The 55,969-nt window shown below is 61.6% G+C and carries 61 protein-coding genes and 1 riboswitch (1 of these 62 running past the window's edge); of the genes, 33 read left to right on the forward strand and 28 right to left on the reverse strand.

Going from position 1 to position 55,969, the window contains the following annotated elements:
- Together RG2_RS02410 and RG2_RS02415 are read right to left on the reverse strand one after the other, a co-directional pair.
- A protein-coding gene (locus tag RG2_RS02410; protein WP_033235673.1) for a MarR family winged helix-turn-helix transcriptional regulator crosses the window boundary here: on the reverse strand, positions 1–412 show its 5' portion. The gene continues 38 nt to the left of window position 1, outside the view; only the first 412 of its 450 coding nucleotides appear in the window; the start codon lies at positions 410–412; the stop codon falls past the left edge of the window.
- Positions 413–475: 63 nt separating this feature from the next.
- Positions 476–1,030, reverse strand: a complete 555-nt coding sequence (locus tag RG2_RS02415) for a TetR/AcrR family transcriptional regulator (protein ID WP_033235672.1) — start codon at positions 1,028–1,030, stop codon at positions 476–478.
- A 64-nt stretch (positions 1,031–1,094) separates the two neighbouring features.
- Between RG2_RS02415 and RG2_RS02420 the strand changes: the two genes are divergently transcribed.
- The 6 genes from RG2_RS02420 (at position 1,095) to RG2_RS02445 (ending at position 5,861) form a co-directional block, all read left to right on the forward strand.
- Entirely contained in the window at positions 1,095–1,775 is a 681-nt protein-coding gene (locus RG2_RS02420) for a lysophospholipid acyltransferase family protein (protein WP_033235671.1), read from the forward strand.
- Positions 1,776–1,838: 63 nt separating this feature from the next.
- Positions 1,839–2,549, forward strand: a complete 711-nt coding sequence (locus RG2_RS02425; RefSeq protein ID WP_033235670.1) for a lysoplasmalogenase family protein — start codon at positions 1,839–1,841, stop codon at positions 2,547–2,549.
- Positions 2,542–3,324, forward strand: coding sequence for an SDR family oxidoreductase (locus RG2_RS02430; RefSeq protein WP_033235669.1), 783 nt, complete (start codon positions 2,542–2,544; stop codon positions 3,322–3,324). Before RG2_RS02425 ends, RG2_RS02430 begins: the two co-directional genes overlap by 8 nt.
- A 74-nt stretch (positions 3,325–3,398) precedes the next feature.
- The gene (locus RG2_RS02435; RefSeq protein ID WP_033235820.1) at positions 3,399–3,992 is read left to right on the forward strand and encodes a DUF6636 domain-containing protein; all 594 of its coding nucleotides are present in this window, start codon (positions 3,399–3,401) and stop codon (positions 3,990–3,992) included.
- On the forward strand, positions 3,992–4,672 hold the full coding sequence (locus tag RG2_RS02440; RefSeq protein ID WP_033235668.1) for a TrmH family RNA methyltransferase: 681 nt from the start codon (positions 3,992–3,994) through the stop codon (positions 4,670–4,672). The genes RG2_RS02435 and RG2_RS02440 overlap by 1 nt, the downstream gene beginning before the upstream one ends.
- Positions 4,673–4,739: 67 nt before the next feature.
- Complete coding sequence (locus RG2_RS02445) at positions 4,740–5,861, forward strand: glycoside hydrolase family 76 protein (protein ID WP_033235667.1); 1,122 nt, start codon at positions 4,740–4,742, stop codon at positions 5,859–5,861.
- 35 nt (positions 5,862–5,896) lie between these two features.
- Here RG2_RS02445 and RG2_RS02450 read toward each other — a convergent pair whose 3' ends face one another.
- Positions 5,897–6,559, reverse strand: a complete 663-nt coding sequence (locus RG2_RS02450; RefSeq protein ID WP_033235666.1) for a DedA family protein — start codon at positions 6,557–6,559, stop codon at positions 5,897–5,899.
- 31 nt (positions 6,560–6,590) lie between these two features.
- Complete coding sequence (locus RG2_RS02455; RefSeq protein WP_033235665.1) at positions 6,591–7,325, reverse strand: VTT domain-containing protein; 735 nt, start codon at positions 7,323–7,325, stop codon at positions 6,591–6,593.
- A gap of 182 nt (positions 7,326–7,507) precedes the next feature.
- On the opposite strand from RG2_RS02455, the gene fbaA reads away from it, so the two are divergent.
- Complete coding sequence (gene fbaA, locus RG2_RS02460) at positions 7,508–8,545, forward strand: class II fructose-bisphosphate aldolase (protein ID WP_033235664.1); 1,038 nt, start codon at positions 7,508–7,510, stop codon at positions 8,543–8,545.
- 80 nt (positions 8,546–8,625) lie between these two features.
- On the opposite strand, the gene RG2_RS02465 is transcribed toward fbaA, so the two are convergent.
- Positions 8,626–9,411, reverse strand: a complete 786-nt coding sequence (locus RG2_RS02465; RefSeq protein WP_033235663.1) for an Rv0361 family membrane protein — start codon at positions 9,409–9,411, stop codon at positions 8,626–8,628.
- 123 nt (positions 9,412–9,534) lie between these two features.
- Here RG2_RS02465 and RG2_RS02470 point away from each other — a divergent pair, with 123 nt between their 5' ends.
- The 3 genes from RG2_RS02470 to RG2_RS02480 all read left to right on the forward strand — a co-directional run bounded on the left by RG2_RS02470 (position 9,535) and on the right by RG2_RS02480 (position 12,097).
- On the forward strand, positions 9,535–9,951 hold the full coding sequence (locus tag RG2_RS02470) for a DUF3151 domain-containing protein (RefSeq protein ID WP_033235662.1): 417 nt from the start codon (positions 9,535–9,537) through the stop codon (positions 9,949–9,951).
- On the forward strand, positions 9,938–11,083 hold the full coding sequence (locus RG2_RS02475) for an FUSC family protein (RefSeq protein ID WP_033235661.1): 1,146 nt from the start codon (positions 9,938–9,940) through the stop codon (positions 11,081–11,083). Before RG2_RS02470 ends, RG2_RS02475 begins: the two co-directional genes overlap by 14 nt.
- Before the next feature lie 84 nt (positions 11,084–11,167).
- Entirely contained in the window at positions 11,168–12,097 is a 930-nt protein-coding gene (locus tag RG2_RS02480; RefSeq protein ID WP_033235660.1) for a cation diffusion facilitator family transporter, read from the forward strand.
- On the opposite strand, the gene RG2_RS02485 is transcribed toward RG2_RS02480, so the two are convergent.
- A complete protein-coding gene (locus RG2_RS02485; RefSeq protein WP_033235819.1) occupies positions 12,087–12,551 on the reverse strand; it encodes a pyridoxamine 5'-phosphate oxidase family protein in 465 nt (154 codons plus the stop codon). The genes RG2_RS02480 and RG2_RS02485 overlap by 11 nt on opposite strands.
- 64 nt (positions 12,552–12,615) lie before the next feature.
- Between RG2_RS02485 and RG2_RS02490 the strand changes: the two genes are divergently transcribed.
- Positions 12,616–13,569: a helix-turn-helix transcriptional regulator gene (locus RG2_RS02490; protein WP_033235818.1), complete on the forward strand. Its 954-nt coding sequence runs from the start codon at positions 12,616–12,618 to the stop codon at positions 13,567–13,569.
- Here RG2_RS02490 and RG2_RS02495 read toward each other — a convergent pair.
- Positions 13,566–14,507, reverse strand: coding sequence for a DUF808 domain-containing protein (locus tag RG2_RS02495; protein ID WP_033235659.1), 942 nt, complete (start codon positions 14,505–14,507; stop codon positions 13,566–13,568). The two genes, RG2_RS02490 and RG2_RS02495, sit on opposite strands and share 4 nt — an antisense overlap.
- A 239-nt stretch (positions 14,508–14,746) precedes the next feature.
- On the opposite strand from RG2_RS02495, the gene RG2_RS02500 reads away from it, so the two are divergent.
- Positions 14,747–15,427, forward strand: coding sequence for a class I SAM-dependent methyltransferase (locus RG2_RS02500; protein ID WP_033235658.1), 681 nt, complete (start codon positions 14,747–14,749; stop codon positions 15,425–15,427).
- A 23-nt stretch (positions 15,428–15,450) separates the two neighbouring features.
- Here RG2_RS02500 and RG2_RS02505 read toward each other — a convergent pair whose 3' ends face one another.
- Positions 15,451–16,881 carry an MFS transporter gene (locus RG2_RS02505; protein ID WP_051730625.1) on the reverse strand — a complete coding sequence of 477 codons (1,431 nt, stop codon included), beginning with the start codon at positions 16,879–16,881 and terminating at the stop codon, positions 15,451–15,453.
- Between the two features lie 58 nt (positions 16,882–16,939).
- Here RG2_RS02505 and RG2_RS02510 point away from each other — a divergent pair, with 58 nt between their 5' ends.
- Positions 16,940–17,437, forward strand: a complete 498-nt coding sequence (locus RG2_RS02510) for a winged helix-turn-helix transcriptional regulator (RefSeq protein ID WP_033235657.1) — start codon at positions 16,940–16,942, stop codon at positions 17,435–17,437.
- 39 nt (positions 17,438–17,476) lie between these two features.
- Here RG2_RS02510 and RG2_RS02515 read toward each other — a convergent pair whose 3' ends face one another.
- The gene (locus tag RG2_RS02515; RefSeq protein WP_033235656.1) at positions 17,477–18,286 is read right to left on the reverse strand and encodes an SDR family oxidoreductase; all 810 of its coding nucleotides are present in this window, start codon (positions 18,284–18,286) and stop codon (positions 17,477–17,479) included.
- Positions 18,283–18,978: a hypothetical protein gene (locus tag RG2_RS02520; RefSeq protein ID WP_051730624.1), complete on the reverse strand. Its 696-nt coding sequence runs from the start codon at positions 18,976–18,978 to the stop codon at positions 18,283–18,285. Before RG2_RS02520 ends, RG2_RS02515 begins: the two co-directional genes overlap by 4 nt.
- A gap of 121 nt (positions 18,979–19,099) precedes the next feature.
- On the opposite strand from RG2_RS02520, the gene RG2_RS02525 reads away from it, so the two are divergent.
- On the forward strand, positions 19,100–19,765 hold the full coding sequence (locus RG2_RS02525) for a TetR/AcrR family transcriptional regulator (RefSeq protein WP_033235815.1): 666 nt from the start codon (positions 19,100–19,102) through the stop codon (positions 19,763–19,765).
- Positions 19,766–20,659: 894 nt separating this feature from the next.
- Here the strand turns inward: RG2_RS02525 and RG2_RS02535 are convergent.
- The gene (locus RG2_RS02535) at positions 20,660–20,890 is read right to left on the reverse strand and encodes a hypothetical protein (RefSeq protein ID WP_133637944.1); all 231 of its coding nucleotides are present in this window, start codon (positions 20,888–20,890) and stop codon (positions 20,660–20,662) included.
- A 16-nt stretch (positions 20,891–20,906) separates the two neighbouring features.
- Here RG2_RS02535 and RG2_RS02540 point away from each other — a divergent pair, with 16 nt between their 5' ends.
- Complete coding sequence (locus tag RG2_RS02540; RefSeq protein WP_072782382.1) at positions 20,907–22,247, forward strand: HNH endonuclease signature motif containing protein; 1,341 nt, start codon at positions 20,907–20,909, stop codon at positions 22,245–22,247.
- Between the two features lie 115 nt (positions 22,248–22,362).
- Here RG2_RS02540 and RG2_RS02545 read toward each other — a convergent pair whose 3' ends face one another.
- The 3 genes from RG2_RS02545 to RG2_RS02555 all read right to left on the reverse strand — a co-directional run bounded on the left by RG2_RS02545 (position 22,363) and on the right by RG2_RS02555 (position 24,369).
- The gene (locus RG2_RS02545) at positions 22,363–22,854 is read right to left on the reverse strand and encodes a GNAT family N-acetyltransferase (RefSeq protein WP_033235653.1); all 492 of its coding nucleotides are present in this window, start codon (positions 22,852–22,854) and stop codon (positions 22,363–22,365) included.
- 88 nt (positions 22,855–22,942) lie between these two features.
- Positions 22,943–23,713, reverse strand: coding sequence for a site-2 protease family protein (locus tag RG2_RS02550; RefSeq protein WP_033235652.1), 771 nt, complete (start codon positions 23,711–23,713; stop codon positions 22,943–22,945).
- Positions 23,710–24,369: a hypothetical protein gene (locus RG2_RS02555; protein ID WP_033235651.1), complete on the reverse strand. Its 660-nt coding sequence runs from the start codon at positions 24,367–24,369 to the stop codon at positions 23,710–23,712. Before RG2_RS02555 ends, RG2_RS02550 begins: the two co-directional genes overlap by 4 nt.
- 305 nt (positions 24,370–24,674) lie before the next feature.
- On the opposite strand from RG2_RS02555, the gene RG2_RS02560 reads away from it, so the two are divergent.
- Positions 24,675–25,964 (forward strand): adenylosuccinate synthase, encoded by a 1,290-nt coding sequence (locus tag RG2_RS02560; protein ID WP_033235650.1) that lies wholly within the window; start codon positions 24,675–24,677, stop codon positions 25,962–25,964.
- Positions 25,965–26,018: 54 nt separating this feature from the next.
- On the opposite strand, the gene RG2_RS02565 is transcribed toward RG2_RS02560, so the two are convergent.
- Complete coding sequence (locus tag RG2_RS02565; protein ID WP_033235649.1) at positions 26,019–26,504, reverse strand: 5' nucleotidase, NT5C type; 486 nt, start codon at positions 26,502–26,504, stop codon at positions 26,019–26,021.
- 325 nt (positions 26,505–26,829) lie between these two features.
- Between RG2_RS02565 and yczR the strand changes: the two genes are divergently transcribed.
- Together yczR and RG2_RS02580 are read left to right on the forward strand one after the other, a co-directional pair.
- Entirely contained in the window at positions 26,830–28,305 is a 1,476-nt protein-coding gene (yczR, locus tag RG2_RS02575; protein ID WP_033235647.1) for a MocR-like transcription factor YczR, read from the forward strand.
- 170 nt (positions 28,306–28,475) lie between these two features.
- Positions 28,476–29,516: a class I SAM-dependent methyltransferase gene (locus tag RG2_RS02580; RefSeq protein ID WP_045066600.1), complete on the forward strand. Its 1,041-nt coding sequence runs from the start codon at positions 28,476–28,478 to the stop codon at positions 29,514–29,516.
- Positions 29,517–29,600: 84 nt separating this feature from the next.
- On the opposite strand, the gene RG2_RS02585 is transcribed toward RG2_RS02580, so the two are convergent.
- From RG2_RS02585 to RG2_RS02595, 3 genes are all read right to left on the reverse strand, one after another.
- On the reverse strand, positions 29,601–30,701 hold the full coding sequence (locus RG2_RS02585) for a CaiB/BaiF CoA transferase family protein (protein WP_033235812.1): 1,101 nt from the start codon (positions 30,699–30,701) through the stop codon (positions 29,601–29,603).
- Between the two features lie 107 nt (positions 30,702–30,808).
- Positions 30,809–32,959: an ABC transporter ATP-binding protein gene (locus RG2_RS02590; RefSeq protein WP_033235646.1), complete on the reverse strand. Its 2,151-nt coding sequence runs from the start codon at positions 32,957–32,959 to the stop codon at positions 30,809–30,811.
- Positions 32,956–34,689, reverse strand: a complete 1,734-nt coding sequence (locus tag RG2_RS02595; RefSeq protein ID WP_033235645.1) for an ABC transporter ATP-binding protein — start codon at positions 34,687–34,689, stop codon at positions 32,956–32,958. The genes RG2_RS02590 and RG2_RS02595 overlap by 4 nt, the downstream gene beginning before the upstream one ends.
- Positions 34,690–35,000: 311 nt before the next feature.
- On the opposite strand from RG2_RS02595, the gene RG2_RS32180 reads away from it, so the two are divergent.
- The 6 genes from RG2_RS32180 (at position 35,001) to RG2_RS02610 (ending at position 39,363) form a co-directional block, all read left to right on the forward strand.
- Positions 35,001–35,123, forward strand: a complete 123-nt coding sequence (locus tag RG2_RS32180; RefSeq protein WP_255285212.1) for a hypothetical protein — start codon at positions 35,001–35,003, stop codon at positions 35,121–35,123.
- Positions 35,124–35,337: 214 nt separating this feature from the next.
- Positions 35,338–35,460: a hypothetical protein gene (locus RG2_RS32185; protein ID WP_255285213.1), complete on the forward strand. Its 123-nt coding sequence runs from the start codon at positions 35,338–35,340 to the stop codon at positions 35,458–35,460.
- Between the two features lie 378 nt (positions 35,461–35,838).
- Entirely contained in the window at positions 35,839–35,964 is a 126-nt protein-coding gene (locus RG2_RS32190; RefSeq protein WP_255285214.1) for a hypothetical protein, read from the forward strand.
- A gap of 173 nt (positions 35,965–36,137) precedes the next feature.
- Positions 36,138–37,568, forward strand: a complete 1,431-nt coding sequence (locus tag RG2_RS02600; protein WP_072782281.1) for a GGDEF domain-containing protein — start codon at positions 36,138–36,140, stop codon at positions 37,566–37,568.
- 62 nt (positions 37,569–37,630) lie between these two features.
- The gene (gene purT, locus RG2_RS02605; protein WP_033235810.1) at positions 37,631–38,884 is read left to right on the forward strand and encodes a formate-dependent phosphoribosylglycinamide formyltransferase; all 1,254 of its coding nucleotides are present in this window, start codon (positions 37,631–37,633) and stop codon (positions 38,882–38,884) included.
- Positions 38,881–39,363, forward strand: coding sequence for a DUF456 domain-containing protein (locus RG2_RS02610; RefSeq protein ID WP_033235644.1), 483 nt, complete (start codon positions 38,881–38,883; stop codon positions 39,361–39,363). The genes purT and RG2_RS02610 overlap by 4 nt, the downstream gene beginning before the upstream one ends.
- A gap of 7 nt (positions 39,364–39,370) precedes the next feature.
- On the opposite strand, the gene RG2_RS02615 is transcribed toward RG2_RS02610, so the two are convergent.
- Both RG2_RS02615 and RG2_RS02620 read right to left on the reverse strand, forming a co-directional pair.
- Entirely contained in the window at positions 39,371–40,153 is a 783-nt protein-coding gene (locus RG2_RS02615; protein ID WP_033235809.1) for an amidohydrolase family protein, read from the reverse strand.
- Positions 40,154–40,271: 118 nt separating this feature from the next.
- A complete protein-coding gene (locus RG2_RS02620; RefSeq protein WP_033235643.1) occupies positions 40,272–41,666 on the reverse strand; it encodes an FAD-dependent oxidoreductase in 1,395 nt (464 codons plus the stop codon).
- A gap of 231 nt (positions 41,667–41,897) precedes the next feature.
- On the opposite strand from RG2_RS02620, the gene RG2_RS02625 reads away from it, so the two are divergent.
- Genes RG2_RS02625 through RG2_RS02635 form a run of 3 tightly spaced genes read left to right on the forward strand, consistent with a single transcriptional unit; the run spans position 41,898 to position 44,001 of the window.
- Entirely contained in the window at positions 41,898–42,323 is a 426-nt protein-coding gene (locus RG2_RS02625; protein WP_033235642.1) for an Rv0361 family membrane protein, read from the forward strand.
- Positions 42,324–42,361: 38 nt separating this feature from the next.
- Positions 42,362–42,781: a rhodanese-like domain-containing protein gene (locus RG2_RS02630; protein ID WP_033235808.1), complete on the forward strand. Its 420-nt coding sequence runs from the start codon at positions 42,362–42,364 to the stop codon at positions 42,779–42,781.
- Positions 42,778–44,001: an O-succinylhomoserine sulfhydrylase gene (locus RG2_RS02635; RefSeq protein ID WP_174557324.1), complete on the forward strand. Its 1,224-nt coding sequence runs from the start codon at positions 42,778–42,780 to the stop codon at positions 43,999–44,001. Before RG2_RS02630 ends, RG2_RS02635 begins: the two co-directional genes overlap by 4 nt.
- Positions 44,002–44,062: 61 nt before the next feature.
- Here the strand turns inward: RG2_RS02635 and RG2_RS02640 are convergent, their stop codons facing one another.
- From RG2_RS02640 to RG2_RS02675, 8 genes are all read right to left on the reverse strand, one after another.
- Positions 44,063–44,617 carry an alternate-type signal peptide domain-containing protein gene (locus RG2_RS02640; protein ID WP_051730623.1) on the reverse strand — a complete coding sequence of 185 codons (555 nt, stop codon included), beginning with the start codon at positions 44,615–44,617 and terminating at the stop codon, positions 44,063–44,065.
- Entirely contained in the window at positions 44,614–46,236 is a 1,623-nt protein-coding gene (locus RG2_RS02645) for a signal peptidase I (protein ID WP_033235640.1), read from the reverse strand. Before RG2_RS02645 ends, RG2_RS02640 begins: the two co-directional genes overlap by 4 nt.
- A 7-nt stretch (positions 46,237–46,243) precedes the next feature.
- Positions 46,244–46,816, reverse strand: coding sequence for a SipW-dependent-type signal peptide-containing protein (locus RG2_RS02650; protein WP_230590263.1), 573 nt, complete (start codon positions 46,814–46,816; stop codon positions 46,244–46,246).
- Between the two features lie 22 nt (positions 46,817–46,838).
- Positions 46,839–47,495: a signal peptidase I gene (locus tag RG2_RS02655; protein ID WP_072782284.1), complete on the reverse strand. Its 657-nt coding sequence runs from the start codon at positions 47,493–47,495 to the stop codon at positions 46,839–46,841.
- An 11-nt stretch (positions 47,496–47,506) separates the two neighbouring features.
- Positions 47,507–48,091 carry a hypothetical protein gene (locus RG2_RS02660; protein WP_045064060.1) on the reverse strand — a complete coding sequence of 195 codons (585 nt, stop codon included), beginning with the start codon at positions 48,089–48,091 and terminating at the stop codon, positions 47,507–47,509.
- Between the two features lie 12 nt (positions 48,092–48,103).
- The gene (locus RG2_RS02665; protein ID WP_033235638.1) at positions 48,104–48,688 is read right to left on the reverse strand and encodes an alternate-type signal peptide domain-containing protein; all 585 of its coding nucleotides are present in this window, start codon (positions 48,686–48,688) and stop codon (positions 48,104–48,106) included.
- Positions 48,689–48,975: 287 nt separating this feature from the next.
- A complete protein-coding gene (locus RG2_RS02670; protein WP_033235637.1) occupies positions 48,976–49,785 on the reverse strand; it encodes an HAD-IIA family hydrolase in 810 nt (269 codons plus the stop codon).
- Between the two features lie 37 nt (positions 49,786–49,822).
- Positions 49,823–50,590, reverse strand: coding sequence for a sulfite exporter TauE/SafE family protein (locus RG2_RS02675; protein WP_033235636.1), 768 nt, complete (start codon positions 50,588–50,590; stop codon positions 49,823–49,825).
- A 508-nt stretch (positions 50,591–51,098) separates the two neighbouring features.
- On the opposite strand from RG2_RS02675, the gene RG2_RS02680 reads away from it, so the two are divergent.
- The 6 genes from RG2_RS02680 to RG2_RS32670 all read left to right on the forward strand — a co-directional run bounded on the left by RG2_RS02680 (position 51,099) and on the right by RG2_RS32670 (position 55,827).
- Complete coding sequence (locus RG2_RS02680) at positions 51,099–52,073, forward strand: amino acid ABC transporter permease (RefSeq protein ID WP_033235634.1); 975 nt, start codon at positions 51,099–51,101, stop codon at positions 52,071–52,073.
- Positions 52,070–52,855 (forward strand): amino acid ABC transporter ATP-binding protein, encoded by a 786-nt coding sequence (locus RG2_RS02685; RefSeq protein WP_033235633.1) that lies wholly within the window; start codon positions 52,070–52,072, stop codon positions 52,853–52,855. Before RG2_RS02680 ends, RG2_RS02685 begins: the two co-directional genes overlap by 4 nt.
- A 33-nt stretch (positions 52,856–52,888) precedes the next feature.
- Positions 52,889–53,860, forward strand: a complete 972-nt coding sequence (locus RG2_RS02690; protein ID WP_033235632.1) for an ABC transporter substrate-binding protein — start codon at positions 52,889–52,891, stop codon at positions 53,858–53,860.
- A gap of 10 nt (positions 53,861–53,870) precedes the next feature.
- Positions 53,871–54,980 (forward strand): FAD-dependent oxidoreductase, encoded by a 1,110-nt coding sequence (locus RG2_RS02695; protein ID WP_033235631.1) that lies wholly within the window; start codon positions 53,871–53,873, stop codon positions 54,978–54,980.
- A 32-nt stretch (positions 54,981–55,012) separates the two neighbouring features.
- Entirely contained in the window at positions 55,013–55,546 is a 534-nt protein-coding gene (locus tag RG2_RS02700; protein ID WP_033235630.1) for a GNAT family N-acetyltransferase, read from the forward strand.
- A gap of 87 nt (positions 55,547–55,633) precedes the next feature.
- A riboswitch (SAM riboswitch) is annotated at positions 55,634–55,728 on the forward strand.
- Positions 55,729–55,737: 9 nt separating this feature from the next.
- The gene (locus RG2_RS32670; RefSeq protein WP_317823110.1) at positions 55,738–55,827 is read left to right on the forward strand and encodes a putative leader peptide; all 90 of its coding nucleotides are present in this window, start codon (positions 55,738–55,740) and stop codon (positions 55,825–55,827) included.
- Positions 55,828–55,969 lie beyond the last annotated feature (142 nt).

Consider the following 55,969-nt stretch of genomic DNA (forward strand, 5'->3'; position numbering starts at 1 on the left):
GCAGCTCGGCCAACCCCACGGTCAGGCGTTCGATCTGCTCGGGTTCGAGGTCCGCAAAATGCGGAATCAGGGCATCAGCGATGGCATGTCGACCGTCGGCTAGGGTCTTTCGTCCCACATCGGTCATCGCGACCAGTACGGCGCGGGCGTCGTCCGGATCCGGGCGCCGCTCGACCAACCCGCGCTCACCGAGTGTGCGCATCACCGCAGTTGCGGAGGGTTGTGAGCAGTGATCGATCTTGGCGAAGTCGCTGATCCGCATTTCGCCGTATTCCTCGAGCAACGCCAACGCGCGGAGCCACGTCCGGGGGTAACGGTCGGCAGCAAGTGACGTCGCCATTTTTGTGAAGCGATGGGTATTGCTCACCAAGTCGACCAGTAGGTCGTGCAATCTCTGTTCCTGATCGGGCACGTTCGAATCCTTCCATAAGGTAATGATTGTGTAAACGAGTCTTTGGCGACAGTTGGTATTCGTTCAGGGGAGATGTGCAACCACAGTCGACCTGACCAATTCTTCGATGACGAGGTCTGGCGTCACGAGGCTCAGACTGCCGTTCGCGGCCAACACTGCAATTCCGTGCGTTCCCGTCCAGATCTTCAGTGCAGTCGCGTTCGGATCCGAGGCTTGGTCTGCTTCGGCCAGAGTCCGCAGAGCCTCGAAGAGTGGAAGCGAGGTTGCCCGGAGGTTCGCGCCGGCGCCTTCGAGTAAATCGTGGCGGAACATCAGCTCGAACATCGCCGGTCGCTCCTGCGCAAAAGCGACGTATTCGATTGCCGCAGAGATCAATCGGTGTCGCGCGGGCGTGGGTGCATCGAGTATCGGTGCGAGCCTTGCCCCCAAGTCACGTAGGCCCTGTGAGGCAATTGCCGCAAGTAGGCTGTTGTGTGTCGGGAAATAGCGTCTGGGCGCCCCGTGTGACACGCCGGCTCGACGGGTTATCTCTCGTAACGTCAGGGCGGCGAGGCCGTCGGTGTCGAGAATGTCGACGCCCGTGGCGACGAGGGTGTCGCGGAGTGTGGTGGCAGACATGGGAGACAGTGTCTACCATCTAGGTGCGTAGACAGCGTCTACTCTCACTGATTGGGGTGTTGGCGTGCTGTATCGACTGTTCAAGTACATCTTGATAGGACCGGTTCTGTGGGTCTTCGGACGCCCCACGATCGAGGGGCACCGCAACATCCCGCGAAAGGGGCCGGTGATACTTGCCGGTAATCACCGGGCTGTTGTCGACTCGTTCTTCCTGGTCCTGAAAGTGCGCCGACGGATCACCTTTGTCGCCAAGAGCGAGTACTTCACCGGTTCCGGCATCAAGGGCGCGTTGCAGCGCTGGTTCTTCGGCGGCGCAGGTCAAGTTCCCATCGACCGCAGTGGCGCCGACGCCTCGCGTGCGGCACTGGATACTGCCGTCGGAATCCTCGAACGGGGTGGTGTGTGGGCGATCTATCCCGAGGGAACACGATCGCCGGACGGTCGCCTGCACAAAGGCAAAACGGGGGTGATCCGGGTTGCGCTGGAAACGGGTGTCCCCGTTATCCCGGTTGTTGTTCACGGAGGCGACGCGGTGAACCCGCCTGGCACCAGGATGTGGCGATTCAGCAAGGTGCACGTCAGTGTTGGCAAGCCGATCGACTTCTCCCGCTACCGAGAACTGCGGACCCATCAGGCTGTTGTGCGCGCGGCAACCGACGAGTTGATGGCGGCACTGTGCGAGCAGTCCGGGCAGGAATACGTCGACCTGTACGGGGCTGACGTCAAATCTCGTGATTCCCTCTGAATTACCCAGTACGGTCGTCTTGGACGCATAACCAACAGCGCGCAACCAACAGGAGGACTGGGCATGGCAGGCAAGTGGGGCATCGAGCACGCGGTTTTTGCGGCGGCAACGGCGGCAACGGTGGCTGGGGCGGTGCTCGGCAACGAGCGTGTTCAGCAGATTGCCAAGCCGTTGATTGCGCCGTCGCTCGCGGTCAGGGTGCTGCGCAAGCGATCCGAGACGGATACCGCCGATACTGCGCTGCTCTTGGCAGGTCTTGCTGCGGCAACGATCGGTGATGTGTTCATGATCGACCCGGATAACGATGCTCGCCTGGTGAAGGGTGCGTCTTCGTTTGCCGTCATGCAGTCGAGCTATTCGGCGCTTCTGTTGCGTCGTGGTGCCAGGCCGACGAGGGCTGCGCTCAAGCCTCGGATGAGCGGGTGGTCCACGGCTTCCGGGTTGCTGCGTGCAAAAGCTCCCGAGGTCTCGATGCCGTTGACCGCGTACGGATTGCTGCTGGGAACCACGTCGACGTTGTCCGCAGATCCGGCTTTGTCGCCGGGGGCGAAGACGGTGCTGGACGTGGTGGTGCCTGGCGAGGAGCGGCGATCCTGGCTGGGTGTGGGCGGCGTGCTGTTCACCGCATCCGACGGTCTGATTGTGGTGCGGCGCTTGTTCATTCGCGGCAAGGCCGGCCGCGCGGCCGCTGAGGGTGTGATTCTGGCGTCGTATGCGGCAGCTCAGTTGATGCTTGTCGAAGGAATGCTTGCTCTCGGTCGCAAAAATGCCTGAGCGGAGCATCTTCATTACCGGGGCGGCGTCGGGAATCGGCCGTGAGGCCGCGTTGTTGTTTGCGCGCAACGGTTATCGGGTTGGCTGCTATGACATCGACGAGTCCGGGTTGACGACTCTGGCCGCCGAGATCAACGGGTTCGGGGGTGTGGCCGTGACCGGCGCACTCGACGTGACGGACCCGGAGCAGTGGTCGACGCAGTTGGCTCACTTTGTCGGTGCGTCGGGTCGACTCGACATCCTGGTCAACAACGCCGGTGTTCTGTCGTCGGGGAAGTTCGAGAGTATTTCCCTTGCTGCGCATCGCCGCATGGTCGATATCAACGTCACCGGCGTCCTCAATGGAACGCACACGGCGTTTTCGTATCTGCGTGAAACACCGGGTGCTCAGGTTGTGAATATGTGCTCGGCGTCGGCCATTTACGGACAGCCTGAACTGGCGACATATGGGGCCACGAAGTTCGCGGTCCGAGGACTGACGGAGGCGCTCGACCTCGAATGGGCCGAACACGACATCCGAGTGATTGCACTGTGGCCTCTCTTCGTGCAGACGGCCATGGTCACCGGAATGGATACCGGTTCGACGCGATCGCTTGGAATCAAGCTCACTGCAACGGAAGTCGCGCAGGAACTCTGGGATGCGACGCGCGGCGCCGGACGCATGCCCAAGGTTCATTATCCGGTGGGAGGGCAAGCGAAAGTGCTTCTTGCCGCGTCGCGGTTCTCGCCTGCGTGGTTGTCGAGGTTGACGAACAAACGTTTAACCGGAAAGTAATCGAACTCGCGATATAGTTCGGAATCGTTTTGTGGGCCGGGTTGAGGCAGAAGACATGGGTGGAGGTAGTCGCGGTGGTTCGTGTCCGGGTGGGATTGCTGTGTCTGAGTGTGGGTTCGGCGTTACTGCTCACCGGTTGTGGTGGTGATGCGCAGTCTGCGCCGACGCCGACCACGCAATCCAGTACAGCAGTCTCGACCACGACCCAGGTAACGACGACCGTTCCGGTACCTGTCACCACGACGACGGCCGCGCCCACAACTGTGCCGCCGACAACCACATTGACGGACGTGCACTTCGAGCGCAACGAGTCCTACTACTTCACCACTCCGGACGGGAACTTCCAGTGTGGCATCATCAGATTGCCCACCCGCATCGAAGCCGGGTGTGAGGGAACGACAACTCCGGTGCCGCCGCGCCCGGACAGTTGCATGGTGAACTGGGGCAACGGAATTCGTGTTCAAGATGAGGGTGAAGGTGCCTTCATGTGCTCTGGTGGCCCGGTGTACATGTCCGGCGGACCCGAAGCTGATCCGGTGCTTCCGCCCGGAACGCCACTGTCTAAGCTGGGCTTCACATGTACTACCACGGCGACGGATGTCTCGTGTGTCAACGAGCAGACCACACACGGATTCACCGTGGCTGCCGATTCCAACGAGGTGTTCTGATGTCCGACGTGAGCGTAGAACCGGCCGACGAGGTCGGTCCGACAGAATGGGGCGAAAACCCGAACGGCGTCGGCCCGTGGGCGGAGTTTCACGGGACGGACCTCCCAACCGACAAGCGCTACGACCCGCTGCTTCTGCTGGAGGGTGACCGTCGAAACGTGTTGGACGAGTACAGGTACTGGACACGCGAGGCGATTGTCGATGACATCGACTCGCGGCGTCATCCGATGCACGTGGCCATCGAGAATTTTGCGCACGACGCCAACATCGGCACCGTGGTTCGTACTGCCAACGCGTTTGCCGCAGCGGCCGTGCATATCGTGGGCCGGCGACGGTGGAACCGCCGCGGCGCCATGGTCACCGATCGGTACCAACACATCGTTCACCATGCTGACATCGGCGAGTTGGTCGAGTACGCACGTGAGAATTCGCTCACTATCGTTGCCGTCGACAACACCCCCGGATCGGTACCACTCGAAACCGCGAGCCTGCCGAGAGACTGCATTCTGCTGTTCGGCCAGGAGGGTCCAGGAGTGACCGAACTGGCGAAAGAGGTTGCGTCCATGACGGTATCGATTGCACAATTCGGCTCGACCCGCAGCATCAACGCCGGCGTCGCGGCAGGTATCGCGATGCATGCCTGGGTGCGGGAGCACGCGGATCTGCGTAACTCCCGCTGACCTTGCCGGAGTCTGTTAGCTGGGTAGGCGCTAGCGCCGCAGGCTCCGAGGGGACAGGATATGTCTTATGCAGCAAGTGTGGGCGGAACGCGCAGATGCGGCCGAAGGAGCCATTGTCAGTCGGCATCTGCGACGGTTGTGGGCAATGCCGAGAACAGCGCTGGGTGTCGTGGCGTGGCCGGCGGTGCGCCGCGAGCGCATGTTCCGCCCGTGGCATTACTGGTGGCAGGCGCATCTGCTCGATACTGCCGTCGACGCGCTCGAACGTGACCCGACGCCCAAGCGTCGTCGTCGGATTGCCAAGGTTGCCCGCAGCGTCCGGGTTCGCAACGTCAGGTCCTGGACCAACAGCTACTACGACGACATGGCCTGGCTTGGGTTGTCGCTCGAACGCGCCCAACGGCTGTTTGCACTGGACCATCGCAGCGCCGTACAAGCTCTCGAATCTCAACTCTTCGACTCGTGGTCGCCGGAGGACGGTGGCGGAATTCCCTGGTGCAAGGGTTCCGATTTCTACAACACCCCGGCCAACGGCCCCGCCGGGATCATGCTTGCTCGGACTGGCAAGCTGTGGCGAGCTCAGGCGCACGCCGACTGGATCGAGGAGACTCTGCGTGATCCCGAATCAGGTCTGATCTTCGACGGTATCCGCCGCGACGGAACGCTCGAACGGGCCATTTACTCGTATTGCCAAGGAGTCACTCTCGGCCTGGAGACGGAACTGGCGACACGGTTGGGTGAACCGAGGCACCGCGAGCGGGTTCATGCCCTCGTCAACGCGGTCTACGACGGTTTGACCGATCGCGGCGTCATCATCGGAGGCGGCGGCGGCGACGGTGGCCTGTTCAACGCGATCCTGGTGCGGTATCTGGCGTTTGTCGTGGTCAACCTGACCTGGGAGAGCAACGAGGACATTCGGGCGAAGGAGATCGCCGCGCAGATCGTGCTGGCGTCGGCGGAAGCCGCCTGGAAGAACCGCCTCGAGGTGGAGGGGTTACCGCTGTTCGGTCACGACTGGACCCGCGACGCCACGCTGCCGAGGCTTTCCGGGGAACTGGCGACGTTCACGGGAGGTTCGGTGCGATCGTCGAGCGTCCCGGAGCGTGACCTGTCAGTGCAGTTGGGCGGTTGGATGCTGATGGAAGCCGCATACGTCGTCTCAGCGGCGGGATATCCGCGTAAACGCTGAGCGCCAGAGCCTCAGCCGGGCAAACGCTAAAGGCGTCAGTCCAGAACTTCCTCGACCTCGACGTCCTCGGCGGGGCGGGCCATTTCCTTGCGGTACTGCCAGATGCCGAGACCGGTGCCGACGACCAGGCTCACGGTCATCACGATCAGGACCGCCGGCAGGAGCCAGGGGACACGATCGAGGAACGAGCCGCCGTAGAAGCCGATCAGCAGCAGAACCGGCGCCCAGATGATTGCGCCGATGGTGCTGGCCACGGTGTATCGCGTGTGGTTCATCTTGGCTGCGCCCGCGACCATGGGGCACAGGGTGCGTATCCAGGGGATCCACCGGGCGATCAGGACAGCCCAGAAGCCGTGTCTCTCCAGCAGGATGTTGACCCGGTGCAGGTTTTTCTCGGTGAAGTATTTGCCACCTTTGCGGGCCTTGATGTGGTTGCCCGTTCGGTGACCGATGACGTACCCGACCTGATTGCCGGCAATGGCGGCGATCATGGCGCCCACCGAGAGAGCCCACACGTGTCCGGCGCCGGATTCGTGGCCGGCCAGCACAATTCCTGCAGTGATGAGGAGAGAATCGCCGGGAAGGAACAACCCCAGAATGATCGCGCATTCGATGAAGACGAATGTCACGACGATGATCCACACCAGCGCAGGACCAGCGGTTTCGAGGGGACCGAAACTGCCGGACGCGAGTGTCATGGTGGTCAGTTTCTTGCCTCGGTTCTGGTGATCAGTGAGTCGGTTCCTCGGTCACGGATTCCGAATTGTCCGTAGTTGAAGTATTCGCCGTTTCACCGCGTCGTGACGCGAGAAGGCGCTTTCCGATTTCGAAAACGATCGGCAGGACAGACACCAGGACGATCAAGATGAAGATGTAGTCGACGTTGTCGCGGATGAATTCGATCTGACCGAGGAGGTAGCCGAGCATCGTGACGCCGGCACCCCACAGAATGCCACCGACGATGTTGTAGGTGAGGAAGAGCGAGTACTTCATCTTCGATGCGCCGGCGACAACCGGAGCGAACGTGCGCACGATCGGCACGAAGCGGGCCAGGATGATGGTGATCGGGCCGTGCTTTTCGAAGAACGCGTGTGATTCGTCGATGTACTTCTTCTTGAAGAACTTCGCGTCGTCGTTCTTGAACAGCGCAGTTCCACCCTTGGCGCCGATGTAGAAACCGACCTGGTCACCGAGGATCGCCGCAATCGGAATGGTCACCAACAGCACCCACAACGGCGCGAACGGCTCGATCTCGGTGGATTTGGACGCCGCGATCAACCCTGCGGTGAAGAGGAGGGAATCGCCGGGCAGGAGCGGAAACAGTAGGCCGGATTCGATGAAGACCACCAGAAGCAATCCCACCAGAACCCACGTTCCGAAGGAGTTCAAGAGGTTCACGGGATCGAGGAAGCCGGGCAGCAAGGCCAGGTTCGTCACGGATTCAGTTGCTGCCTGCACATTCACGGAGGCCAGACTACCGGGAGCGTCTGAGTGTTTCCCACTGCTGCAGGTCACCGCGTCGTCCACGTCACGGCGAGACCGCAAAGAGACGTGGCGACCACGACTTGCCATACTGCTAGGACCACACGAAGCGCTTTATACATCGTCGAGCGCTCCGAACGACACGTAAATGGAGGACTCCCGCCGTGCCTATCGCAACTCCCGAGGTCTATGCCGAGATGCTGAGTCGGGCCAAGGAGCATTCCTTTGCCTTCCCCGCTATCAACTGTGTCGGCTCCGAATCCATCAACGCAGCCATCAAGGGCTTTGCAGACGCCGGCAGTGACGGCATCATCCAGTTCTCGACCGGCGGTGCCGAGTTCGGTTCCGGTCTGGGCATCAAGGACATGGTTACCGGTGCTGCTGCACTCGCCGAGTTCGCGCACGTGATTGCCGCCAAGTACGACGTCACCATCGCGCTGCACACCGATCACTGCCCGAAGGACAAGCTGGACACGTTTGTGCGTCCACTGCTCGCCATCTCGCAGGAACGCGTCAACGCCGGCCGTAACCCGCTCTTCCAGTCCCACATGTGGGACGGATCGGCTGTCCCGATCGACGAGAACCTGGCGATCGCCAAGGAACTGCTTGCACTGTCGAAAGCTGCAAACATCATCCTCGAGGTCGAGATCGGTGTTGTCGGCGGCGAAGAAGACGGCGTCGAAGCCGAGATCAACGACAAGCTGTACACCTCGAAGGAAGACTTCGAGAAGACGGTCGACGCTCTGGGCGTCGGCGAGCAGGGCAAGTACCTCCTCGCTGCCACCTTCGGCAACGTGCACGGTGTGTACAAGCCGGGCAACGTCAAGCTCAAGCCCGAGGTTCTCGACGAGGGCCAGCGCGTTGCCGCAGCGAAGCTCGGCCTCGCTGCCGGCTCGCAGCCGTTCGACTTCGTGTTCCACGGTGGATCGGGCTCGCTGAAGTCCGAGATCGAGGCTTCGCTGAACTTCGGCGTCGTGAAGATGAACGTCGACACCGACACGCAGTACGCGTTCTCGCGTCCGATCGCGGGTCACTTCTTCACCAACTACGACGGCGTCCTCAAGGTCGACGGTGAGGTCGGAAACAAGAAGGCTTACGACCCGCGCAGCTACCTCAAGAAGGCCGAAGCAGGCATGACTGCTCGTGTCATCGAGGCGTGCAACGACCTGAAGTCGGCCGGCCGCTCGGTGTCCGGAGGCTAGAACTGCTCGATCGAAAAACTGTGCGCGCCCACGAAGTCGAAGACTTCGTGGGCGCGCACAGTTGGTTACGGTTCGAGTGTTTAACCGGTCTGGCTCGGGTCGCAGACCTTCCAGGTTCCGTCCTGGCGTTCCAGATCGAAGGTTCGCCACGACCGTTCCCCGGTTGCCGGGATGCTCGCCTCAACTTGGGCGATAGCAGTGTCGTCGGTGATTCGGACGGCGTCGACGGCGCTGACCTGGGGAATCGTCTTCTGCGTTACCGCATTCTGGTGGACCTGGGCAAAAGCGTCGTCCGGGACGGACTGGTAGTAGTCGGCGAGAGAACCACACGTTGCGGTGCGCAGAGCGGCAATGTCACCGGACGCGAGAGCGTCGACGTACGTGCTGATCGCCGTTTGGACCTTAGCTTCCGGTGAGTTTTCCCCGCTGCTGCTCTCGGACGAGACATACAGAGCGACGCCGATCGCGGCCACGATGGCGACAGCGGCTGCTCCCGCGGCGATGTACCATCCCTTGCCACCGCGCTTCGTCTGCTCCGGCGCGGCCGGCTCGATTCGAGTGGGAAGAGGCTGCTGCGGCGGAATTCCGGCTGCTACTCCGACGCGTTGCGGCGCGGCGCGGACCGGCTGTGGTGCCTTGGGCTGCGGCGACGGACGTGGCGGCGACTGACGTTGCGGTGCCTGGGGCGGCGGCATCTGGGGCTGCTGTGCCTTGGGAATGGCTACGGTTGCGGGCTCAGGCGCCGGGGGCTTCGGAGACGCCTTGGGGATCGCGACGGTGGCGGGTTCAGTCGGCGTCGAACTTTCCGGCGCGCCCTGTTTTTCCGGCGCGCCCTTTGTCGAGTTGTCGTCTTTCGAGTCCGGCACCGGTCATCCTTCGGTCTGGGGCAATTGACGTCCCCAGCGTAACGATCGGTCGAATCCGGTCGTAACGGCGACCACGGGTGAGGCGGTCCGGTGCCCACGGACCGCAGCGGGCACAATAAGCCCATGACCCAATTCGGTGACCTGCTCGGACCCAAGCCCACTCTGCTTCCCGGCGACGACGACGCGGAATCGGCCCTGCTCAACCACGCTGATCCGGCTCAGGTAGCGGCTGATCATCCCACTGCGTCCATCGCGTGGGCTTATCTGGCCGAGGCCGCATTCGAGAGCGGCGCAACCATCACCGCGTACGCCTACGCGCGCACCGGTTACCACCGCGGACTCGATCAGCTTCGTCGCAATGGTTGGAAGGGCTTCGGGCCCGTCCCGTACAGCCATGAGCCCAATCGCGGTTTCCTCCGTTGTGTAGCAGTGCTGGCCAAGGCCGCGCAGTCGATCGGTGAGACAGACGAGTACGCCCGCTGCCTGGACCTGCTCGAGGATTGCGACCCCAACGCTGCCGAAGCGCTTGGCGTCGGTTAGCAGTTTCCGTCCGAGCGCGTCGAGCATCAAGGACCGCGCTCGCAAGTCGGGGCGCCGACTGAGAACGTCGGCGCTACCGATTCTTCAATGCGCACTGGCCGCAGGGTTGGCGTGGTGGGTTGCCACCACGGTGATCGGGCACCACGCGCCGTTCTTTGCGCCCATTGCCGCTGTCGTGTCGCTCGGGCTGTCGTTGGGTGCTCGCCTGCGTCGCTCGTTCGAGTTGGTGGCCGGTGTGACGGTCGGCATCGGTATCGGCGATCTGATCATTTCCGGTATCGGCAGCGGCGCGTGGCAGATCAGCCTGGTGGTGGTGCTGGCGATGTCGGTGGCGGTCTTGCTGAACAGCGGCCCCATCTTCTCGATGCAGGCCGGTAACTCGGCTGTGCTGGTGGCGACGTTGATTCCGCCAGGGGGTACCGGCGGAATCGACCGCATGATCGACGCACTGGTCGGTGGTTTGGTGGGCATCGCGGTGGTCGCGATCATCCCCACACATCCCGTGCGACGCGCTCGTAAGGACGCGGCGGCGATTCTCGCGACGTCGTCGGAGGTGCTGGCGTTGGTGGCCGACGGATTGCGAGCCAACGATCCGGAGCCGATAGTGAAGGCTCTCCGTAAGGCCCGCGCGACGCAGTCGGCGATCGACGGATTGCGCACCAATCTCAAAGGCGGGCAGGAGATCAGTCGGATCTCGCCGCTGTACTGGAACACTCGCCCGCGGCTCGAACGACTCATGGCGACAGCCGATCCGATCGACAACGCGATGCGCAACATTCGAGTTCTGTCGCGGCGTTCCCTGACGTTGGTCAGGGACGACGAAATTCTTGATCCACGTCTGGTGACCCAGGTGGAGAAATTGTCCAAGGCCGTCGACGTCTTGAGGGAAATGATCCTGGCGGAACCGGGGGAGCAGCCTGATCAGGCGGAGGCCGCTCGGGTGCTACGTTCGGTGGCCAAAGAACTGAAGCCGGCAATTGTGGAGACGGCCGGCCTGTCTGCGACGGTGGTGTTCGCGCAGATCCGCTCGCTGGTTGTCGACTTACTGCAGGTGGCGGGGATGAAGCGTATTTCGGCAATCGCTACGTTGCCGCCCACTGTGGAGAAACCGGCGTACCAGCCTGAACACTGACCTTTGTCCCGCTCACCGAGCAACCCGTTGTATATATGCGAATGTATGCATATGATCGGGAGAACTCAGGAGGTAAGCGGTCATATGGGGTCAGGGCACGGTCATTCTCACGGTCACACGGCGGCAGATTCGGTCGGAGTAGGACCGAGTCCGACGCGCATCCGGAAGATGGTGATCGCACTTGCGATCCTGGTTGCCTTCCTCGTTCTCGAGGCGACCGTCGGCTTGCTCATCGGCTCACTGGCTCTGCTCGCCGACGCCGGCCACATGCTCACCGATGTTGTCGGCATGGCCATGGGGTTGACAGCGCTTCTGCTCGCCAAGAAGGGGAGCAGCACCGCTGCACGGACTTTCGGCTGGCATCGCGCCGAGGTCCTCACAGCGATGGCCAACGCGGCCATGCTCTTGGCCGTGGCGGCGTGGGTGATGTACGAGGCCATCGGCCGCATCGGTGACGAACCCGAGATTCCCGGCGGTGCCCTCATCATCACTGCCGCAGCGGGTCTGCTCGCCAATATCGTGGTCATGCTCATGTTGCGTGGCGACTCCAAGGACAGCCTCGCCGTGCGCGGCGCCTACCTCGAAGTGCTCGCGGATGCCGTTGGCAGCGTTGGCGTTCTGATCGCCGGCGCTGTGGTCCTACTGTTCGGCTGGACGTGGGCAGACATCGTTGTCGGTGTGCTCATCTCGCTGTGGGTGGTTCCCCGCGCACTCAAGTTGGCGGCCGCGTCGCTGCGCATTCTGACGCAAGCGTCGCCGGCCGATGTCGATGTCGAAACCGTCGAAGCCGATCTGGCCGCGCTACCCAATGTCAAGGGCGTGCATGATCTGCACATCTGGACCCTGACGACGGGGATGGATGTTGCCACAGTGCATTTGACCAGCGACGCCGATTCTTCGCACGTTCTCGAATCCGCCCGCGCGGTCTTGGAAAGTCACGGGCTTTCACACGCGACAGTGCAGGTGGAATCGTGCGCCAACGGCGAGCATTGCGAGAAGAACGTCACTTGGTGAACCGGGTGATCTCCTTTCCCGGCTTCCAGAGGTCCACGTACATATGTTCGTCGTCGACGGTCGTGTGAACCACCTCCTCGATGTCGAGGACAAAGAGGTGCAGGGGTTTCGGAACGTCGTAGGTGTAACTGGCAAGAACGGCCTCGAACTCGTCACCGGTCACCTCTCGTGCGGTTCCGGCGATCTTCGCGTCGCCGCCCTCCATCGTGTGCTCGCCGGGATTGCTGTGGAGGGCGTAGCGCCCGTCGCGGATGAGGTCCTTCGCCTTGAGAGCGCCGAACATCGATCCGAGCACCAGACGCCCGTCCAGCATTTCCACTTCGGTGCCACTGACCCGCGGTGAACCGTCCTTGCGCAGCGTTGCGAGCACGTGATGCTTGTGGGCCTTGAATCGAGCTTCGACGGCTGTGGCTAGGGCGGGAACTTCTTCGGAGAACTGCTTCCAGGTGACCATGACGGTCATTCTGCACCCCTATTCCTGACAACTTCTGTCAGTGATTCTCGGTAATGTTCGCTCCATGAGATCCGCGCGCCTGCTTCAGCTCATGTTGCGATTGCAGGGCAGTCGAGGAGTTGTAGCCGAGCAGTTGGCCGGCGAGTTCGGGGTGTCGGTACGGACGATCTACCGCGATGTGGCCTCGTTGTCCGCTGCCGGTGTGCCGATCTGGACCGAAAGTGGCCCGGGCGGCGGTATCCGCTTGCTCGACGGCTGGCAATCCAAGCTATCGGGAATGACAGACGACGAGACGTCGGCGCTGATGCTGCTGGGCGTGCCGTCCATCGCCGCCGATCTGGGCCGGACGGATTCCGCGGACGCCGCGGCCGCAAAACTGCTGGATACGATGCCGCCGAGCCTGCGGAAAGGCGCGCGGTTGTGGCAGGACCGCATTCTTGTGGACGTCCCCGGATGGTTCGGTGGCAGCGACGATATCTCGGCACTGCCGACTATTGCGTCCGCGGTGCTGGATTCACGCCGACTACGTTTCACCTACCGTGACAACCAACGGACGGTTGATCCGCTCGGTCTCGTGATCAAGGCCGGGGTCTGGTATCTGGTGGCACGTCTGGGCGGTCGAACTCTGTCGTTTCGGGTCGGCCGAATCACCGGCCCCGTGGTGTGTGACGAATTATCCGACAGGCCTGCGGATTTCGATTTGGCGACATGGTGGGCGGCATCCATGGCGGAGTTCGACCGTTCGCTGTTGCGTTTCAGCTGTCGGATTCGATTGTCCCCCAACGGTCGGCGAAGACTCCCCGAGGCGGTGGGAGTCGAGGCGTCGCGAGTGGTGCCAGGTCCGCCTGATTCGGCCGGATGGATGGACGTCGAATTGAGATTGGAAAGCCCTGAAGTTGCGCTCTCTCAGTTGATCGGTTTGGGTGCGGACGTCGAAGTGCTGGAACCGTTGTCGCTGCGCGATGCAGTGTGCGCGGTGGCGGAGCAGATGGCGGCGCGCCACAGGCACATCGACTAGGCCGTCGCCGATCGCTTTGCCAGCACGCTCGTAATACCCAACTGCGCTGCGACGATCACCGCACCGACCACCAGGCCGAGAGCTGCAGATGCAAGAGTGTTGACGATCCATGCCAGGACTCCGCCGACACCGGCAATATCCTTGACCGCTTCTTCGCCGTGATGAACGGCGTCGTAGAGGGGATGGAAGCCGAGTTCGTCGATGCCGACCAGAAGAATGTGGCCACCCACCCACAGCATTGCGGCGGTGCCCACCACGGAGAGCACCGACATCACGTGCGGCATGCCGCGAACGAGCCCGCGCCCGACCTTGTGAGTGAAACCAGACGACGACTCGGCGATGCGCAAACCGATGTCGTCCATCTTCACGATCAATCCGACAACGCCGTAGACGACAACGGTGATCACCACAGCGACGACGGCAAGAATGATCAGTCGGCTCCAGAAACCTTCACCCGCGATGGTGTTGAGTGCGATCACCATGATCTCGGCCGACAGAATCAGATCGGTACGCACGGCGCCGGAGACAACGGCCTCTTCGTCACGCGGATGCTCGTCTGCGCTCTCGTGATGGTCGCCGTGGCCGAAAATCGCTCCCCAGATTTTGTGGACAGCTTCGTAGCTGAGGTAACAGCCACCCACCATCAGCAGGGGAGTCAGTAGCCCGGGGAGGAACTGGCTGAGCAGCAGCGCGATCGGCAGAATGATCAGCAGCTTGTTGCGCAACGACCCGATCGCGATGCGCTTGATGATCGGCAGTTCGCGTTCAGCCGCCAAGCCGCGCACGTACTGCGGAGTGACAGCCGCGTCGTCGATCACCACGCCGGCAGCCTTGGCCGTTGCCTTACCGGTCGCGGCAGCTACGTCGTCGATCGACGCTGCTGCCATCCGAGCCAGAGCGGCGACGTCGTCGAGCAGGGCAAACAGTCCGCCGGCCATCACAGACCTCCAGTGGAATCAGTGGAAAGGGGTGGCCGGACGGATCCGGTAACGCAGTTGCTTGATCGCACGAAGTCTCTATCCCATGAACGTCGGAGGCGGCGGCAGGTCACCTCGAACGATACCGGCGACTTCATAGCGTGAGTAGCGCAGACCCGACGTCAACTCTGCAGACATCGTTGCGTTAAGGGCTTCCGGGCTAGTTGTTCGCGTGCGAGACTGCACAGGGGATCGACCGAATGGGATCGACCGAATGGGGCATCATGCGCGAACCGGACACAGCACAGGTCGCCAAGAGTTTCGACGCGATGGCGACTCACTACGACCGACAGATCGGACGCTTCGAGCGCTTTGCACTCGGTGACGCACGTAGATGGGCAGTCGACAAAGCGCGCGGCCGCGTCGTCGAGATTGCCGTCGGTACCGGCCTGAACTTGCCGCTCTACGGTAAGGACGTCGACTACGTCATCGGAGTGGACATCTCGAAAGCGATGCTCGATCAGGCCCGCGCCAGGGTCTCCGAGGGTGTGAGCACCAGCGTCGACCTTCGGTACGGAGACGTGCAGGAACTGGATATCCCCGACGAGTGCGTCGATACGCTGCTGTCCACCTACGCGTTCTGCACGATTCCTGATCCGGGCCGAGCTGCAGTCGAGGCCTTCCGCGTTTTGGTGCCCGGCGGTCGATTTGTACTGGCGGAACACGGGCCGAGCACCAATGTTTTTGCGCGGGCCGTGATGAAGGTGGTCGAACCGCTTTTTGTGCGTTTCGGTTCCGACCACCTCACTCGCGATCCCATCGGATACCTCGAGGACGCGGGTTTCCTGATCGACGAAGTGCAGCGCAGCGGACGGGGCGGGGTCGTGTTCCGAGTAGTGGCGAGCAAGCCGGATCCCGAATGGACGGCGTTGGGTCACTGACTGACGGACCGGACCTTGCCGGACTACTCGACGGGTATGCCTTGCCGCGGCACCGACTTCGTGCCGGCGGTCTCCGTGCTGGCGGTATCCGTGCTGGAGCTGGGAGTCATCCCGAGTGATGCGACTGCGGATGCAACAGCAATTGCGACGATGACCCACCAGGCTTGTCGGAAGGTGCTGTAGTCGACCGCGCTTCCGAGGACTGCGATCAGGATGCTCACGCCGAGCACAGTACCGATCTGACGGCTCATGCTGATGACGGCGCTGCCCGTGGCCGATCGCGCCGCGGGCAGGTCGGCTGTTGCCTGCGAGAGGATGGTGGGCAGAGCGAGGCCGACGCCGATCCCGGTGATGATCCACCCCGGCAGCAGTTGGGTGGCGTAGTGCGGTGTCGTGTCCACCGACAGCAGGACAAAGAGTGTGCCGGCTGCCCAGAGCGCGCTGCCCAGAGCGGCTACTCGGCCGGCGGAGTATTTGCGGGTGAGGGCTCCGCCCACGATGGCAAACAACGGAACCATCATCGGACCGGGAGCGACGGCAAATCCGGTTCGCAGTGCCGAGTATCCCCAGACTTCTTGCAACCAAAGGATATTCGCGAGAAGTCCGGCCGCGAATGTGGCGCTGAACAAGATGGCGGTGATATTCGACCAGGCAAACGAGCGGACTTTCAGGAGATCCGGCGCGATCAGCGGAGCGGAGTGGCGGGAGTTGCTCCACCAGAACGCAATCAGAGTGACCGCGGCGAGTGCACAGGCAATAACGATGCGCGGGTCTGTCCATCCCCAGTCAGGACCCTGAACCAGTGCGAGAGCAAGAGCGCCGATACCGACGGTGAGGAGTGCGGCGCCGGCCAGGTCCATTCCTGCATCGGGGTCCTTCTCCGCGGCATCCGGGACAAGTCGAACGGCGAAGTAGAGCAGCACGATCCCGATGGGAACGTTGATCAGGAACACCCAGTGCCACGACGCCTCCACGAGCATGCCGCCGACAACGGGGCCGAATGCCGCTGCCGCAGCGCCGGAAGCGGCCCAGATGCGAACGCCGGATTGGCGTTTCGCGGCCGGGAGTGCGTTGATCAGAAGTCCGAGGCTGGCCGGGGTGAGTGCTGCAGCGCCCACGGCCTGGACGATGCGGAATGTCACGAGCATCCACAGTGACGGACTGAAAGCGCAAGCGGCACTGGCGAGAGTGAAGAGTGCGAGACCGGCGATGAACGCTCGTTTGGGGCCGATGCGGTCAGCCCAACGCCCGAGTGGGATGAGCAGTGCGGCGTAGACGATTGCGTATCCGTTGAGGATCCAGCTGAACTCGCCGAGTGAATGTCCGGGAAAGCTCTCGGCGATGTCGCCGAAGGCCACATTGACGACAAAGAGATCGAGGCTCGCAACAAATGGTGCTCCCGACAGGATTGCCAGAAGTGGGCCCGTCCTGACGGGCTGACTGTTGAGTTCCATAGTCAGGAACCTAAACCCTGGCTATGGCAATAGCAAGTCAGGGAGTATGGTGGTGAGCATGGACGCAGTGCGACTGACCGGAGTCTTGGCGGATCGGGACGCGTGGCAAGCCACGCATTGCTCGATCGGCCGCGCAATGGAAGTGGTCGGCACGAGGTCGGCGATGCTCATCCTGCGTGAGGCTTATTACGGCACAACCCGTTTCGATGATTTTGCGTCGCGGGTCGGTATCACCGAAGCGGTAGCGTCGGCGCGCCTGAAGGATCTCACTGCTGCCGGCATCTTCGAGCGTCAGCCATACAAGGATCCGGGGAAGCGTACTCGGCATGAGTACGTGCTCACCGAGATGGGCCGGGATTTACTGCCGGCGGTGTTGGCGCTCATGCAGTGGGGCGACAAGTACCTGCACGGGGGCAGGGGTGGGCCGCTCAACGTTGCCGACGACAGCACTGGTGAACCCGTGACGGTCGACGTGCGCAACCAATCCGGCCACGTCGTGCCACTGGGGGAGTTGCGGGTGTCCGTGAACGGCGCTCGGGTGCGCGGCAACAGCTAATCGTCGAATATCGATTGGCGATCCTGTTGAGCAAGGTGGTCATCGGAGGATTCGGTCGAGATACGCGCGGCGCTGGGTGTCGTCGTAATCCCCGGGTGGCCGGTTGCGGGTGACGACACGCTTAGCGACTTGCAAGAGACGTTCAGGCGCAGCTTCCTCGAGCGTTCCTATCGGTGCCAGCCAGCGCGGGACTGTGACCTCGCGACCTGGTCGGCGTGCAGTGTCGGCGATGGCGCGACCTACCTGTTCGGGTTGCAGCGTGGGTTGCAGATCGAGCGAAACACCAGAGGTGAGTTCGGTGTTGACTGCCGCAGGCATGATCGTAGTGACCGTGACTGCGGTGTGGGCAATTTCGGCGCGCACAGCCCGCGACAGGGCGGCAACGGCGAACTTGGTGGCGCAGTACACCGCGATTCCTGGTGTGGTCACCTTGGCGGCCATTGATGCGACGTTGACGATGTGGCCGCAGTTGCGGGCCAACATGTCGGGGAGGAAGACGTGCATGCCGTTGATGACGCCGCCGAGGTTGACCGCCACCTCCTGATGATGGCCTTCGAGGCTTTGGTCCACGAACGGACCTAGCCGCATGATTCCGGCATTGTTGACGAGCATCCGAACCGGGCCGTCGGCGCTGGCGGCAGCCCAGAACTTTCGCAGACTTTCCCCTTTGGTGACATCGAGATGCATTGACTTGGCATCGATTTCAGCAGCGGTGCGGGCGGCCTCCTCAGTGTCGAGGTCACCGATCCACACTAGTGCTCCCCTGCGAGAAAGTTCAGCAGCAGTGGCACGTCCGATGCCGCGGGCTGCGCCGGTGACACAGACGACGGCCCCGTCGAGTTCGATCATGACCGCACCTCCTCGTTCTCGAAGTGGCGCAACGCAAAGTGGGCGATAGTACGAATCTCACCGGTGTGCATCGTGAGCAACGCTCTACCGAGGTACAGCCCTGGTAGCAACTCGACGATCTCGTCACGGGTGCGTTTGATCGGGAAGGTCCGCACACTCGGATTGCAGTACTCCTCGATGCCGTAGTCCAGCGCGATCACGGGAATCTTGGGAGTGACCAGTCCGACATCGGCGCTGTAGCGAAAGTCGAAGCCCACAATCTCCGGGCCGGCCCGACGCAGGCCGCGATAGAGCGGCGCGATCACCCGCATCGCATAGCGCGCCAACGGGATCAGTCGATTGAACCCCGTACCTGACTCGGCGTTGAACGTCTTGCCCTGCCACGTCGGGTTGATCGCGAGCAGCGGATTGGCCAACGCGGCCTCGGGAACATTGAAGAGTTTGCCCACGATCAAACCTTCGTAGGCACCGTCGAGCTGCTCAGGCCGTGTTCCGGCGGCAAACAACGCGCCGATCTGGTCGCGGCGGTCGGCCCTACTCAGCTCACGCAGGTACCGCCATCCCTCTACTCGCGCTCGACCCGGCGCGTGTTTGGAGAGCTCACGCAACTCGGCCAGTATCGGCCCGATCACCGCTGTGACGGTGGAGGGAAGTTGGGTGGCGCCGGTAGCAGCAGGCGGTGTGGGTGACATCGATGAACGTCCTCTCGGTAGCCGATGAACTATTCTGGTACCAAACTGTGCCAAATATGGTCGACAGGTGTCAAGGGCCCTACGCAGCGAACGAGACAAGGCGAATGCCACTATGGCTGTCATGAGTGCCCAGCCTGCGCGGAGCTACGGCGGAATCGATGCCGGCGAGCGGGTGCGGGTTCGCCGCAACCAGCTCATCGACGCCGCGCTGGGAATCATGGCCACTGACCAGTGGCGCACCGCGACGGTCGCCAGGGTGTGTTCCACCGCTGGGCTGAACAAACGCTATTTCTACGAAAGCTTCGACACCCTCGATGCACTGGCGGCGGCCGTCGTCGAGGAAACCGCACGTCACGTAAGCGAGAGTGCCGTCCTCGCGTTCGCAATGTCAGCAAAGAAGTCCCTGCAGGAGAGGGCCTTTCAGAGCATCGACGCTGCGGTGCGAGCCCTGGTCGAGGACCCTCGTCGCGCCAGGGTGCTCTTCGACGCGGTTTCCGCGTCCCCTGCGGTGTTGGCCCACCGGGCCGCGGTCGTTCAAGGCCTCGCGACGATCCTGGTTCAACACGCCCGCGAAGTTCACGATGTAAAACTCGAACGAGACAGCCTGGCCCGAGTTACGCCGGCGTTCCTCGTCGGTGGCACCGCCGAGGCGATCATGAGCTGGCTCAACGGCACTGTCGATATCACCCTTGAGCAACTGATCGATGACCTGAGCACGCTGTGGCTGATCACCGGCAACGGCGCCGCCGACCACGCCCGCCGGCGACTGCCCGAGGAAAAGCCGTGAGCATTGCAGAGGCGATCCGCGTCATTTTCTTACCCAAGGGTGGTTTGCCTGTGATGTGACGGTTGATCCGGCCACCTACGGTGTCCCAAATTGAACTCCGCTGCGCTCCGCTCTGGAAAAGCACTGATTTGTTTAAGGGATGGCCGCCGCGGCGTTCTCGACAGTCGACTGCTTATCGAGAAGTGTGACTTGATCGCTATTTAAGGACACGACGGAGAGGTCGCCTACCCAGGTGTCAGCCCGATCCGTGGCGAAGGGAGTGCGCCTTCTGTCACGGAAACGTAAGTGCCGAAACGTATCCGATGAATCACCCGTGCAGCCTGCATTGTGGTGAGGCTCGATCAAAAGTTCCATGACCACCCGAAAATTCAGGTGGAGGATGACCGCTCTAGGCAATCTTGTTTGTCCATGGCTGCCGCGCCGCCGCTTCGCGCTGGCTTGCCAGCGGATATACAGTCGACTGTCTCGACGACCGAGTTCGCGTTCGCGCTCAATACCACCGAAAACCCTTGACGCTGGTGGTTGGCCCAATTGGGTGTTCATCTTGTTCGCGAGCCATTCTGCGTCCGTCTGGACCATCGGTCCGTGCAGGCAGTAGTGGCCGCCGTTGTCTTGGACGTAATGGGTGTAGCACTTGTTTTCGTATCCACCGTGTCCTGCGATGCGGGGCACTGTAATGAATCAGGCGGTGTTGGTCTCGGTCATGGTGGTTCCTTCCGGAGAGTCCGTAGAGTCGCTCCCCTCGACACGGTGTTCGGGGCGACTTGTGCGACGACTTTCTTGGCCGCTCGGGGAGTGAAACACCCCTGAAACACCTTAAGCAGTTTGGGGAGGAACCTGGCTTGATCAGTTCGTGGCGGCGAGTTGGTCGGTGTCGAATCTTTCGTGGCGGGGCTATGCGGTCGAGGTGACGACGGGTGGCGTCGAGTTTTGGGCGATCGTTTCCCAGCTGAGGGTGGGGTCGGCGAGTTTGCGTCGGGCGGTGTCTTTGACGTTGTGGGGGAGATCGGAGGTTGCGATGAACTGTTCGAGTTCGGCAAAGAGGTCCGGCTCGAGTGAATATTCTTGGAACCTGTCCGAAATGCCTTTTGAATCGAACGAACGTTCGAGTATCATTGTGGTCAAGGGTGGGGAGGCTCTGATGACCACGGTCAGCGATTTTGTTTCGGTGGGGGATGTTGTAGCCGGTTCGGCTGCGGGTGTGCGTGGCAGGTTGTGGCGGTTGCGACCGGCTGAGGTTCGGGACGTTGCCGTGAGTGCGTCTGCGGAAATTCTTCGGCTGGAAGCGATTCGAGTTGCCGCGGTTGACGAGTTGGCGCTCAATCCGGACGAGCAGGTGCTCTGCTACCGCGGTGTTGGGCGGTGGTTGGCGGCGAACACGATGCTGCAGAACGCGGCCGGCAACAAGATCGCCGCCCTCGGTGCCGCGTTGCGGGGGTTCCCGGACATTGCTGCCCAATTCGAGGCCGGTGATCTCTCGCTCGATCATGCGGCAATAATTGCCGCATTCTGTGAATCCCCACCAAAAGGTATGCCGGAGAACGCTCTACCGTCCTGCATGGCAACACTGCTCGCTGCGGCATCCGGCGTGGAGGCGACCACCATCAAACTCCGGTACGCGATTGCGGTTTTGGAGCGGATCTTCGAATCGGATGAGACCCCGCCCGGTGAGGATGATGACCTCAACGTCTTGCGGATTTCGCCGACGTTGAACGGTCGGGTCGCGATCAAGGGCGATTTCGATGCACTCACTGGTGAGATGTTGTTGTCGGCTCTCTCGGGTTTGTCGATGCCGAAACCGGCCGCGGACGGAACCCCGGATCAGCGATCAGCTGCCAAACGCACCGCCGACGCGTTCACGGAACTGGTTCGCCGGTATCTCGACAATGCTGTCACCGGTGTTGATGGTGGGCAGCGTCCGCATGTGAATGTGCACATCACCGCGAAAGATCTTGCGGAGCATCGGGAATGCGCGACCATGCGTAGCGATGTCGCGGCGGATTTCGATGAGCCTGATCTCGAGGATCTTGACGTCGGATACATGCCCTGGATGGGACCACTCAGTGTGAGCCTGACCCGGATGCTCGCCTGCGATTGCATGCTCTCGACGGTGTTGATGGACGGCAAGGGTGCGCCGCTCGATGCGACGCCACACAAACGCCTCGTCGCACCCGAGCAACGCACCGCGTTGATCGCCCGGGACAAAGGATGCGCCTTCCCCAACTGCGATGCGGTTCCGGCTTGGTGCGACGCCCACCACATAAAACCGTGGTCAGTGGGCGGTCTGACGGTGATGGACAATCTCACCCTCCTCTGCCGTAGCCACCACCGACTGATCCACAGCACCAGCGGGTTCCGCGGGATCTGGGAAATCAAGATGGGCGATGATCACAAACCGTGGTTCATCCCGCCGGCCGCGATCGACCCGAAACAACGTCGCCGCCGCTCCACCACCCGCCAAGGGCCAGTGCATCGAGACTGAATCCGGCCCTGCCGGAACTGAACACTGCGCGTTTGCTTCGCATCACCAGTAAGACGATGCGAAGCCAACAGGCATGCGCAGGTTCGGAAATTCCGTGGCGATCTTCAGCCGTGCGTTAGCTCAAGGACTTCTTGAACCCGATGTGTGAGGCGACAAATCCGAGGCGTTCGTAGAACTCGTGGGCTTCTGTCCTCGTCTGGTCGGAGGTGAGCTGAGCGAGGAATGCGCCGCGCCGTGCCCCCTCGTCGCATGCCCAACGCAGCATTGCGCTCCCGATTCCCTGGCTGCGGTGATCCTCGTGCACCCGAACGGCCTCGATCTGCATCCGGGTTGCACCCATCCGGCTCAGTCCGGGGATGAAGGTGAGTTGCACGGTGCCGATCACGTTGTCGTCGGCGGTGGTGACAACAACAAGCAGGTGTGCGTCGTCGGCGTCGATCTTCTCGAAAGCCTTCTCGTAGATCGTCCGGGCGTCGGGATTTGTGGTTTCACGAGTGGACCCGATGGGGTCGTCGGCTAGAAGGTCCACCAGGGTGCCTACGTCGTGAAGCTCTGCCTTTCGGATGGTGTACACCGAATTGCCGCACTCTATCGACGCCGAAATCATCAGTGGTGCTCCTGTTGAAAAGTTAATAGACCGAAATGTCAGGTTCTCATGTCGGCGTTCAGCGTTGTTCGGAAGGGTGCGATCTCCGTCACGTCCAGAAGCGCATCAATGAATTGCCGGCCGCCGCGTAGTTCCCGGGTACCCCACTGAGTTCGAAGATCCAATAGATCGCGTCGAAAAAGATCACGTTGACCTGAGGGACAAAGAGAACTGCGACCAGAAGGAGTAATCCATACGGTTTTAACTGGTCGAGTTGCGCTCGGGTCGTTGGCTTCAGGAACGGCTCGAGCGCGCCGTAGCCGTCTAGTCCTGGAACCGGCAACAGGTTGAGGACGGTCGCCATCACCTGCAGGAACGCGAGGAAACTCAACCCCGCCCAGAACGTCACATGCTCTGGTCCGGATCCGTAAATGCGTATGACGACAAGCAAGACTACGGCGGCGATGGCGTTGGTTGCCGGACCGGCCAGGGAGATGCGGGCCTGGACTTTGGGCGAGAACATCCCGGTGCGCAGATAAACCGCACCGCCGGGCAAGCCGATACCGCCAAGAGCTATGAACAGCACCGGGAGCCCGATCGAGAGCAAAGGATGGCTGTATTTCAACGGGTTGAGCGTCAGATATCCACGGGCTGCGACGTCGGTGTCGCCATGACGCCACGCAAGAAACGCGTGGGCGAACTCGTGGAGACACAAAGTCACCACCCAGCCGGCGACGACAAGAACAAAAACCCCGGCCCGGCCGGACACGGAACCCCAGTCGGAACTCCAGGCAACAACGCCGCCGAGGACAGCGACGGCGACGACCCCGAGGAAGACGGGGCTAGGCCGCACGGCTGACCTCGCAGCGCCCGTTCTCACCGGACCAACAGCCAGGTCTTGTCGTGGCGGTAGAACGTCGAGCGTTTGAGGTCCCTGGGGTTCGGAACACCGTCGCGCACGAGGTGGGCTGCGGGCGCTCCCAGTTGGACGGCTCGACCTTCCAGCCACCGTCGCCCAGCCCAGCGACTGCGGCGATCAACGGACGCCCGGATGCCTGGCAGCTTGGGGCTCGGAACAATCCGGACACCCTGCACAGTGCCCGAGAAGAGTTTGTTGTCGTCGACATACGCCTCACCGATCAATTCCTCGGTTCCACCTGGGCCGGTGACCGTGGCAGCGCCGACCAGCGCTATTCCGGCGTCGTCGCGAATCAGTGGCACGACGTGCGCGGTGCCTTTGAGTGCTGCGCGGGCAGCTTTTGCGCCCGTGGACAGTCTGTACGCATCGGTGGCGTCCGACCGATCCTCCGTGACGTAGGCGAGTTCGACGTCCAATAGCTCGAGACGCATCAGTCGCGTCAGCACAGCGGCAAACGCCGCGTCCGTGCCGACCACAATCAAGCGGGGTTCGGAGACGACCTTCAGTTGTGCCAGGGCCTCACTGAAGTCGTCTTTCTCGGGCACCTCCGGCAGCGCGAACGACGTGACCTCGCCCAACGGGAGAGGCACGGGTGAATCGCCACATCTGAGTACCACTGGGGTCAACGCGTGCTCCTAGCTCGATCATGACTTTGTCGGCGGTGGTTGCACCACCGACACCGCTCACCTGGCTGGGGAACAGTCGTCGGAATTGCAGACCACGATCCTAATGCGACGTCGGGTACAGACCGACAACTGCGACAACAACGAGCCGATTTCTGGACCGAAGGGTTTGATCGTGTGCTCTGGGCTAGACTTCTCCTTCGGTCACTGCAACAGCTCGGCTGCACAAGAGTGCGCGGATTCAGGCAGTACCAATGCGGCGGGACAACTGCTGCACGTCGACCGTAGGAGACAACGTCATGCCGGCAATCGTCCTGATCGGCGCCCAGTGGGGCGACGAAGGTAAGGGCAAAGCTACAGATCTACTGGGCGAGCAGCTTCAGTGGGTCGTGCGATACCAGGGCGGCAACAATGCCGGACACACCGTAGTTCTGCCGAACGGTGAAAAATTCGCACTGCACCTCATCCCGTCCGGAATCCTCACACCGGCCGTCACCAATGTCATCGGAAACGGCGTCGTGGTGGACCCGGGAGTGCTGCTCACCGAACTCGCGGGCCTGGAATCGCGCGGCGTGGACACGTCCCGCCTGCTGCTTTCCGCCGATGCGCACCTGATCATGCCGTACCACGTGGCCATCGACAAGGTCACCGAACGCTTCCTCGGTGCCAAGAAGATCGGCACCACCGGTCGCGGAATCGGCCCGTGCTACCAGGACAAGATCGCTCGCGTCGGCGTACGCGCAGCGGATGTCCTGGACGAGAAGATCCTGACCCAGAAGGTCGAGGCGGCACTCGAATTCAAGAACCAGGTGCTGGTCAAGATTTACAACCGCAAGGCTCTTGATCCCCAGCAGGTTGTCGAAGAAGTTCTGACGCAGGCGGAGGGCTTCAAGCACCGTATCTCGGACACGCGACTCGAACTCAACCTCGCTCTCGAGCGCGGCGAGACCGTCCTGCTCGAGGGTTCACAGGGAACGCTGCTCGACGTCGACCACGGCACGTACCCGTACGTGACGTCGTCCAACCCCACTTCCGGTGGAGCAGCGGTTGGTTCGGGCATCGGCCCCACCAAGATCACCACTGTTCTCGGAATCCTGAAGGCGTACACCACACGCGTCGGCTCGGGCCCGTTCCCGACGGAACTGTTCGACGAGTTCGGTGTGTACCTGGCCGACAAGGGCGGTGAGGTCGGTGTCACCACCGGTCGTGGCCGCCGCACCGGTTGGTTCGACGCCGTAATCGCCCGCTACGCAACGCGCGTCAACGGCATCACCGATTACTTCCTGACCAAGCTCGACGTGCTCAGCAGCCTCGAGACGGTACCGATTTGTGTTGCATACGACGTCGACGGTGTGCGTCACGACGAAATGCCGATGTCGCAGACCGACATTCACCACGCCAAGCCTATCTACGAAGAGATGCCGGGTTGGTCCGAGGACATCTCGAAGGCTCGCACGTTCGAGGAGCTTCCGCAGGCCGCGCAGAATTACGTGCTTCGACTCGAAGAGCTGTCGGGTGCGTTCATGTCCTGCATCGGTGTCGGCCCCGGCCGTGACGAGACGATCGTCCGCCGCGAGGTCATCCGCTAGGAATTGTTTGTCGAAATCCCCGTTCCTTTCAAGTAGGAGCGGGGATTTCGTGTTTCAGGCTCGCTTCGACAAGTATTCGGTGACCTTCGTCCAATCGGGAAACTTGGTGGTGCCGAACTTGATCCACTCGCCCTCGAACCTGTCTGCGCCGTTGGCTCCGCGATCGTCGACGAGGAAGTCGCCTCGGTTGAGGTGCTTGTGGTGCGAGAGGATCAAGCGCTTGTACGCGACGCTGCCTTCTTCCAATCCGAGGTGTTCCTGGACCCACAGGACCTTGTCGTGCCACGCGGTTGCGTTCTTCCAGGGCGCAGTCGACAGGATGTAGGTGTCGAACTGCCGCGCAAGTTGGTGGTACGCGTCGATCGCGCCGTCGAGGGGATCCATACGCGAGAAGATGTGTGGGGCTTCGTCGAGGTCGTTTTCGAATTTTCTTCGCACATTGTCGGTCAGGCGATCGATACCGGACTGGAAGTTGACCAGGGTGTTGTCGAGGTCGATGTAAAGAATCTTCTTGGATTCAGACTTCTTGGATTCAGGCATCTGTGCCTTTCTTCGAGCAGAAAGAGTCCAGTTTTATCGAACTGGACTGAGATCAGTGAATTCTTCCCCCTCATCACAATGGCACGGGGGTCCGACAGAGTTGTTCCCGGACCGTTCGCCGACCTTGCCGAAGATGCCGCCGAGCGGTGCTGCCAGGCGAAACTGTTCCACTCGAATGTATGTACCTTCACCTTCTGCTGGCGCAAAAAAGTACACGACGGCCACAAAGAGTCCGATGCCGATAAGCGTTGCGAAGGTAGTCATAAGCCCATCATCAGGTCCACTGGTATTGAATTACATAGCCAAGTACTCGATACTGGACCGCATGATGACTCGAGTTCTCGGTGCCCGTTCCCTTGCGCGTGATCTCGGGTCCTGGCAGGAGGAATCGGGACGACGGCCCGCCTACCGCGCACTGGCCGACGGTATTCGCTTACTCGTGCACGACGGGCGCGTTCCGCTGGGCGTGGCTCTGCCGAGTGAGCGTGAACTCGCAACCGCGCTCGAACTGAGCCGCACCACGATCACGTCGTCGTACTCGGTTCTGCGGGACGAGGGCTATCTGATCAGCCGTCAGGGTTCGCGCAGCACCGTGGCGTTGCCTGCCGGTGCGCGGCCGAACGGCTTGATGTTCCGCCAGCACCAACCCGGCCCGAGCGGTGCCGTCGTCGATCTCAGTTATGCCGCGATGGCCGCCCCGGCCGAGCAGGTGCAACAGGCGTATGCGTCTGCGCTGGAGTCACTTCCGCAGTTCCTGCCCACGCACGGCATGGAGCCGATCGGCATCGCAGAACTGCGGGACGTCATCGCGCGTCGTTACACCGCACGCGGCTTGCCTACGACGCCCGAGCAGATCATGGTGACCTCCGGCGCGCAGCACGCTTTACGGTTGTTGTTGTCGGTGCTCACCTCTCCCGGTGAACGGGTGCTGGTGGATCACCCCACGTATCCCAATGCGCTGGAAGCGATTCGGCGCAACGGGGCCAGGCCCGTTCCGGTTCCGGTGCGTCCGGAGTTTGCCGCCGCCGGAGCCTGGGACCTCGACGGAATCCGCAGTGCTGCAAGGCAAACCGCTGCCCGTATGGCCTACCTGATTCCGGACTTCCACAATCCGACGGGTCTGTGCATGGATTCCGCAGGGCGCGCGGAGCTTGCCAAGATCGCCCACGAGACCCGGATGACGCTTGTCGTCGACGAGACCATGGTGGACCTGTGGCTCGATGCGCCGCCGCCCGCGCCGGTGGCAGCGCACGGACGCGGCGCCGCCAAGACGGATGTCGTAACCCTCGGTTCCACCGCGAAGTCACTGTGGGGCGGCTTGCGCGTCGGCTGGATTCGGGCCGACCCCGCACTGATCACCCAGCTGGTGGGCGCTCGCGCGGCTGTCGACCTCGGTACCCCGGTCATGGATCAGCTTGCCGCGGCATACCTCCTCGCCGACGACCACTCGCTGCTCGACGAGCGTCGCGCGGTCCTGCGCGAGCAACGATCGGTTCTGCTCGACGCGGTAGCCGAGCGACTCCCGGACTGGAGTCCCACGATCGGCTCGGGCGGAATGTCGGTATGGATGCGCATGTCGGCACCCGTGTCGACTGCCTTGGCGGCGGTGGCGCCCAACTTCGGAGTGCTCCTCGCAGCCGGCCCGAGATTTGGCGTCGAAGGTGCTTTCGAGCGGTTCATCCGTGTGCCCTACGCACGTTCGTCGGAAGATCTGATCCGCGGAGTTGCGTCCATCGCCGCTGCATACGACACCCTTGCGACCGATCGGGACGCTGCAGACCAACGCCTCGTCGTCGTCTGAGCGGCTAGCCTGCGCTCGCGCGGGTACCCACCTGGAAACCAAGGTGAATCCAGGAGGTTTCGATGGCAACCGTCGAAGGGGTCAGTGCAGAGGGAGCCGGGGCAGAGGGAGCTGGGGCAGGGGGCGCCGGGGCAGAAGGCGTCAGCGAATCGGAGGCATTGGCGGAACGGATGTTCGCGGCCGCGATCGGCGCGGCAGAACTGCAAGCGGTCTACCTCGGAGATCGGCTGGGCTGGTATCGCGCGTTGGCTGACTTCGGGCCCCTCACGTCGACGGAACTGGCTGATCGGACGGCAACCGTGGAACGGTATGCCCGCGAATGGCTGGAACAGCAGGCTGTGGCCGGGTACTTGGACGTCAATACGGATGCCGACCGTCGATATACGTTGTCCGCAGCACACGCCGCAGTACTCGTAGATCCAGAGAGTCTGCTGTATGTGGCGCCGATGGCCCGATTGTTCGTGGCGACGACAACGTCGATGCCCAGACTGCTCGACGCGTATCGCCACGGCGGCGGGGTGACCTGGGAGTCCATGGGCGTTGACGCGCGCGAGGGGCAGGCGTTGCTGAACCGCCCGATGTTCCTGCGCCAGTTGTGCCAGGAGTTCTTGCCGATCATTCCCGATCTGCACACCACGTTGACCGACGGGGCGAAGGTCGCGGATCTCGGAATGGGGGAGGGATGGTCTTCGGTGGCACTGGCTATCGGATACCCGAAAGTCGAGGTTCACGGCTTCGACGTGGACGCGGCGTCTGTGGCTGCGGCGCGCCGGCATGCGAGCGACTACGGCGTCGACGACCGTGTGCATTTCTCGTTGGTCGATGTGGCCGGCCAAGCCCCTGAGCAGGAGCGGGTGGAATCGGGTACCTACGACGCTGTTTTTGCGTTCGAATGTCTGCACGACGTGCCGGACCCGGTCGGGTTTTTGTCCACCGCCCGGTCGATCGCGCGGCCCGGCGCACCGGTGATCGTCATGGACGAGCGCACAGCGAGTTCTTTCGATCCGAATGCCGGGCAGGTGGAGCAACTGCTCTACGGGTATTCGCTGACTTGCTGCCTGCCGGACAGTCTCTCCCACCCCGGAAGCGTCGGGACGGGAACGGTCATGCGTAAGTCGACACTCGAAAGTTTTGCCCTGGCAGCAGGTTTCGAGCGAGTGGATGTGCTGCCGATCGAGCACGAGTTCTTGCGGTTCTACCGATTGGGCTGACGCCCTGTGCGCCTTTGTGGTAGCCGGAACTACCAGAAAGGCGCACGGGGCTGAAGGCCCTAGGTCAACACAGAGCCGAAGGGCCTAGGTCCAGACCGTGTCGATATCCGTCGCCTCGCGCGCCGGCGGCGACGGAACGCTCGCCGGGGTGCGGGAGAAACGCGGCGCCGGTGCGTGCTGGGTGACGCCGTCGAGTTCGATGAGCGAGCCGCGCGCTGCGATGTGCTCGTTCGACGGTGCTTCCGCGAAGGTCAGTACCGGCGAGACGCACGCGTCGGTGCCGAGGAAGATCTTGGCCCACTCGTCGCGAGTCTTGGACAGGAACTTCTCCGTGAAGAGTGCCTTCATGTCGTCCCATTTGCTGGAATCCATCTGATGCGGAAGCGTCGACGGATCCAGTTCGAGGCCTTCGAGCAGCAGGGCGTAGAACTGCGGCTCGATGGAACCGACGGCCATGTACTTGCCGTCGGAGGTCTCGTAGGTGTCGTAGAACGGCGCACCGGTGTCGAGGAGGTTGACACCACGCTCGTCGGACCAGACGCCGCGGCCACGGAAGGCCCACATCATGTGTGAGAGGGCGAGGGTGCCGTCGACCATGGCCGCGTCGACTACCTGGCCTTTACCGGAGATCGAACGCTCGACCAGGGCGGACAGGATGCCGAAGATCAGGAACATGGAACCGCCACCGAAGTCGCCGACCATGTTGAGCGGCGGAACGGGACGCTCACCCTTGCGACCGATGGCGTTGAGGACGCCGGTGAGGGAGATGTAGTTGATGTCGTGGCCGGCGGCGCTCGCGAGGGGGCCTTCCTGGCCCCAGCCCGTCATACGCCCGAAGACGAGACGAGGGTTGCGCTCCAACAGCACGTCGGGTCCGAGCCCCATACGTTCCATGACGCCGGGACGGAAGCCTTCGATGACAACGTCGGCGCGATCGACCAGGTTCAGGACCTTCGCGACATCCTCGGGATCCTTGAGGTTGGCTTCGACGACACGACGGCCTCGCTTGATCTGGTCGGAGGCGTTGGCGTCCTGAGGAATCTGGCCTGCGCGTTGCACGATGACGATGTCGGCGCCCATGTCGGCGAGCAGAGTCGCTGCGTGCGGTCCCGGTCCCAATCCAGCGAATTCCACGATCCGAATGCCCGCGAGCGGGCCCTTCTTCTCCACAGTTTCTGCAGACACACGAACTCCCAATTCAGACGGCGACAACACTTCTGACCCGACGGTAACCTGTCGGATCGATCAGGTGTGCTCCGGGGCACGGTGTCTACGCAGGGAGGCGTCGGTCACTAGACGGCGGCGCCTTCGAACTGAGCGTTGTAGAGGCGGAAGTACGCTCCGCCGTGGGCGATGAGTTGATCGTGTGTGCCTTGCTCGACGATCTGGCCGGCCTCCATGACCACGATCAGATCCGCATTGCGAATCGTGGACAGACGGTGCGCGATGATGAAGCTCGTGCGACCGGCTCGCAGTGCCGACATAGCGTGCTGGACAAGCTGTTCCGTGCGAGTGTCGACCGAGCTGGTCGCCTCGTCGAGAATCAGCAGCGACGGCTCGGACAGGAAGGCGCGGGCGATGGTGATGAGCTGCTTCTCGCCCGAACTGATGTTGGACGCTTCCTCGTCGAGCACGGTGTCGTAGCCGTCGGGCAGGGTGTGGATGAAGCGGTCCGCGAACGCCGCCCGGGCTGCCGCTTGGATCTCGGCTTCGCTGGCACCGATGCGTCCGTATGCGATGTTTTCGCGGATGGTGCCGCCGAACAACCACGTGTCCTGCAGGACCATGCCGACGTGCGAGCGGAGGTCGGCGCGCCGCATGTGTGCGATGTCGACGTCGTCGATGGTGATCCGGCCGGAGTCGACTTCGTAGAACCTCATGATGAGGTTCACCAACGTGGTCTTGCCTGCGCCGGTGGGACCGACGATGGCGACGGTCTGTCCGGACTCGGCAGTGAGGTTGACGTTCTCGATGAGCGGGACGTCCTTGTCGTACCGGAACGAGACGTTCTCGAACACGACGGTGCCGACGGTGCGGTGACGGCCGGCCTGCTCGGGGAGGACGGGGTTCGCGATGTCCGGAGTCTGCTCGGGTTCGTCGAGCAGTTCGAAGACGCGTTCCGCCGACGCGGCCCCGGACTGCAGACTCGACGACATCGAGGCGATCTGGGTGAGCGGTGAGCTGAACTGGCGGGAGTAGACGATGAACGCCTGGACGTCGCCGAGGGACATGTTGCCGCTGGCCACCTTCAGGGCACCCACCACTGCGAGCAGTACGTAGGTGATGTTTCCGACGAAGTTCATGACGGGCATGATCAGGCTGGACAGGAACTGTGCGCCGAACGATGCGTCGAGAAGTTTCTTGTTCTGTACCGCGAATTCGCGCTCGGCCTCGATCTGATGCCCGTAGACGCGCACCAGATCGCGGCCGCTGTAGGTCTCTTCGATCTGCGCGTTGATCTTGCCGGTTTCTTCCCATTGCGCTTTGAACAGAACCTGCGCGCGCTTGGCGACACGGGCAACCAACACGACCGACACGGGAACGGCGATGAGTGCGATCAGTGAGAGCATCGGCGAGATGACGAACATCATGGTGAGGACGCCGACGACCGTCAGCACCGAGGTCAGCAGCGACGTCAGAGTTTGGGACAGGGTCGACGAGACGTTGTCGATGTCGTTGGTGACGCGGCTGAGAACTTCACCGCGAGGCGTCCTGTCGAAGTACGGCAACGGAAGTCGGTGAATCTTCGCTTCGACCTCCGCACGCAACTTGTAGATCGTTTTCTGCACGATGATGTTGAGCAGGAACGCCTCCACCCAGGCGAGCAGCGACGCCATCACGTACACACCGATGGCGATGAGGATGACCTTGCCGATGGCGTCGAAGTTCAGCCCGACGCCAGGGACGACGTCGGCAGAGTTCTGAACCAGGTCGGCGAACGTCGAATTACCGGATGCACGAATGGCTTCCGCGGCCTCGTCACGGCTGATGCCGGCCGGCAAACTCTTGCCGATGAATCCGGCGAAGATGAGGTCGGTGACGTGACCGAGGATCTTGGGTACCGCGACGGACAGCGAGATACTGCCGATCGTCGAGAGCACCACGACGAATACCGCGATCTTGTGCGGCTTCAACAGGCCCAACAGCCGTTTCATCGTGGCTTTGAACTGCTTGGGTTTGGTCGCGGGTGTGGTGGACGCGGGCTTCGGCGCCGGGGCATCGGGCTTGGGCTCGTCGCCGGGTGGCGGTTCGACAGGCGGTGGTCCGGATTGTTGCGGATCGTCCTGGGGTGGACCGTACAGGGGCTGACCGTACTGTGGCGCAGGTTCGGCAGGCCGCGCTGTGTCCGGCTCCGCGGGGATCTTGGCAAATACGACGGTAGGAGCGTCGTCGAAATACTGACGATTGCCCGGACCGAAATTTGGGCCTTGCGGAATGGTCATGCGCTCATCTCCGCGGGAATCTGGGAGGCCACGATCTCTTGGTACGTCGGGCAGTTGGCCAGCAGGAAGTTGTGGTCGCCGAGTCCGACGGGAGCGCCGTCTTCGAGGACCATGATCTGGTCGGCGTCGATGATCGAAGACACGCGTTGCGCGACGACGATGACGGTGCTGTTCGTCGTAATCGCGCGCAGCGCTGCGCGAACGGCCGCGTCGGTGTGCATGTCCAGGGCGGAGAAGGAATCGTCGAAAATGTAGATCCGCGGTCGGCGGACGACGGCTCGGGCGATGGCCAGGCGCTGCCGCTGGCCACCGGAGAGATTCGATCCACCTTGCGCTATCGGGGATTCCAGGCCCTGCGGAAGTTCCCGGACGAAGCCGTCGGCTTGCGCGACGGCGAGTGCAGCCCAGATGTCGTCGTCGGTGGCTGACGGATTTCCGTACCGGATGTTGGTGGCGACCGTGCCGGCGAACAGATAGGTCTTTTGTGGGACGTACCCGAAGTTGGTGAACAGTTCGTCCTGATCCCAGCCGCGGACGTCGAGCCCGTCGATCAGAACCGCGCCGGCTGTGACGTCGAAGAGCCGGGGGATGAGGGAGACGAGGGTGGATTTTCCGCTGCCGGTGCTGCCGACGATCGCGGTGACGGTCCCAGGTAGACAGCGCATCGTCACACCGCTCAGAACCGGAGTCTCGGCACCGGGGTAGCTGAATCCGGCTCCGCCGAACTCCACGACGCCGTAAGGGTTGGTGGGGCGCAGCGGTTGGGACGGTGCCGGGACCGATGGCTTCGTGTCGATCACTTCGGTGATGCGGTCGGCGCAGACGGCGGCCCGTGGAATCACGACGGCCAACATTGTTGCCATCACGACGGACATCAGAATTTGCATGACGTACGCGAGGAACGCGCTGATCTGACCGATCTGCATGTCACCGGTGTTCACGAGGTGGGCACCGAACCACATGACCGCAACGCCGGTCAGGTTCGCGATCAGCATGACCGTCGGGAGGAGAACGGCCTGGTATCGACCGATGAGCAGGGCCGTGTCCGCAAGTTCCTTGTTGGCCTGATCGAAGCGCATGGTTTCGTCGGGTTCGCGAACGAACGCGCGAATCACGCGCATACCGGTGAGCTGTTCACGCAGTGCGCGGTTGATCTTGTCGATGCGGGCCTGCATGGTCCGGAAGTGCGGAATGAGGCGGGCGACGACCACTGCGACGGTGATGCCGAGTAGTGGCACCGAAATGGTCAGGAGCCACGACATCTGCAGATTCTCGCGTAGCGCCATGACTATGCCGCCGATGCACATGAGTGGTGCGCTGACGAGCATCGACGACGTCAGCATCACCAGCGTCTGGATCTGGAGGACGTCGTTGGTATTTCTGGTGATCAGTGTCGGGGCGCCGAAACCGGAGAATTCACGGTCGGAGAAACTGCCGACGGCCTTGTAGACGGCGGCCCGGACGTCGTGACCGAATCCCATCGAGGACTTTGCCGCCAGATACGTCGACGCGACCGAGGCGATGATCGACGCCAACGAGACCATCAGCATGATTCCGCCGGTCGACATGATGAATCCGGTATCACCGCGGGCGACGCCGTCGTCGATGATTCGGGCATTCAGGGTCGGCAGGATCAGCGACGCAATGGCACCGAAAAGTTGCAGCGCCAATACTCCTGCGAGCAACCAGCGGTACGGCGGCAGGTACGCCTTGAGCAGTTTTGCTAACACGGCGATCCCGATCTGGTTGCCACGCGTTCAGGATTGATCACATGCACACGGTATGACAGATCGCGGTCGGTGCGGGCACCGACTCTTACCTTTGCGGCCTTTTGTCCCAATCAATTGTGATGTCGATCACATTTGAATTTGAAGTTGAGTTCGAGTCACATGTCTTGATCTGGGGCTTTACAGATCACCGCGAACTGTCACGCGAGTCTTTGTCCTTAAACAAACTGGACGTATGTATTTCTCCTGACTACAAAGGCTCTCGGCGGTTCAAATGTGCGCCACGTCATAAATCTCACGCAAGGAGTTCAGTTATGGGTTCGGTCGAAAACCTTCTCGAGGCAAACGGTATGGGCTGGAGTCTGCTCAAGCTCCTTCCGCTGGTGAACATGCTCAAGACCATCCAGGGCCTCGATTCCGCCAGCTCGAACTCCTGACGTTCGCGCGCACGGCAATCTTTCGTAACGACACAGGAGTAGTCACATGACCTCGATCCAGAATCTCGACGCCTTCCTCAAAAGCGTTCTCGCTTTGGTGACCAAGCTGAACGCCGGATCGGCAGATTCTTCGGGTTCGACCGGTTCGGCTGCCGAGTAATTTCTCCAGCCTTTCCGATTCATCAACTGCATTTCTGAGAAAAGAGGAACCGACATGGGTTCGCAAGAAGAATTCAGCGCCGTTATCAAGAACCTCTTCCCGGTTCTCAAGGACCTGCTCACGGCTATCGGCGGTGGCTCGCTCACTCCGGGAACCGGCTCGGCCGCTGAGAAGTAGGTCTGAGAAGTAAGTCCCGTTTGCCCGAAAGTGTGTCTCGCAATTGACTGCGAGCCGCACTTTCTGCATTTCTGCTGTGATGCACATCACAATTTGTACTCTAATTGGCGTTGGATTACCGTCTTGATCTGCAGTTTTGATGACAGGTGTTACTTCGAGTCCTTGGTGGTAGCCACGCGGTAGCTAGACAAGTGCGTTTCTGCGGTCTATAAATGCTCTCAGCGCTTGTTAGTGCGCTGCATCACAGCACGGGATGTCGCAGGGGGCGACCGCATATTTCACCCCTGTGGCATGAGTTCCCAGACTGTTTCGGTCACCGCCTGCGGCCGAACCGTCGCTGAACATTTCACATCACCTCTACGCACCAGGAGAACTCCTATGTTCGGATCACTCAGCGCACTCGGACCTCTGCTCACAGCACTCGGCGTTTTCCTCAAGTCGGTCGACGCCTCTTCGCTCGAGGGCGACTCGGGATCCTCGGGATCCAGCGGATCTGCTGAATAAGACCAACCGCTAACAAGACCTATCAGGTGCCGAGTCCTCGGTACTGTGATGGTCGGTCACTTCGCATTGCCCTCTGACCGCGTCATCGGTCAGGGGGCAATGTGGTCTGAACGTGACGATAAGATTTGGCAGTCGCCCGATACACCTTTTCTGGAGCGACGGTGAGGTGACGAATGACAAGGATGGGCCGAGTAACGCGGCTGCTGGTTGTCTTTGTCGTTGTCCTGCTTGCCGCGCTCATCGGAATTCTCACGCGGCCGCCCGGACTGCTCGCCACGTTCTGGTGCGCCAATGCGTTGTTACTGGGAATGATGGTGCGGTGGCCGATTCTGATCGAGTGGCCCACGTGGATTGCCGCCGGCGTCGCTTATGTGAGCGCTGATCTACTGACCGGCAACACGCTCTCGATGGCAATTCAGTTGAACGGTGCAAACCTGGTCGGGGTCACCGTTGGTGTGTTGTTGCTCGACTACCTCAAACGCACCCCGTTCCGCTTGGTCGACTCAACGTCTCTGATGTGGATGGTTGTCGTCGCCGGACTCAGTGCCTGCGCTACCGCGGCAACAGCTGGGCTGATGGATTGGGTCTTTCGAGGTGAGTCGTTTGCCGACACGCTTGTTCACTGGGGCAGTACGGAGTTCATGGCCTATCTGCTGGTGTTGCCTCTGATTCTGTCCATGACCATTCCGTCCAGCATTGCGGAGATCCGTAGCAAGACGACTGTACGGGCAGTTCTCGCCATGACAGTCCCGTTGCTCGCTACCGCCGCCTGCATGCCGATCGCGCTCAGCATCGAGGGGCCGATTGCCCTTCTCCTGCCCATCCCCGCGCTGTTGTGGTGCGCTACCCGGATTTCGGTTCCGAGTACTGCGTTGGTTTCGGCAGTGTGGTCGGTGTGGTCGCTCATGATGGCCGACGCCGGCAGGCTGGCTCTCGGGGAACAGAGTGGCGCAAACGTGAACGAGGCGGTGATCACGTCGATAGCGGTCACTCTGGTTGCGTTGGGCCCCATCGCTGTGGCGTGTGCGACGCAGGAGCGTCGGGCTGCCGAGCGTGAGCTGTTCCGCGCAGTCGAATACGACTCTCTCACCGGAGTCCTCTCGCGCGGGCCTTTCCTGCGTCAGGCCGAAGAACGACTCCAACAGGCAACGCAGACGGCGTTGCCTATCGGATTGCTGATGCTCGATCTCGACCACTTCAAAGCCGTCAACGACACATACGGGCACATGGTCGGCGACAGTGTTCTCGCCGATTTCGGTGCCCGGATGGCAGAACGCGTCTCCGATACCGATCTGGTCGGTCGACTCGGCGGTGAGGAGTTCGCGGTCTTGCTCACCGGTTCCAGTTTCGCCCGTGCGACCGAAGTCGCCGAAGAGATCCGACATGCTCAGGTCCACGACTCGGCACGATCCGGGCATGACAGCACCGTCAGTATCGGACTCGCTTGGACAGATGACGCGACACCCACCTTGGCGTCGCTGATGGTCGCCGCCGACGCAGCCCTGTACGAAGCCAAGCATGCAGGCCGAAATGTCGTGAAAGCCCAGAACGTTAGTGACATCGTGAGTGGCGTCGTGTCTGAGCGGATCAGCAGAACCGCGTGAGTTCCGCCATCGCGTCCTCTGGACACGCTGACCTGCATCGGGATTGGCATATAGTCGCAGCCATGCAGCCTGATTCAACGCCGTCGGACCTTTCGGCGCCCTCGGACCCTTCCTCGCTTCCACTCCGATTCGGCACTCCGCTCGCCGAGAACGCGATCAGAGTGATGATGTTGGGATCGGGTGAACTGGGCAAGGAAGTTGTCATCGCGTTGCAGCGATTGGGCGTCGAGGTTATTGCAGTGGATCGGTACCCGGACGCACCCGGGCACCAGGTTGCGCACCGGGCTCACACCGTCGACATGACCGATCGCGATGCACTGCTGGCCGTGATCGAACTGGAGAAGCCACATTTTGTGGTGCCCGAGATCGAGGCAATCGCGACCGACGCGCTGGCCGTCGTCGAAGCGCGGGGTGAGACCGTAGTCATTCCGACGGCCAGGGCAACACAGCTGACCATGAACCGCGAAGGTATCCGGCGGCTTGCAGCCGAGGAACTGGGCTTGCCCACCTCGCCGTATGCATTCGCGAATTCACTCGACGAGGTTCGGGCTGCCACCGAACTCACCGGATTTCCGTGCGTGATCAAGCCCGTCATGTCGTCCTCCGGCAAAGGGCAGTCGACAGTGCGCACTGCCGACGAACTCGAGTCAGCGTGGGATTACGCGATGGCCGGTGGGCGCGTCAATCACGGCCGGGTCATCGTAGAGGGCTTTGTCGATTTCGATTACGAGATAACACAATTGACGGTCCGGGCCGTGGGCAGTGGCGGCGAGGTCGAGACGTCGTTCTGTGAACCCATCGGTCACCTGCAGCAGTCGGGCGATTACGTCGAATCGTGGCAACCACAGCAGATGTCGGCGCTCGCCCTCGCGGCCGCTCGCGAGGTCTCCGAGAAGGTCACGTCCGCGCTTGGCGGTCGCGGAATCTTCGGTGTCGAGTTGTTCGTCAAGGGCGACAACGTGTACTTCTCCGAGGTGAGCCCACGTCCACATGACACCGGACTGGTCACGCTGCGCACACAGCGGCTCTCCGAATTCGAATTGCACGCCCGCGCCATCCTGGGGCTCCCCGTCGACACGACGCTCACCTCACCTGGTGCTTCAGCCGTCATCTACGGCGGCGTCGAAGCGCAGGCAATCGGATTCGACGGCGTCGCAGAGGCTCTCGCGGTGCCCGAGACCGACATTCGGTTGTTCGGCAAGCCGGAAAGTTTCACGCGTCGACGGATGGGCGTTGCCGTCTCCACTGCCGCAGATGTCGAGACGGCTCGCTCCCGTGCACGCGAGGCGGCGTCGAAGGTTCGCCCCGTCGGATGAGTCCGGCTGCGGAATTTGTTGTCGGGCTGGCAATTCTGATCGGCCTGATCGGGGTGGTTGTGCCGATCATTCCGGGAACGCTGCTCATCTTGGCAGCAATTCTGGTGTGGGCGTTGATGACCGGTGGCGCGACCGCGTGGACGGTGTTCGCGTTGGCCGCGCTGGCTCTCGTGATCACGGGCGTCGTGAAGTACACGTGGCCCGGTCAGCGAATGCGTGCCGGGGGAGTGCCAAACCGCTCTGTCATGGTGGGCGGGCTTGTCGGCATCATCGGATTCTTTGTCGTTCCGGTGGTGGGGCTGTTTCTGGGATTCATCGTGGGAACGTATGTCGCAGAACTCGTGCGCTTGCGCAACGTCAACATCGCGTGGGCGTCGACGCTTCACGCGGTGAAAGCTGTGGGGTTGTCCATGGTGGTGGAGTTGTTCGGTGCGTTGATCGCGGCCGGGCTCTGGTTGGGCGCAGTCGTTTTCGTGTGAGCAGATTTCAGGAGTGAGCAGCATTTCGGGCGTGAGCGCTGGCTCGTTCACACCGATACCAGGAGCGGGCGTTGCCACCCATCACGGCCGGAAGATCGTCCCCGACGGCGTCGGCGATCACGTCGAGATCGTGGATCTCGAAGGCCCGGCGGGCGCGGGTGCCTGGCAGGTCGGTGCCGAACATCAGTGCCTGGGGATTGACAGCGTGGATTTGACGGAGCACGTCGCCGACGTCGGAAATGGTGGTGCGTCCGAATCCGGTGGCTTTGACTCGGACTCCGCGGTCCACGAGGTTGAGGAGATACGGCAGGCCGCGCGTCGACATGCCCAGGTGGTCGATCGACACGGCCGGAAGCTTCGCGAAAACTGGTTCGAGCGAGAGAAGTAGTGTCGCGTCGACGTAGAACTCGGCGTGCCAGCCGGCCAAATCGAAAGCCCGGTTTGCCAGGTCCGCGAGTTGACGCAGATCTGTTGCGCCGCGTCGGAGATTGAATCGGACTGCGCGAACACCGAGTGCGTCGAGGTCGACTATCTCTTTGTCGGTGACGTCGTCACCGAGTGCCGTGACGCCAACCCAGCCGGGGCCGAGTTCCGCGAGTGCCGTTTTGAGGTACTCCTGATCAGTGCCTTGATACGACGCCGTCACCACTGCTCCACCGTCCACACTCAGCCCCTCGAGAGTCGCCACCCTGGACCGGTAATCGGGGACGGTGAACGGCTCGGGCAGGTAACCGTGATTCTCGACCAGCGGAAAGCGCGGGTCGATGATGTGAACATGGGCGTCAAACACGTCATTCATTTTGCACGCTGTCAATATGACCTCGAACAGACGACCGGCCCGATGTGACCTGGATCGCTACGTGGTGAATTTCGGTCATATCGGGCCGGTCTGTCTGTGATGCCTGTGGTTATGCCTTCTCGGGCTCCGAGGCTTTCAGCATGTCGTGACGCTCGACGACCTTGATGCGCTCGCGGCCTTCGGGTTCGCCGAGGCTGCGCTCGTGTGCGTCGAGGCGGTACCAGCCCTGCCACGTCGTGTACGGCACCTGCTTGCCTTCGAGGAATTCGATGACGGCGTTCTCGTCGGGGTGTGCGGCGCCGGTGAAGTTGGCCGAGTCCTCGAGGAGGTTCGCGACGGTTTCGTTGGCGTCACCCTTGGTGTGGCCGATGAGGCCGACGGGGCCGCGCTTGATCCAGCCGGTGACGTAGGTGGCCGGCATGAACCGGGCTGCGCCTTCGGCGGTGTCGTCGGCGACGACGCGTCCGGCGTCGTTGGGGACGGTGCCGGCCTGGTCGTCGAACGGCAGCTGCGTGACGTTCTGTGACAGGTAGCCGACGGCGCGGTACACGGCCTGAACATCCCAGTCCTTGTAGGTGCCGGTGCCCTTGACGTTGCCGGTGCCGTCGAGTGCGGTGCGCTCGGTGCGCAGGCCTACTACCTTGCCGTCTTCACCGAGAACCTCGGTGGGGGATTCGAAGAAGTGCAGGAACAGCTTGTGCGGGCGGTTTCCGACGTCGCGGATTGCCCAGTCCTGCAGTGTGTTCGCGACCATGTCGACCTGCTTGGAGTTGCGGCGAGCCTGCTCGGAGCCCTCATCGTAGTCGATGTCCTCGGGGTCGACGATGACCTCGATGGTCGGGGAATGGTCGAGCTCACGCAGTTCGAGAGGGGTGAACTTGGCCTGCGCGGGGCCGCGTCGTCCGAAGACGTGGACCTCGATGGCCTTGTTGTTCTTGAGGCCCTCGTAGACGTTGGCGGGGATCTCCGTTGGGAGCAGTTCGTCGCCGGTCTTCGCGAGGACGCGGGCGATGTCGAGGGCGACGTTGCCGACGCCGAGGACGGCGACCTTCTCTGCGGTGAGGGGCCATTCGCGGGGGACGTCGGGGTGGCCGTCGTACCAGGAGACGAAGTCGGCGGCGCCGTAGCTGCCGTCGAGGTCGATGCCCGGGATGCCGAGGGCGCGGTCGGCATTGGCGCCGGTGGAGAAGATGACGGCGTCGTAGAACGACTGGAGGTCGTCGAGGGTGATGTCGGTGCCGTAGTCGATGTTGCCGAGGAGGCGGACCTGCGGCTTGTCGAGGACCTTGTGCAGGGCGGTGATGATGCCCTTGATGCGCGGGTGATCAGGTGCGACGCCGTAGCGGATGAGACCGAAGGGCGCTGGCATGCGCTCGAAGAGGTCGATGCTGACACCGCGGCCGGAGACTGCGGTATCGGACTTCATGAGGGCATCGGCGGCGTAGATGCCGGCGGGGCCGGCGCCGACGATCGCGACCCGGAGTGGGCGGTTGGAGTCAGTCATCGTAAAGACAGCTACCTTCTTCGAAGTTCGGACAACGTATCGACAAGTATCCAATTTAGCCGAACCTAAGCACCGTGGAGTGTTTGCGGTTCGACCCGGTTCACACTTTCACCCCAACGGGCGTCGGTAAACCGTTTCTTTCTTTCAATTCTCCTGCAAGTGCGGTTCGAAGCGGTAGGGGTCCACTACTTGACGGGCCACAAGCTGAGCTTGTGGGGGAGTATTGGTTTCATGAATGACCAGCGCGACGATTCCGGCAATTCCGAAAGCAAGACAGCATCGGCCGGGCCGTTCATCCTGGCAGTGGCAATTGTCGCGCTGATCCTCGGCGGAATCTTCATTTCGTCCTGGATGTCCCCGGCTGAGGAAAACGTCAGCGAAGAGGACCGCATCAGCCGTGTGGTCGCGGACTACGTCGCAGCTCACAACGAGAACGACAACAAGACGCTCCAGAGCCTTACCTGCACAAACTTCGATCCGGAGACCGGACCACTCGCCGATACCGAAGGTGACGTCGAGATGCAGGGCATCAACGAATCTGTGGTCAGCGGCGACCGCGCGACTGTCGATGTTCGGCTCTCCGGTGGCGGCCAGGATCAGCGCGTCGAGGTCTGGACACTCACCCGCGACGGCGAAGGCTGGGATATCTGCACCTGATCGCCCGCACAATCCGGTCTTGTGAAAACATGGACAACGTGAGTTACGCAGGCGATCTGACGCCGGAGCAAGCCTGGGAGCTGCTCCGCGAAAACCCCGAGGCAGTGCTCGTCGACGTGCGCACCGACGCAGAGTGGAAGTACGTCGGTATCCCCGACGTCACGTCCCTCGGCAACTCGGCTGTGCAGATCGAATGGGTGAGCTACCCCAACGGCGCACGCAACGACAACTTCGTCGACGAGTTGAAGGAATCCGGTGTTGTTCCCGGCTCCGGGAAACCCGTGATCTTCCTGTGTCGATCCGGTCAGCGATCGATCGGGGCCGCAGAAAGTGCGACAGCGGCGGGCATCGGTCCGTCGTACAACGTGCTCGACGGGTTCGAAGGCGGTTTGGATGCCGACGGACATCGTGGAGTTGTAGGTTGGCGGGCCATCGGCCTGCCGTGGAGGCAGCAGTGAGCGGAATTCCCCAGGGCGGCGCATTTCAACGAGCGTTGCCGGACGACGTAGGTCTTGGCACGCTCGGTGTCCGCGGCGGATTGATGCGAACGGGCTTCGAGGAAACCTCCGAAGCACTGTTCCTCAACTCCGGATTTGTCTACGAGAGTGCAGAAGCCGCCGAACAAGCCTTTACCGGCGAAGTAGACCATTTTGTCTACTCCCGCTACGGCAATCCGACGGTCAAGATGTTCGAAGAGCGTCTGCGCCTCATCGAAGGCGCAGAGGCGTGCTTTGCGACGGCCAGCGGAATGTCCGCCGTATTCACGGCGTTGGGCGCACTGCTGGGCAACGGTGACCGATTGGTCGCTGCTCGCAGCCTCTTCGGTTCCTGCTTTGTCGTGTGCAACGAAATCCTCCCGCGCTGGGGAGTCGAGGTTGTTTTTGTCGACGGTGAAGACAATGCGCAGTGGGAAGAAGCGCTGTCGGTACCGACCACGGCAGTATTCTTCGAGACACCGTCCAACCCCATGCAATCTTTGGTGGACGTACGACGCGTATCCGAACTCGCTCATGCCGCCGGTGCAAAGGTAGTCCTGGACAACGTCTTTGCGACGCCGCTCCTGCAGCGAAGCTTGGACTTGGGCGCCGACGTCGTGGTGTACTCCGGCACCAAGCACATCGACGGTCAGGGCCGCGTCCTCGGTGGTGCGATCCTCGGAACCGAGGAGTACATCAGCGGTCCCGTTCGGGAACTGATGCGGCACACCGGACCTGCGCTCAGCCCGTTCAACGCCTGGACGTTGCTCAAGGGCCTCGAGACCATGCCGGTTCGTATCCGGCACTCTGTGGCGTCGGCCCTCGAGATCGCCGAATTCCTCGAAGCGCACCCGGGCGTCAAGTGGGTCAAGTATCCGTACCTGACTTCGCACCCGCAGCATGAACTTGCGAAGGCTCAAATGAGCGGCGGCGGAACAGTTGTCACGTTCGAGCTCAATGCGCCTGACGGTGAGGGCAAGAAGCGGGCGTTCGAGGTTCTCAACGGCCTGCGCGTCATCGACATCTCCAACAACTTGGGTGACTCCAAGTCGTTGATCACCCACCCCGCGACCACGACGCACCGGGCCATGGGACCGGAAGGTCGTGCAGCAGTGGGTCTTACAGATGGCGTGGTGCGTTTGTCCGTCGGGCTCGAAGACGCCGTCGATCTGTTGGCTGATCTGAAGCGAGCCCTCGGGTAGTTGTCGACGCAATACCGAATCGCTCTGTTCGTGCACCCCAGACGAACAGAGCGATTTTGTGTTATCCGATCGGTTGTTGTTGCGTGACCAGCTTGAACGACGGAATCGAAACGCTCTGATTCTGACCGCCATTGTCATTGCTCCGCATGAACTGGAACAGAACGATGACGTTGATGACCTGTCCGTTGTAGTCACTTGTGAAGTCTGTGATGTCCGCGTTGGCGCTGTCGGACAGGAAGACGTACACGTCCAAGTACGGCGCCAGAGCGCCGCCGATTGTTCCGGTCTGTGCGACTACGTCTGCCCGCAGGCGAGGACCGGTGGCGGATACTTTCGAATTGCAGGAGTAGTAGACGTCCTGGCCCGGAAAGGTTCGGAAGGTCGAGATGTCTGGGATCGCTGTATAGGGCGCAGTATCGTAGTTGCGATAGAACCACCCCGTTGCCGTGGGTCCGCCGGGTCCCACGGTGCATGGTCCGAGGGAAAGGGTGCCGGCAGTAACCGTCTTGGACAGCACAGTTGCGGAATCGTTCCACGAAGCGAGCGTGCCACTTCCGCCGAGAAGAACCGCAATCGCCGCGGTGGCCGCCAGGGCGCCTTTCCACTGTTTCTTCATTTGCTCACCAGCGCAGCAATTTCAGCGGGGAGTTCACCTGTGGGCGAGGTGGACGTCCACTGTCCTGCGATCTTACTGACCTTACGAGGTCCGCTGGATCCGAGTATCCACAATTCATCAGCGCCAGTGAGCCAATGCAATTCGTCGTCGAGGCCAACTGCGGTGCGGAAGATCTCGGTTCCCGCCGAGTCGGTGATCGAGGCAAACCGGCCTGATTCGCCAGTCGCTATTGCAGCGAAATAGGTGCCCGAGTCACTGGGATCCCCAACTGGGACAACCGCAGTCGTTGTCGAAGTAGTTGGCAGGGTGGTTGTGGTTGTGGTCGGCAAGGTCGTGGTCTGTGTTGCTGTTGTTTCGTTGGTTGTGGTTGCGGTAGTTGTCGTTTCAGGAGGGGTCATCGGTGTCGGAGATGATTCTGTTGCGGAGGTCGACGTGCTTGTTGTCGTTTCTCCGGCCGACGAAGTCGTGGGTGCGGCCGTAGTCGTCGACGTTGTTTCGGGAGCCGCGGCGGGCGCCAGGCGGGCGGCAAACCCGGCCGGAACGGTCTGTGCGCCCTCTTTGACACATTTGGTTCCGACAAGCGAAGCAACGGAGATAGGAACAGGGAAGAATGCGGTCGATATCTGCGTGCCGACCTTGGTATAGATCTCAGCCGTATATGCACCGTCAGCAAGCAAACCGAAGAGTCCGACGGCTATCGTCGTGGTGAGGCTGCTGATATTGTCCACGGTGACGGTCGAGGTCGGCGTATCGTTCTTTCGAACGATGACTTTGTATGTGTATGGGCCGGTACCACCAGGCGCGGTCCAAGTGAGAGTGACAGTCGTTAACAGACCAAAGAGACCGCCAGTGGTGGCACAGGTTGCGCTCGGGACCCGCGGAGCTATGACGCTTGCGGCGGTGAATGTCGACTGGGCGCGTGCCGTGTCCTGAAATGCCGCAGCGGTTCCCGTCGTCTGTGCAATACCGAGTGACAGTGACACCAGAGTTGCTCCGGCAATCGTGGTTTTCACGAGCTTGCCCGATCGGGTTGCACGCGAAGGGGTATCCGATGGTGAAGAGATAACGTGTCTGTTTGTCGTCTCGATGCTTTCGCCAGTCGGAGGCTCCGGGCGGTTCGGTCGAGGCCCACCGGGCCTGAACGCGATCATCAGCAGGATTCCGGCGAGAACACCGCCGAGGAAGACGCCGATCGGTCCGGATGCCCAGGACACGAGGTAGCCAAGTTTGTTCATGCTGAACAGAACTCGATCAACGGTTGTGACGTAGTACGTCTCGATGTCAGCCTCGGCGTTCGCGTCACCTTTCAGAGTCAGTACTACGCCCGCAGCCTGCGGAGCAATGCTGTCGACGCGGTGGGTAATCCGAGTGCCCTGAGTATTGGTCACGCTGACAACGTCACCGACGGCGATCTCATCGGCAGGTGTTGATCGAGAGAAAGCCAGTGCACCTGTGCTGATTTCAGGTTCCATGGAGCCCGATCGGAAGACGAGCGGCTTGATCCCCAGAAACAGGCCCGCCGCCGCGATCACGATGCACAGAACTCCGGCGCATGCGCCGATCGTGAGCGCAAGCTCCCGCACGCGACCGCGTCGATGTGAATGCTTCTCTCGGGTCATGGCGCGCTCACACCGACGTTGCAGTGAAGTTGAATGTAACTGTCACAGTGGTGCCTTGGACTGTCGACGGCGCTGCCGCGTCCAAAGTCACGAGAAAGCAGATGTCGTCGACGCCGGAGGTGGCGGGCAGTGAACGAGTGCCGATGATGTTTGCGCTTGTACCCCCGTTCACGAGGGACGTATTTGCGATGATCGACGTTCCACTGCAGGTTCCGACATTGCTGGCATTGGCTGCGGTCCCTCCCGAGTACGTCGAGACTTTCAGGTACGGAGCGAGAGTAGACGTCGTCGATGTTGTATTGGCGGTGTAGGTGAAGGCTACAGACCCTTTGTTCTGAACTGACAGCATGGCTGCAATGCTCTGTCCCGGAGACATATTGGCTTTGGTGAGCGCTGTGAACGCGTATGCGGTCGGGTTTCCTTCGGCATTGTTCAGTTGGAGATTGATGGTTCCGGTACTGAAAGCGCCCGAGGTGGCTGTAGCTGTGTCGGTCCACGCGGCCATGGTTCCGACTGCACCTGTTCCCAGAACCATCCCGAGTGCGAGTAGTGCGCGAACCCGCGCACTACCGAGCATCATTCGAACTCTGCTGGGCGTGTTTTCAGAGTGTCGTGACATGTCCGGCGCTTTCGTTGTGTGACGCGGTGGCTGTTTCGGATAGCTGGATATCGTCAGACATCTGAACGTCGTCGACATTCGCGGCGCGATTGCGTCGGTCTCTGCGGCCCTCACGCGTTCCACTGACAAACATATAGACGGCATAAGCGGCGAGAGCGGTGACAACAATGCTCAGGATGATCTTGCGTTGCTCCCCGGTCAGCCAGCTGTGCACGTATCCGAGATACGGAAAGCTGTACCAGACCTTCCCTCTGATCTGTTCCGGGATTACCGGTTTTTCATCCGGAATGGAGTTGGCATCTCCCTGTGTGGTGAAAACTCGTTCGCCGCGGGTGTTCTCACTGATGGCGATGATGCGATGTGTCACGACAGTCGGCTTTCCGGACTCCAACTGAAACGTGATGGGAGTTCCGATCGCGAGATCGTTTGCGTCGGCTTCCTTGACGACAATCAGGGAACCAGGCTTGTAGGTCGGCGACATCGAACCTGTGAGAACCGTATATCGCTGCGCCCCAGCAAGGTACGGCACCACGATTGTTGCAATGATCAGCGCGCTGAGGACAAGCAGAAGCAGCCAGCTGGCAATGGAAGTGATCCACCAGATAGGTCCGCTTCGTTGTGCGCGGTGCTGTGCGTCCATCAAAATCCTCACTACGGCTGCGTGCGCGGGGGAACGAATTGTGTGCCCTTGAAGTTCAAGGTTGCGGTAGTCGACTGACCTTGTGCGGCACTTGCATTGACGGTCGCTCGCAGACACCACGTTGACGACGTGTTCGGTGAAAGAGTTGGCCTGGGTGTCGGTAGCGGAGTCGCTGGGTACTTGGCCGCAGTCAGGGTCCCGGTGTAGAGCTGCGTGCCGGTGGGCGTTCCGGTTGTGGGGCAATCGGCATTGCTGCCTACCTGCCACACCGTGAGATTGAGTTTCGGTTCCGGCTGCGACTGGCTTGCCGAGGTCAATTCGTATTGCACGATCATCGGAGTGCGGTTCGCGATGGTGATGGGTTTCTGGGAGTAGGCGCCAAGACTCATGGCGGTACCTCCGAAACCAGTCATCGTGTAACTCTCGGTAGCACTCGCGTAATCTGCGCCCAGGCGTAGGACCAACGTGTCTGCTGTCATTTGCAGCCCGGACACTGGAGTCTCGGCACGCCACAGGGCGCCGGTCTGTTGTGCTGATGCAAACATCACCACGATGACCGACGCACCTGCGAGTGCCCCCCAGGCTTTAGCTCTCACGGTTTCGCAGCCTCAGGGATTGATGGCTGTTTGCTCGATCTTGAGCGCGAGATCCGTCAAGTTGATCGACGCACCCTGAGCAACAAGGTCGTTCACGTTGGCGAATGTGATGACAACTGTGACGGCCACCGCGTCGCCGTTGTTGGCTTCTGTCAGGGGGCTCGCAGCGGTCACGACATTGCCGTCGACGGTGACAGTGGTCTCGACATCGATGTTGGCGAGGAGCTCCCCGGCAGTGGCGCCGGTTGCCGCTGTCGTGCCAGCTGTGATCGAAGCGGGATCCGCCTCGATGACGGCGTTCAATCGATCGCCGATTGCGGTGATCGATGTGGTGCAGTTGTACTCGAGCACCTCGGTCGGGACGATTCTGTATGCAGCAAGGTCTGCGGTGGGAATGGCAATGGTCGTCGGGTTCGTCGACGCCCATCCACTGGTGCCTGCAGCTGCGACGCAATCTGCGATTTGCAGCTCGCCGGCGGTGATGGTGTTTCCGCCGATCGTCGAACTGTCGCTCCAGTACGCGAGTGAACCTGCGCCGCCGAGGAGTAGTGCGCCCGCGGCTGCTGCCGCAATTGCACCCTTTGTCTGTTTCTTCATGGAGAGCTCATTTCTGGGGAGTCCGAATTGGGTCGTTCAGAAATGAGTATCAGCCATGGCAAACGATTCGTTACCGGTTTTGAAAAGAATATTTCGCCCAAATTGAAATTTTACGTTTGAGCTGGGAAAAGCCGCCTACCTGCGACTAGTCACCAATCCGTTAGTTCAACCTTGAAGAATTCTCCCGTTTGTCCAACTCGACAAAGGTTTTACGTTTCCTTTGTTTTGCGTTATTCATTCGGCTGGTTAACTACCCGTTCTATTTAGGCGATATGTCCGAATTATCTTTACTTAGTGCTACGAAAAGGGTCCGTTGTATTTCCGACAAGGGAGGCGACGGATTCCAGAACAATGGTGGGGCGGTAGGGATACAGCTCCACGGACGCCGGTGTCGAGATCCCGGTCATGACAAGGATGGTCTGCAAGCCCGCCTCCAGGCCGCACACGATGTCGGTGTCCATCCGGTCGCCGATCATCAAGGTGTTGGCGGAATGAGCGCCGATGGACCGCAATGCTGATCGCATCATGAGGGCATTCGGCTTGCCGACGTAGTACGGGTCGCGCCCTGTGGCTTTGGTGATCAAGGCGGCAACGGAACCGGTGGCAGGTAGCGAGCCGTCCCGCGACGGTCCGGTGGCGTCGGGGTTGGTGGCGATGAACCGCGAGCCTCGCTCGACCAATCTGATCGCGGTGGTAATCGCCTCGAACGAGTAGGTGCGGGTCTCTCCCAGGACGACGTAATCGGGATCGCTGTCCGTCAGGACGTATCCGATGTCGTGCAGCGCCGTGGTCAGGCCCGATTCGCCGACCACATACGCGCTGCCTCCCGGTCGCTGATTTGCGAGGAAGGTGGCGGTCGCCAGCGCTGACGTCCAGATGGACTTCTCCGGAATGTCGAGACCGGAGTTGAGTAGGCGTGCCCGCAAGTCTCGCGGAGTTCTGATCGAGTTGTTGGTCAGCACCATGTACGGGATGTTGTTCGATGCCAGTTCGGCGAGGAACGTGTCCGCTCCCGGCACCAAGTGCTCTTCGTGAACGAGGACTCCGTCCATGTCCATGAGGTAGGTCCACTGGGGTTCATTCGCGGTTGTGGTCATGTCTCAAGTATGTGGGAACCGCGTCCGACGTGGGCGATCAAGCGAGCAGACGCCACAGTCCGATCAGGCCGACGACGACAATCGTGTACCGCAGCGCGGTGGGGGACAGGCGTCGCCCGTAGCGGGCACCGAGTACCCCTCCGCCGAGCGAGCCGACTGCGATCAAACCGGCTGCTGCCCAATTGATCTGGTCGAAAGCCAAGCTGATGTACATCACCGCCGCGACGATGTTGACGAGCAGTGAGAGCAGGTTCTTCGCGCCGTTCATTCGCTGCAGGGTTTCGGGAAGGATGGCACCCATCACACCGATCAGGAGGATGCCCTGGGCGGCGGTGAAATAGCCGCCGTAGATACCGACTGCAAACGTGCCGGCGGTCAGGAGCATCAACCTCGAGGTCGACAACGTTGTCTCTTCGGTGGAACGCTTCTTCGCCCAGGCCTGGATGCGTGGTTGGAGAAGGACAAGAGCGAGCGCCAGGATCAGCAATACCGGAACGATCGTCTCGAATAACTTCTCAGGTAGGTGCATCAGCAACCACGAGCCGAGTAGCGCCCCGGACAGCGACGCCGGAATCTGCCACCGAAGCCGGTCCCATTGTCCCGACAATTCGCGTCGGTAACCCCAGGTGCCCGAAACGCCGCCGGCGACGAGGCCGACGGCATTGGACATCGTCGCAGTGACCGGAGGCATGCCGAAAGCCACGAGTGTGGGGAACGTGATCAGGGTTCCACTGCCCACCACGGCGTTGATCGCCCCGGCACCGATACCTGCCACGAGAATAAAAAATGCGTCCAGTCCGCTCACTCCGCAGACGGTACTGCAGGGTGATTCGGGGACGAGCGGTGGCTCGGGGCATCGGATACGGCTCATCCATCCAACACTGCATTCGCCGCTTTCGGGAGGCTTGCGATCAGCCTGATTTCAACGCACATAGATCCCTATTTCCCTTGTCTCGCAGGGAAATACAACATTTGACGACCGTTGATTCAGCGTCTAGTCTTTGCTCACCATCTCGAGCGACCGAGAGACCTGGCTCATCGACGTCGCAGCAACCCCCCGAGTGATCGGGAGCGGGTGCTTTCTGCCAGGACCGATGGAAGGCATCACATGGGTATCACTCGCTGCGCCGGTATTGCTTCGTGCGCCGGTTCGAACGCGTACGCACCGCACCGTCGACGTCACATCGACCTGCGTCGTACCGCGTCGTGTCACTGTCGCTGACCGAAATTCTCGGCACCAGCAATTCGTCGCGCAGTAATCCCATTTTCCGAAAGGTCTATTTTGTGATGTCCACTCCGTCAGACAGTGCGTCGTGAGCGCGCCTACCGAGGTCCGCCCCGAGAAGCCAGTGGCCGAGCCGCAGCTTCCCGACTCGGAGCTTGTTGTTGCCCGCACATGGCATCCGTTCCAATGGGTGGTCAGTGCGATAGTGCTGATCTTGCTGGCCCAGTTCATCCACGGTCTTGTGGTGAATCCCGGCTGGGACTGGCCGACGTTCGCGCAGTACTTCACCGCGAAATCGGTGCTTGCCGCCTTGTGGGTGACGATCAAACTGACCTTGTGGGGAACGATCCTGGGGTTCGGTCTCGGAGTCGTGCTGGCACTTGGCCGACTGTCGAATAATCCGGTTCTGCAGGTGATCGCCTGGACCTATATCTGGGCGTTCCGCTCGATCCCACTGATCGTGCAGTTGCTCTTCTGGTTCAACATCACCTACCTCTACCAAACGCTCTCTCTCGGAATACCGTTCGGGCCGGAGTTCTTCACGTTCCAGACCAGTGGCGTCATCGGCGGATTCACCGCAGCTGTCATCGGTTTGGCGCTGCATCAGGCTGCGTACTCCGCGGAGATCATCCGCTCGGGCATCATCTCGGTGGATCACGGTCAGATCGAAGCCGCTCAGTCGCTGGGGATTCCGCGCCGGCGCCAGTTCTTCAAGATCATTCTGCCGCAAGCGATGCGGGCAATTCTTCCCAACGCCGCGAACGAGGTGATCGGGCTGTTCAAGGGAACGTCCATCGTCTCGACCATGGCAATCGCCGAACTGTTCTACCAAGTACAGGTCATCTTCGGGCGCAACGGACGAGTGGTGCCGCTCCTGATGGTTGCAACACTGTGGTACATCATTCTCACGACGTTGCTCTCCATCGGCCAGTACTACGTCGAACGTCATTACGCTCGCGGCTCCGCTAGGGCTCTCCCGCTGACGCCTCTGCAGAAGGCGCGCAACAAATTCAACGAGATTCGTGATGCGCGTCTCGACATTCCGAGAGGTGCGACCCGATGACCGCGGAATTGCTCGAAGACAACGTCTATGCCGTCGAGGCGCGTGGTATCCACAAGTCGTTCGGTGCGCTGGAAGTGCTTGCCGGCGTTGATCTCCTGGTCCGCAAGGGCGAGGTGACCGTTATCCTCGGGCCGTCAGGTTCGGGAAAATCCACTCTGCTGCGCACCCTCAATCATCTTGAGAAGGTCGACCGGGGAACAGTGCGGATCGACGGGGAACTGATCGGATACCGGCGCAAGGGAAATCGGCTACACGAACTGCGCGATCGCGAAATCCTGAAGCAGCGCTCGCACATCGGTTTTGTGTTCCAGAACTTCAACCTGTTTCCCCATCTCACCGCTCTCGAAAATGTAGTGGAAGCCCCGCTGTCGGCACAGAAGCGTGATCGCGACGACGTGTACCGAGAGGCAAGGGCCCTACTCGAACGAGTGGGTGTGGGAGACAAAGCCGATCAGTATCCGCGTCAACTTTCCGGTGGCCAACAGCAGCGTGTTGCCATTGCCCGAGCCCTGGCACTGCGGCCGGCTGTGATTCTCTTCGACGAACCGACGTCGGCACTGGACCCGGAACTGGTTGGTGAAGTTCTCGAAGTTCTTGCCCAGCTTGCCCGTGACGGTGCAACATTGATCATCGTCACGCACGAAGTCGGCTTCGCCCGCGAGGTGGCGGACACCGCAGTCTTCATGGACGGCGGCGTCATCGTCGAACAGGGCCCGCCCTCGCAGGTGATCGACAATCCCGTCCACGAACGGACCAAAGCATTTCTCTCCCGCGTTCTCTGACGCTCAGACACATTTTCCGAAAGGCACACACTGATGTTCTCCCGATCCCGCCGCGCGACCTTCCTGATCTCGGCTCTCGCCACAGTCGGACTGCTCAGCGCTGCGTGCAGCAGTGCGGACGCAGAGTCCGAGGGTAGCCAGGGCACCGCCGCCGCGGGTTACAACCTCACCGCCGAGCAGAATCGCATCACCACAGCGAAAGTCGATTCCATCGCTGCCGAGCTTCCTGCGGAAATCCGCGACAGCGGCACGCTGCGAGTGACCGGTAGCGCCGGATCCGCTCCGCCGCTTCGCTTCTACGCCGATGACGACAAAACCCTCATCGGTTCCGAGACCGACTTCGCCTACCTGATCGGTGATGTACTCGGGTTGAAGATAGACCTGCAGACGGCTGACTGGGCACAGAACTTCGTCCGGATCGACTCCGGTGAAGCCGACGCGTTCCTCTCCAATGTGACTGTCACAGAGGAGCGTAAGGAGAAGTACGACTTTGCCACCTATCGCCTGGACACCCTCGCATTCGAGGCCAAGAAGGGCGCCGGGGTATCCATCACCGAGCCCAAGGACATTGCCGGGCTGAAGATCGCGGTGGGTTCCGGCACCAATCAGGAAGCGCTGCTGGTCAAGTGGAACGAGCAGAATGTCGCGGCCGGCCTGGCACCAACCGACATCTCGTACTACCAGAACACAACCGACTACTACCTCCCGCTGCAGTCCGGCCGCATCGACGCCTACTTCGGACCGAACCCGTCGTCGCAGTTCCATGCCAAGCAGTCGGGTGAAACCGAGGTGGTCGGTGAGTTCTCCGGTGCGGGTGACACCCTGCAAGGTCAGATCGCTGTGCTGGTGAAGAAGGACAACGGACTGATCAAGGCTATTAACGACGCCATCAACCACACCATCGAGAACGGCACGTACCAGCAGATTCTCGAGCGCTGGAACATCACCGGTGAAGCCGTCGACACGTCGCTGATCAACCCGCCCGGTCTCCCGAAGACCAAGTGAGTATCCGTCGATGAGTGAGATAGTCGATGTGATCGTCATCGGCGGAGGGCTTGTCGGGTCCTCCGTCGCGTGGCGGCTCGCGGCGCGCGGGCACAGTGTCGTACAGCTCGAGCAGTACACGCCGGGGCACAAGCACGGTGCGTCACACGGCACGTCACGTATTTACCGGCAGGCCTACGACAATCACCTGTACACCGGGCTGGCAGCGTCGGCTCTACCGCTGTGGCGGGAGTTGGAAACCACAACGGACATCGGGTTTCTGGAACTGACGGGCGCCGTTGATCACGGGCTGCCCGCTGCGGTACTGACCAAGTCGCGGGTACTTGTCGAAGCGGGCATCAAGGGTGAGATCCTCACTCCTGCACAAGCGTCGGCCCGCTGGCCGGGGCTGCGATTCGACACGACAGTCCTCCATCACCCCGACGCGGGCAGGCTGCACGCGGACCGCGCTGTCGTCGCCCTCGAAGCGGGTTCGCGACTCGAGGGAGCTGACGTCCGCCACGACACGCGCGTCCTGGCAGTTGCCGAGGCGTCGTACGGCGCCGACGTGATCACGGAGGGCGGGACGCTGCGAGGGCGGCACGTCGTTATTGCCGCCGGCGCGTGGACCGCGGAATTGATCGGGCGAAGCGAACTCGGCGCATCGGTCGTGTTGCCGACTTTGCGCACGACGCAAGAACAACCGGCACACTTTGCGCCACTCGATCCGGGAACCGCGTGGCCGAGCTTTGTCCATCATCCCGGTGCAGAGCTGGACACAGCCGGGATCTACGGGCTCGGTTCCGAAGACGGCATCAAGATCGGCGAGCATGCGACGGGGCCGGAGGTGACTCCGCAGACTCGCAGCTACACGCCCGACATCGCAGGCGAACAGCGTCTGGTCGACTATGCCGAAGCGTGGTTGCCGGGTGTCGATTCGACGCAGGTCGAGTCACTGACCTGCCTGTACACCAGCACACCTGACAGCAATTTTGTGATCGACAGGGTCGGTGCGATCACCGTCGCCGCAGGTTTCTCCGGACACGGATTCAAATTCGGGCCGGCGTTGGGTGAGCTGGTGGCTGATCTGGTGGAAGGAAATGCTCTGTCGCCGCAGCAATTCCAGTTAGGGGTGCGGTGAATGCGGCGCAAGGAAACCGAAAGGAAGATCACATGAGTGTCGAGATTGCGGGAATCGGCGGCGTAGAGGTGCGGTCGGTGTCGCAGAACGATCCGCTGGCAGCGCCGCTCATCGCGGAATTGGCGCTGGAATACAGTTCGCGATACGGCGGTACGCGTGACGAGATATTCGAAGATCTCACCACCTATCCGGCCGAGGAATTTGCGCCTCCGCACGGAGCGCTGCTGGTTCTCACGCTCGGCGATCAAGCCATCGCCGGTGGCGCGTTTCGTCAATTCGATTCCACCACTGCCGAACTGAAAAGAATCTGGACGTCGGCTTCCTTTCGTCAGCGTGGCCTCGGAAAGATCGTTGTCCGGGAGTTGGAGTCCGAGATCGCAGCTCGGGGATACCGCAGGGTCTATCTCACAACCGGTCCGCGCCAACCCGAAGCGGTCGCGCTCTACTTGTCCTGTGGCTACGCACCGCTGTACGACACTGCACTATCACCGCTCGAGGTGGGGATTCATCCATTCGAGAAGAAGCTGCAGGTGCGACATGACTACGACCGGCGGGTATCGGCATGAGCGCGGCGGCGTTCCCGAAAATGTGGCGTAGCCTGCAATTCCTACTGAACGAGTTGACAACTCGCGATCATCTCGTAGACTTGCGAAAGACCATCTCGAGCGACAGAGAGACCTGGCTCAATGAAGTCGCAGCAACCCTTCGTGTCATCGCGTGAGGGTGCTACCGCCAGGATCGATGGAGGAATGAAGTAATGAAGGCAGTTGAAGGCGGTTTCGATACCGCGTGGTCGCGTCGTCACGTAGACCTGTGCCGCACAGCAGGATCGTTCTGTACTCACTGACCATGGCCGCGATGTTTGCCGTCGTAGTTGACCCTGGTCAGTCTCTCGAGGCTCCCGTACGTGGGTAAGCCTGTTTTCTCTTCTCTTCGTAGCTGATTCGTGCTTGCTTGCCCCGTTCTCCGGTTGGCGACAAGCGCGCTTT

The organism is Rhodococcus globerulus NBRC 14531 (assembly GCF_001894805.1).
In the GTDB taxonomy this organism is placed as follows: Bacteria; Actinomycetota; Actinomycetes; order Mycobacteriales; family Mycobacteriaceae; genus Rhodococcus_F; species Rhodococcus_F globerula.

Coding starts and splice junctions, on each gene's coding strand:
- RG2_RS02440 (WP_033235668.1), top strand. CDS start 3,992: ATGTCCGACGTGAGCGTAGAACCGGCCGACGAGGTCGGTCCGACAGAA.
- RG2_RS02700 (WP_033235630.1), top strand. CDS start 55,013: ATGAGTGTCGAGATTGCGGGAATCGGCGGCGTAGAGGTGCGGTCGGTG.
- RG2_RS02520 (WP_051730624.1), bottom strand. CDS start 18,978: ATGTCACCCACACCGCCTGCTGCTACCGGCGCCACCCAACTTCCCTCC.
- RG2_RS02430 (WP_033235669.1), top strand. CDS start 2,542: ATGCCTGAGCGGAGCATCTTCATTACCGGGGCGGCGTCGGGAATCGGC.
- RG2_RS02655 (WP_072782284.1), bottom strand. CDS start 47,495: ATGGACGCACAGCACCGCGCACAACGAAGCGGACCTATCTGGTGGATC.
- RG2_RS02415 (WP_033235672.1), bottom strand. CDS start 1,030: ATGTCTGCCACCACACTCCGCGACACCCTCGTCGCCACGGGCGTCGAC.
- RG2_RS02495 (WP_033235659.1), bottom strand. CDS start 14,507: ATGGCCGGCGGACTGTTTGCCCTGCTCGACGACGTCGCCGCTCTGGCT.
- RG2_RS02650 (WP_230590263.1), bottom strand. CDS start 46,816: ATGATGCTCGGTAGTGCGCGGGTTCGCGCACTACTCGCACTCGGGATG.
- RG2_RS02640 (WP_051730623.1), bottom strand. CDS start 44,617: ATGAAGAAACAGTGGAAAGGCGCCCTGGCGGCCACCGCGGCGATTGCG.
- RG2_RS02620 (WP_033235643.1), bottom strand. CDS start 41,666: ATGACTGACTCCAACCGCCCACTCCGGGTCGCGATCGTCGGCGCCGGC.
- RG2_RS02525 (WP_033235815.1), top strand. CDS start 19,100: ATGAGTGCCCAGCCTGCGCGGAGCTACGGCGGAATCGATGCCGGCGAG.
- RG2_RS32185 (WP_255285213.1), top strand. CDS start 35,338: ATGGGTTCGCAAGAAGAATTCAGCGCCGTTATCAAGAACCTCTTCCCG.
- RG2_RS02685 (WP_033235633.1), top strand. CDS start 52,070: ATGACCGCGGAATTGCTCGAAGACAACGTCTATGCCGTCGAGGCGCGT.
- RG2_RS02425 (WP_033235670.1), top strand. CDS start 1,839: ATGGCAGGCAAGTGGGGCATCGAGCACGCGGTTTTTGCGGCGGCAACG.
- RG2_RS02560 (WP_033235650.1), top strand. CDS start 24,675: ATGCCGGCAATCGTCCTGATCGGCGCCCAGTGGGGCGACGAAGGTAAG.
- RG2_RS02470 (WP_033235662.1), top strand. CDS start 9,535: ATGACCCAATTCGGTGACCTGCTCGGACCCAAGCCCACTCTGCTTCCC.
- RG2_RS02610 (WP_033235644.1), top strand. CDS start 38,881: ATGAGTCCGGCTGCGGAATTTGTTGTCGGGCTGGCAATTCTGATCGGC.
- RG2_RS32670 (WP_317823110.1), top strand. CDS start 55,738: ATGAAGGCAGTTGAAGGCGGTTTCGATACCGCGTGGTCGCGTCGTCAC.
- RG2_RS02545 (WP_033235653.1), bottom strand. CDS start 22,854: ATGATTTCGGCGTCGATAGAGTGCGGCAATTCGGTGTACACCATCCGA.
- RG2_RS02600 (WP_072782281.1), top strand. CDS start 36,138: ATGACAAGGATGGGCCGAGTAACGCGGCTGCTGGTTGTCTTTGTCGTT.
- RG2_RS02695 (WP_033235631.1), top strand. CDS start 53,871: ATGAGTGAGATAGTCGATGTGATCGTCATCGGCGGAGGGCTTGTCGGG.
- yczR (WP_033235647.1), top strand. CDS start 26,830: ATGATGACTCGAGTTCTCGGTGCCCGTTCCCTTGCGCGTGATCTCGGG.
- RG2_RS02625 (WP_033235642.1), top strand. CDS start 41,898: ATGAATGACCAGCGCGACGATTCCGGCAATTCCGAAAGCAAGACAGCA.
- RG2_RS02500 (WP_033235658.1), top strand. CDS start 14,747: ATGGGATCGACCGAATGGGGCATCATGCGCGAACCGGACACAGCACAG.
- RG2_RS02690 (WP_033235632.1), top strand. CDS start 52,889: ATGTTCTCCCGATCCCGCCGCGCGACCTTCCTGATCTCGGCTCTCGCC.
- RG2_RS02445 (WP_033235667.1), top strand. CDS start 4,740: ATGCAGCAAGTGTGGGCGGAACGCGCAGATGCGGCCGAAGGAGCCATT.
- purT (WP_033235810.1), top strand. CDS start 37,631: ATGCAGCCTGATTCAACGCCGTCGGACCTTTCGGCGCCCTCGGACCCT.
- RG2_RS02580 (WP_045066600.1), top strand. CDS start 28,476: ATGTTCGCGGCCGCGATCGGCGCGGCAGAACTGCAAGCGGTCTACCTC.
- RG2_RS32190 (WP_255285214.1), top strand. CDS start 35,839: ATGTTCGGATCACTCAGCGCACTCGGACCTCTGCTCACAGCACTCGGC.
- RG2_RS02565 (WP_033235649.1), bottom strand. CDS start 26,504: ATGCCTGAATCCAAGAAGTCTGAATCCAAGAAGATTCTTTACATCGAC.
- RG2_RS02665 (WP_033235638.1), bottom strand. CDS start 48,688: ATGAAGAAACAGACAAAGGGTGCAATTGCGGCAGCAGCCGCGGGCGCA.
- RG2_RS02515 (WP_033235656.1), bottom strand. CDS start 18,286: ATGATCGAACTCGACGGGGCCGTCGTCTGTGTCACCGGCGCAGCCCGC.
- RG2_RS02505 (WP_051730625.1), bottom strand. CDS start 16,881: ATGGAACTCAACAGTCAGCCCGTCAGGACGGGCCCACTTCTGGCAATC.
- RG2_RS32180 (WP_255285212.1), top strand. CDS start 35,001: ATGGGTTCGGTCGAAAACCTTCTCGAGGCAAACGGTATGGGCTGGAGT.
- RG2_RS02510 (WP_033235657.1), top strand. CDS start 16,940: ATGGACGCAGTGCGACTGACCGGAGTCTTGGCGGATCGGGACGCGTGG.
- RG2_RS02485 (WP_033235819.1), bottom strand. CDS start 12,551: ATGGTCACCTGGAAGCAGTTCTCCGAAGAAGTTCCCGCCCTAGCCACA.
- RG2_RS02490 (WP_033235818.1), top strand. CDS start 12,616: ATGAGATCCGCGCGCCTGCTTCAGCTCATGTTGCGATTGCAGGGCAGT.
- RG2_RS02450 (WP_033235666.1), bottom strand. CDS start 6,559: ATGACACTCGCGTCCGGCAGTTTCGGTCCCCTCGAAACCGCTGGTCCT.
- RG2_RS02480 (WP_033235660.1), top strand. CDS start 11,168: ATGGGGTCAGGGCACGGTCATTCTCACGGTCACACGGCGGCAGATTCG.
- RG2_RS02540 (WP_072782382.1), top strand. CDS start 20,907: ATGACCACGGTCAGCGATTTTGTTTCGGTGGGGGATGTTGTAGCCGGT.
- RG2_RS02645 (WP_033235640.1), bottom strand. CDS start 46,236: ATGACCCGAGAGAAGCATTCACATCGACGCGGTCGCGTGCGGGAGCTT.
- RG2_RS02590 (WP_033235646.1), bottom strand. CDS start 32,959: ATGACCATTCCGCAAGGCCCAAATTTCGGTCCGGGCAATCGTCAGTAT.
- RG2_RS02670 (WP_033235637.1), bottom strand. CDS start 49,785: ATGACCACAACCGCGAATGAACCCCAGTGGACCTACCTCATGGACATG.